The following is a 55758-nucleotide window of genomic DNA, read 5'->3' on the forward strand; positions in this document are numbered from 1 at the left end:
CCCGAGTAGGCGGCCAGGATGACGTCGGGCTGGGCGTCGGCGATGGCTTCGTAGTCGTAGCCGTTCGACTCGTCCATGAGAACGGGCGTCTCCGCGCCGAGCTCGGCCAGCTTGTCCTTCGTCCAGGGGAGGAGTCCGTCGCCGTCCTCGTCGCCGTAGATGATCTTGGGCATCGCGACCGGGACGACCCCGAGGGCCAGTGCGACGTCCTGGTTGCCCCAGTCGACGGTGACGACGCGCTCGGGCTTGGCGTCGATCGTGGTTTCGCCGAAGACGTTCTCGATCGTGACGGGGAATCCGGCATCCCCGGACGCGGCTTGCTCCTCGCCCGGGGCGGCGGAGGTACCGGCGCAGCCGGTGAGGACGAGGGCGGAACCGACGGCGAGGGCCGCCAGAGCGCGGAATCGGGACACGAAGAGCCTCCTGCGTGTTAGGTAAGGATAGGCTTAGTTTAGGTCAGGCGTCGGGTGAGATTGCAAACCCGGATGCCGATCGCCCGGGCCGTCGTCTCGACGCCGAGACAACGGCATCCGGGGCGTTCGACGACCCTCGGTGTCGGTGATCCGCTCGCGCAGACCGCGGAGGAGCAGCGTTGTCGGCGGGCTCGCACGAGGTGCGCCGTATACTGGGTGGCTGGCCTCTCTCGGCCACTCACCCTTCCCCGACTGAACGGACGTTCGCTGTGCTCGCCGTGCACGACCTCGAGATCCGCGTGGGCGCCCGCGTGCTCATGTCCGACGTGGCGTTCCGCGTCTCCGACGGCGACAAGATCGGCCTCGTCGGGCGCAACGGTGCCGGCAAGACCACCCTCACCAAGGTGCTCGCCGGCGATCTGCTGCCGTCGAACGGTGGCGTCGACCGCTCGGGTGAGCTGGGCTATCTCCCGCAGGACTCGCGCTCGGGCGACCCCGAGATGCTCGCGCGCACGCGCATCCTCGACGCGCGCGGTCTCGGCTCGCTCGCTCTCGGCATGCACGAGGCCTCGATGGCGATGGGCGACGACGATGCCGCGGTGGCCGCCAAGGCGATGAAGAAGTACGCGCGCCTCACCGAGCAGTTCGAGGCCGCCGGCGGGTATGCGGCGGAGGCCGAAGCGGCATCCATCGCCCACAACCTCTCGCTTCCCGACCGCATCCTCGACCAGCCGCTGAAGACCCTCTCGGGTGGTCAGCGGCGCCGCATCGAGCTCGCGCGCATCCTGTTCTCGGACGCGCAGACGATGATCCTCGACGAGCCGACCAACCACCTCGACGCCGACAGCGTCGTGTGGCTGCGCGAGTTCCTCAAGGGGTACAAGGGCGGCCTCATCGTCATCTCGCACGACGTCGAACTCGTCGGCGAGACCGTGAACCGCGTGTTCTACCTCGACGCCAACCGCCAGGTCATCGACGTCTACAACATGAACTGGAAGAACTACCTGCGCCAGCGGGTGGCCGACGAGGAGCGCCGCAAGAAGGAGCGCGCCAACGTCGAGAAGAAGGCCACGGCGCTGCAGCTGCAGGCTGCCCGGTTCGGCGCGAAGGCCTCGAAGGCCGCGGCCGCGCACCAGATGGTCGCGCGCGCCGAGAAGATGCTGTCGGGCCTCGACGACGTGCGCCAGGACGAACGGGTCGCCAAGCTCCGCTTCCCCAAGCCCGCGCCGTGCGGCAAGACGCCGCTCATGGCCTCAGGCCTGTCGAAGTCGTACGGGTCGCTGGAGATCTTCACCGACGTCGACCTCGCGATCGACCGCGGCTCGCGCGTCGTCATCCTGGGACTCAACGGTGCGGGAAAGACGACCCTGCTGCGCATCCTCGCGGGCGTCGACCAGCCCGACACCGGGCAGCTCGAGCCCGGCCACGGCCTGAAGATCGGCTACTACGCGCAGGAGCACGAGAACCTCGACGTCAACCGCTCGGTGCTCGAGAACATGATGTCGTCGGCGCCGCACATCACGGCGACCGAGGCGCGCAAGGTGCTGGGGTCGTTCCTGTTCGTCGGCGACGACGTGCTGAAGCCCGCGGGCGTCCTCTCGGGCGGCGAGAAAACGCGTCTCTCGCTCGCGACGCTCGTCGTCTCGTCGGCGAACATGCTGCTGCTCGACGAGCCCACCAACAACCTCGACCCCGCCTCGCGCGAGGAGATCCTCGGCGCTCTCGCGCACTACGAGGGCGCCGTCGTTCTCGTCTCGCACGACGAGGGTGCCGTCGAAGCGCTCAACCCCGAGCGCGTGCTCATTCTGCCCGACGGCGTGGAAGACATCTGGGGCCGCGACTACGCGGACCTCATCACGCTCGCCTGAGAGGAGTTGATCCCGGATGCCGTGACCTGCGGCATCCGCTCGCGCTCAACGGGCGTCGAGCAGGGCGTCCTCGTCGTCGGCGTCGCGGTCCTTCGGGCGCTTGCGCGAGCGGTGGAGGGCCACGGGGTCGACGCGGCGTCGATCGGGCGTCGCCGCCGAGGTCGCCGCTGAGGGGACGCTCTCGGGAAGCTCGTCGTCGTCGGCTTCCTCCCGGCGGAGCTTGCGCTCGTTGATGATGACGTACGTGATGAAGCCGAAGCCCATGACGGCGAAGAGGATCCACTGGATCGCGTACGACAGGTAGGGTCCCGGATCGTTGCTCGGCGGATCGATGGGCAGGGGGGCCGTGGCCGGGGCGGGGGACTCCGACATGAGAAGGCCGTACGCGCCCTGCTCGAGTGGTCCCGTCTGCGCGGCGACGAGCCCGAGGTTGATCGTCGGCACCTGACCGGCCTCCGCGGTGCGGCCCGACGTCGGTGCCGCCTCGCCGGGGCGAAGGCGCACTTCCACGACCACGTTCCCGGACGGCGGGGCGGGGATCTCGTCGGGATCGGCCTGGCGATTGCCGGGAGGGAGCCAGCCGCGGTCGACGAGGAAGACGCGTCCGTCGGTCAGACGGAAGGGGACGAGCTGCTCGTAGGCGGCCGAGCCCCCGTGCGCGCGGTTGCGGACCAGGAGCTGCTCGTCGGCGAGGTACTGCCCCTCCAAGCGCACGGGGCGCCACTCGTCGGACGGGGTGAGGTCGGCACCGGGGGCGAGGAGGTCGCCGAGGGCGACGGCGGGCGCGTCGTAGTTGTCGGCGACGAGCTGCAGCTGCTCGCTGCGCTCCGCGTTGCGGGAGAACTGCCAGTTCGAGAGGAAGGCGCACGCGATGGCGAAGACGATCGCGACGCCGACGTACATCGCCCAGCGGGCGAAGGCGGGCATCTCGCGGGCGCTCACGCGGACGCTCCGTCCTCGCGCGCGTCCCGCGCGCTCACTCCGGGTCGTGCAGCCACGTCATCCAGCGTACGTCGCACGGGCGCTCAGACCGATTCGGCCGCGAGCGCAGCGACCTCGACGGGGAAGTCGCGCGCGGTGAGGAACTCCCGCAGGTAGGCGACGTGCTCGTCGCACGCGACCCAGATCTTGCGGCGGTCGGCGCTGTGGATCCGCGGATTGCGCCACCGGATCGCCCACCTGGCGGTGTCGCGGCATCCGGCCCGGGAGCACTCGGCGGCCGCGTCGCCGAGGGGCGCGTCGCCGAGGGGCGCGTCGGCGAGGGGAGAGTCGCCGGCGGGCGCGTCGCTCTCGGGCGCGTCGCTCACGGGCGTTCGTCGCGGGGCGCGCCGAGGCGCGGGGTCTCGGCGATGCGGATGACGACGGGGCCGTCGGGCGCGGCTGCGGCAGGAGCGGGTGCGGGGCGGGGCGCCTCGATCGCGCGCTCGGGGCTGGTCGCCGTGGTGTCGGCCGCGTCCTGACCGACGTTGGCGACGATGACCGCGAGGTAGGGGAGGAAGATGGCGCCCGCCGCGAAGACGAAGGTGTACCAGCCGTAGGGCGTGACGACGGCCATCGCGATGAAGCACGCGATGCGGATCCCCATCATCACCATGTATTTGGCGAAACGGCTGTCGGCGTCCTCCCGGGGAGCCTTGGGGAGCGACGTCGCTGACTGGGCGGCGCGGTTGGTCTTCACAGTGGTCTCAGGGTACGCCCGCGCGGACGGGGGTCGGCGCGTTCGAGCGATGGTCTTCTCGATGTCATGGCAAGCGAAGGCGGAACGTCGGAGGATCCATCGCGCCGAACACGGACGCGAGCGGTCAGACGCCGTAGCGCGAGCCGGACGACCCGGCGGTGACCGCGACCAGGATGACGAAGCCGATGACGATCAGCGCTCCGAGCCCGAGGCTGATGTAGCCGATCAGCAGACCCGCGAGGCCCATGCCGCGTCCGCGCTCGCCCGACGCCTTGATCTGCTTGAGCGAGATGTGCCCGGTGACGATGCCCACGATCTGCCCGATGACGGGGATGACGAAGATCCCGACGAGGGATGCCACGAGGGACACGATCGCGAGGGGGTTCGTGCGGGTGGGCGCGGTGCCGTACCCGTACGAGGCCGTTCCGTACGCCGACCCGCCGTAGGCCGGGGCGCCGTACGCGGGAGCGCCGTACGCGGGGGCGCCGTACGTGGAGCTCGCGGTGCCGGTGGTGTCGTAGGGCGGGGTGGCGGGCTCGCCGGACGCGGCAGCGGAGTACCCGGGAGTGCCGGAGGGCGCCGCACCGTACGCGGGGGCGGCGGCGTCGGGGGTGTCGTACGAGGCGGCCGGGGCGGACTCGACGTACGCCGAAGCCGTGTCGTGTGCCGGGGTGTCCACGTCGGTACGGCTCTCATCCGCATCCGTGCGCGGGGTCGCGTCGCGGTCCGACGCGTCGTCGCGCGGCGCGTACGGCGATCCCGACGGGTCGGGAACGGGCGTGCCGGCCCCCGTCGCCTGCTCGGGCTGGTTCGGGGCGGGGGTGCGGTCGTCGCTCACGGTGATCCCTTTCGTCGCGCTCCATCCAGCGTTTCAGCGGCGCTCGGCCCGTGTCAAACCCCGCGACGCTGCCGGCACGACGGCGCGGCGCCGCCGGCAACACGGCGCGGTCGGGGCCGCGGCTGTCGGGGAGAGGGCGCGCGGTCGACGCGCGACGCTGTCGACAGGGCGCTGTCGATAGGCTGAGGCGGTTCCGTCTCTCGCAAGCCCAGGAGTTCCGCCATGTCTCAGGACCGCGTCGTCGTCGTCACCGGAGGGAACCGGGGGATCGGTCGCGCCATCGCCGAACGCTTCGTCGCCGAGGGGTGGAAGGTCGCCGTCACCGCCCGCTCGGGCGAGGGCCCCGAGGGGACGTTGACCGTGCGCGCCGACGTGACGGACGCGGCAGCCGTCGACGCCGCCTTCTCGCAGGTCGAGGCCGAGCTCGGTCCGATCGCGGTGGTCGTGGCGAACGCCGGCGTCACCAAGGACACGCTGCTGCTGCGCATGAGCGAGGACGATTTCGACAGCGTCGTCTCCACCAACCTCGGTGGGGCGTTCCGCGTCGTCAAGCGCGCGTCGAAGGGCATGCTGAAGGCGCGCTGGGGCCGCGTCATCCTGATCTCCAGCGTCGTGGGGCTCTACGGCTCGGCCGGGCAGATCAACTACGCCGCGTCGAAGAGCGCGCTCGTCGGCTTCGCCCGCTCGCTCACCCGCGAGCTCGGCGGCCGCGGGATCACGGCGAACGTCGTCGCTCCCGGCTTCATCGAGACCGACATGACGGCGGAGCTGCCCGCCGACACGCAGGCGGAGTACAAGAAGAACATCCCCGCGGGTCGGTTCGCCTCGCCCGACGAGGTCGCGGGCGTCGTCACCTGGCTGGCCGGGGACGATGCGGCCTACATCTCGGGCGCCGTCATCCCGGTCGACGGCGGCCTGGGCATGGGGCACTGACCGTCCGCACCCAGCCGGATGCCCCTCGCGCGGCGCCCCTGAGAGACGCAGCGCGACCGTGCTCACCGCACGGCGGTGAGGTGCTGCGTGACCGTGCTCACCGCACGGCGGCGGCGAGGTGCTGTGCGAATCGTTCGGGCTGCGAGAACTGCGGCCAGTGGCCGGAGTCGAGGTGCACCACTTCTGTATCGCGTAGGCGGGCGAACTCCCGCGCGAAGGCGTCCCAGTCGGCGAGCATGCGCGGAAGCGTCTCGGCGTCGAGGCGGCCGGAGAGCACCGTGACGGGGATGTCGTAGCGACGCTCGTCGGTGAGGGTCAGGGACGAACTCGGCACGCGCCCGGGCACGTCGACCACCTGCGCGGCCGTGCGGCGGCGGGTGTCGTCGTCGAGGTCGGAGACGTCGTCGTCGTCGAAGAACTCCCACCCCGGGAAGGGGACGACGCCGTCTTCGACCGGGAACTCCGAGATCATCGCGCCCGGTGGCGGGACGACGGTGTCGACGAGCACGATCCGTCGGACGCGCTCGGGGCGACGATCGGCGGCCCCCCACACGACGTTGCCGCCGCCGGAGTGGCCGACGAGGACCACCGGGGCGTCGAGCCGGTCGATCTCGGAGACCACCGCGTCGAGCCAGTCGTCGACGACGAGGTCGCCGACGGCCGGACCGGGCAGGGTGAGGGGAAGCGGGCGGTGGCCCGCGCGGCGGAGCGCGGGCAGCACCGCATCCCACGACGACGCATCGAGCCAGAGACCGGGTACGAGGATGACGTCCATGACGGCAGCGTAGGACGCCCCTCCGACGTCGGCCAGGGGCGGCGTCGGCGCGGGGTCACGGCACGACGTCTCGCGGCCCGCGGTGCGGGGGATGCCCCTCGGATGCCGTTGCGCTCAGCGGGGGAGGACGGCGATGACCTGCGCCAGGTCGACGTCGCCCACGACGAGGTCGGCGCGCTCGCGCACGGCGGGCTTGGCGTTGAAGGCGAGACCGAGGCCCGCGACCTTCATCATCTCCAGGTCGTTCGCGCCGTCGCCGATCGCGAACGTCAGTCGCAGGGGGACGCCGTGCTCGTCGGCCCAGCGGCGGAGCGTCTCGGCCTTGGCGGTGGCATCCACGATCTCGCCGTCGACCTCGCCGGTGAGCGCACCGTCGGCTGCGACGAGACGGTTCGCGCGCCAGACGTCGACGCCCAGGCCGGGGGCGACGGTGTCGAGCACCTCGTGGAAGCCGCCCGAGACGACACCGACCACGCCACCCCGCTCGTGCACGGCGGCGATGAGGTCGTGCACACCCGGGGTCGGTTCGATGCGGGCGACCGCCCGGGGGAACGCGTCGGTCGACACGCCCGCGAGCGCCTTGACACGGGAGCGGAGGCTCGTGGCGAAGTCCACCTCGCCGCGCATGGCCGCTTCGGTGGCGGCGGCGACCTCGTCGCCGCGACCCGCCTCGTCGGCGAGGAGTTCGATGACCTCGTTGCGGATGAGGGTCGAATCGGCATCCAGCACGACGAGGAAGCGAGCGGTCGAAGTCACGCGCTCGACCCTAGCGCGTGGCGTAGCGGCCCGCGGGCGCCGGCTGTCGCACGGCGTCACGGTCGGGTCCGGCCACGGACGGCGGCCGTAGGCTGGAAGCTTCCGCCGCCTCCTGAGAAGGGACCTCCCATGGCCGACGTCGAAAGCTTCACCCTGGACCACACCGCCGTGCTGGCGCCCTACGTCCGCCTGATCGGCACGGAGTCGGGCCCCCGCGGCGACGTCATCAGCAACTTCGATCTGCGTCTCGTGCAGCCCAACGAGCAGGAGATCCCGACCGGCGGCCTGCACACCATCGAGCACCTGCTCGCGAGCCTCGTCCGCGACCGCATCGACGGTCTCATCGACATCTCGCCCTTCGGCTGCCGCACCGGCTTCCACGTGATCATGTGGGGCGAGCCCGACGTGGAGGCGCTGGCGAGCGCCATCACCGACTCGCTGCGGGCCATCGCCGACGACGTCACGTGGGACGACGTCCCCGGGACCGACGCCTTCAGCTGCGGCAACTACCGCGACCACAGCCTCCACAGTGCGCGCGAGTGGTCGAAGGCCGTGCTCGAGAAGGGCATCTCGCGCGACGCGTTCGCGCGCGTCGGCGTCTGAGAGACCCGCAACGAGAGAGGGCGGCGACCGTGGTGGTCACCGCCCTCTCTCGTTGCGAGGGTCAGGCGTGGACGTGCACGTCCTTGCCGACGACGGTGATCCCCGTCTCGGTCACCGTGAACCCTCGGGCGAGGTCGCGTTCGCGGTCGACGCCGATGGTCGCCCCCGGCTCGAGAACGACGTTCTTGTCAAGGATCGCGCGATGGATGCGAGCGCCCGCGCCGACCTGCACGCTATCGAAGAGCACCGAGTCGGTGATCGTCGAGCCTCCGCCGGCGAGCGCCCACGGGCCGACCACGCTGCGTTCGAGGTGGGTCCCCGACAGCACCGAGCCGAGCGACACGATCGAGTCGATCGCGTTGCCGATGCGTCCGACCGAGTCGCGCACGAACTTCGCCGGCGGGGCGTTGAAGGTCTGCGAGTAGATCGGCCAGTCGGTGTTGTAGAGGTTGAAGATGGGCAGGGTCGAGATCAGGTCCATGTGCGCGTCGTAGAACGACTCGATCGTGCCCACGTCGCGCCAGTACGACTGATCGCGCGGGGTGGACCCGGGCACGTCGTTGCGCTGGAAGTCGTACACGGCCGCCTCGCCGCGGTTGACGAAGTACGGAACGATGTCGCCGCCCATGTCGTGGGCCGAGGTCGGCAGCTCGCCGTCGTGGGTGACGGCTTCGACAAGCGCGTCGGCGTCGAAGATGTAGTTGCCCATCGAGGCGAGCACCTCGTGCGGCGAGTCGGCCAGCCCCTCGGGGTTCTGCGGCTTCTCGAGGAACGCGCGGATCTTCGTGGGGTCGCTCGGATCGGTGTCGATCACGCCGAACTGGTTCGCGAGCGAGATCGGCTGACGGATGCCGGCGACTGTCGCGCGCGCATCCGAAGCGATGTGGGCGTCGAGCATCTGCTTGAAGTCCATTCGGTACACGTGGTCGGCGCCGATGACGACGACGATGTCGGGCTTCTCGTCGCGGATGAGGTTCATCGACTGCAGGATCGCGTCGGCGGAGCCCGAGAACCACCGCTTGCCGAGGCGCTGCTGGGCGGGGACGGATGCCACGTACGCGCCGAGCATGGGCGACATGCGCCACGTCTGAGAGATGTGGCGGTCGAGGCTGTGCGACTTGTACTGCGTGAGCACGACGAGCTGGCGCAGGCCCGAATTGATGAGGTTCGAGATGGCGAAGTCGATGAGGCGGTACTGGCCGCCGAAGGGGACGGCGGGTTTGGCGCGATCCGCCGTCAGGGGCATGAGTCGCTTTCCCTCGCCGCCGGCGAGGATGATTCCGAAGACCTTCGGCGCTGCAGGCATGGCACCACACTAGGGGGCGGAACAGGATGCCGGAACACGTCGTCGGCGTGCCTTCCGCTGTACTACGGTTCGTCTCATGCGCGTCGACATCGTGACCAAGGAGTACCCGCCGGAGATCTACGGGGGAGCCGGGGTCCACGCCACGGAGCTGGTCAAGGCGCTGCGCGCCGAGGGCACCGAGGTGCAGGTCCGCGCGTTCGGCGCGGAGCGCGACGCGGCCGACACGACGTCCTACGGCGTCCCCTCCGAGCTCGCCTCCGCGAACGGCGCGATCCAGACCCTCGGCACCGACCTCGAGATCGTCACCGACGTCGCCGGCGCCGACGTCGTGCACTCGCACACCTGGTACGCGAACTTCGCCGGGCACCTGGCATCCCTCCTCCACGGGATCCCGCACGTCGTGACCGCCCACAGCCTCGAGCCGTTGCGGCCCTGGAAGGCCGAGCAGCTCGGCGGCGGCTACGCCGTGTCGAGCTACATCGAGAAGACGGCGTACGAGGGGGCCGCGGCGGTCGTCGCGGTGAGTTCGGGGATGCGCGACGACATCCTGCGCAGCTACCCGTCGCTCGATCCCGCCAAGGTGCGGGTCATCTACAACGGCATCGACACCGAGGCGTGGCATCCGGTGACGAACGACGCGTTCCTGGAATCGGTCGGGATCGATCCGTCGCGTCCCTCCGTCGTCTTCGTCGGGCGCATCACACGGCAGAAGGGTCTGCCGTACCTGCTGCGCGCGGTCGAGCAACTGCCGCCGGACGTGCAGGTGATCCTGTGCGCGGGCGCCCCAGACACCCCGCAGATCATGGCCGAGGTGCAGGAACTCGTGCGCGGCCTGCAGGCGACCCGCGACGGCGTGGTGTGGATCGAGCGTCTGCTTCCACGCGACGAGCTGTGCGCCATCCTCACCGCGGCGACGACGTTCGTGTGCCCCTCGGTGTACGAGCCGCTCGGCATCGTGAACCTCGAGGCGATGGCGTGCGGAGCGGCCGTGGTGGGCACCGCGACCGGCGGCATCCCCGAGGTCGTCGTCGACGGCGTGACCGGTCGTCTCGTGCCGATCGACCAGGTGCAGGACGGCACCGGCACGCCCGTGGACCCCGACCGCTTCGTCGACGACCTCGCCCGCGTGCTCACGGAGGTCGTGGCGGATGCCGAGACCGCCCGCGCGTTCGGCGAGGCGGGGCGCCAGCGCGCCGTCGACGCCTTCAGCTGGGACGCGATCGCGCAGGAGACCGCGGCGTTGTACGCCGAGGTCGCGGGGGCGTCGCGGTAGCTCTGCACGTCGGCCGTGTGGCATCCGGGTGGTGTCGTCGCGCCCGTTAGGCTAGCTGCATGCCTCAGGTGCTCGAGTTCTCCGACGTCGTCGTCCGCCGGAACGCGCGGGACATCGTGTCCCACCTCGACTGGACGGTGTCGGATGACGAGCGCTGGGTCGTGCTCGGGCCGAACGGCGCCGGCAAGACCACCGTTCTGCAGCTCGCCGACACGCTGCTGCACCCCACGTCGGGTGCCGTGACCATCCTCGGCGAGCGACTCGGGCGGACCGACGTCTTCGAGTTGCGTCCGCGTATCGGCTTCGCCTCGTCGGCGATGGCGCGACGCGTGCCGCCGGAGGAGACCGTGCTCGACGTCGTGCTGACCGCGGCCTTCTCGGTCGTCGGGCGCTGGCGCGAGGACTACGACGACATCGACGAGCGACGCGCGCTGCGCGTGCTGGCCGAGTGGAAGCTCGACCACCTCGCCGACCGCACCTTCGGAACGCTCAGCGACGGCGAGCAGAAGCGCGTGCAGATCGCCCGCGCCGTCATGACCGATCCGGAGCTGCTGCTGCTCGACGAGCCGACCGCGAGCCTCGACCTGGGGGCGCGCGAAGAGCTGCTGAGCCTGCTGTCGGGCTACGCGCAGGCGCCGACGACACCCGCGATGGTCATGGTCACGCACCACGTCGAGGAGATCCCCATCGGGTTCACGCACGTGCTGCTGCTGCGCGACGGCGAGGTCGTGGCATCCGGACCCCTCGAAGAGGCCCTCACTGCCGAGAACCTCTCGGCGACGTTCGGACTCGACATCACCCTTACGCACGACGCCGGTCGGTACGCCGCTCGCGCGGTGTGATCCCGGGCGGCGGGGCCTCTCGGCGTCGGCTTCGGCTCGGGCCTGGTAGACTCTTCCGTTGGTGCCTCCGGCGCCGCAGACTTTGACGTCCTGGCAGAATCCAGGGCACCACTTCTCAAAGGACCTCCCATGCAGACTGACATCCACCCCACGTACAAGGCCGTCGTGTTCCGCGACCTCGGTTCGGGCGACACCTTCCTCACCCGTTCGACCGTCTCGAGCGACAAGACGATCGAGCTCGACGGCGTGGAGTACCCCGTCATCGACGTGGAGATCTCGTCGGCCTCGCACCCGTTCTACACGGGCAAGCAGCGCATCATGGACTCGGCCGGTCGCGTCGAGAAGTTCAACCAGCGCTTCAAGAACTTCGGCGGTCGTTGATCCGCAGCGGTTCCGCGTCGAAGCCCCTCGTCCTTCAGGACGGGGGGCTTTCGTCTTTCCCGGAGCCGGAGGTGACCGGGGCGCGGTCGCCCTCACCCGCGCTTCTCGGGCAGGAGGGGCTTCGGCGGGTCGGTGCTGAGGATGGGGGACATCGTCACCGGGGCGCGGTCGCCCTCACTCGCCCTTCGCGGGCAGGAGGGGTTTCGGCGGGTGAGTGCTGAGGACGGGGGACGTCGTCACTGGGCCGAGCCGCGCGAGCGCTCGACCACCTCCTCCAGCCGCGCCGCGTCGGGGCTGTACACGTCGAAGAGCAGGCGGTCTTCTCTGGTGACGCGGACGATCGATGTGACCTCGGCGAGGTCGACGAGCTCCCGCGCCTGAGCGGGCGAGGCATGCGTCATGTGGAGGCAGTGACGGCATCATCTCGAGCGCGGATGGGGTCGCCCGTGCCCGGCGCGACGGGGCGCCTCACCGATCAGTGCGCCGCGTCGGTCGGGCGGAACGACCCCAGAGGTCGGTGGGGACCCAGCTCGTCGCGATGATCCGCCCACATCCGTTGGCGCTCGCGGGTTTCGCGGACGACCTCCGCGTCGAGGTCGGCGAACGCGACGTGCTCGCCCTCGCCGACCGCGGCGATGCGCCGGCCGAGCGGATCGAAGACGGCGGAGCCGCCGATGAAGGCGTGCGGACCACCCACGAGGCCGCTGAACACCACGTACATGCCGTTGTCGAGGGCGCGTGAGGCGTAGTGGAGATCGCGGCGGTGCTCGCCCCCGGGGAAGTACGCGCCGCTGTTGAGGTAGACGTGCGCCCCGGCTCGGCCCGCGGCGGCCGCGTGCTCGGGGAAGTTCGCGTCGTAGCAGACCGAGAGCGCGAAGCGGAGGCCGTGCAGGACGAACGAGGCACCGTGATCGCCGGGAGCGAAGAGGGGGCGTTCGCTGTCGTGCAGGTGCTGCTTGGCGTAGGCAGCGAGGGGGTCGCGACCGGGGGAGAGGATCACGTCGCTGAGGGTGCGGCACCCCTCCCGCTCGAAGGCGGTGTTGACGACGGCGATGACGCCGGTGCGGTCGACGGCCTTTTGCACGGGGGCCCACCACCCGCCCGGGCCGAGCGCGGGAAGGGGGCCGGCGAAAGCGAGGTCGTCGTACCCGGTGACGGCGGCTTCGGGGAAGAGGGCCAGGTCTGCATCCCCCGCCGCGGCGTCGCCCACGAGGCGGGCGATGAGAGCGACGTTCGCGTCGACGTCACCCGGGACGGCTTCCATCTGGACGGTCGCAATGCGGCAGGTCACGGGAACAGTGTGGCATTGCGGCGACGTCAGCCGGGTTCGAGGTGCGGGGCCGAGGCGGGTGGGGCGGAGGTGGTGCGCGTCGGCGATGGGGCGGGGCGGTGATGGGCGGGGCGGGGCGAGCACGACGCCCGCCCGGCGCTCAGAACGGCGGCGGATCGGTGTCGTACGTGCCGCCGAGCGGCGACGTCCACTGCAGGTCGCCGGTGACGGGATCGTGGGTCGGCGTCCACCGCGTCTCGTGCCGGAGGCGGTGATGGTGTCGGCACTCCGGTGCGAGATTATCGGCATCCGTAGAGCCGCCGTCGGCCCACGCGCTGAGATGGTCCAGGTCGCAGTCGCGCGCTAAGCGGTTGCAGCCGGGGAAGACGAAGGTCGGCGACGTCACGCCCAGCCAGCGTCGGAGGGCCGTGGGGACGCGGTACGTCTGACGGTCGAGGACGAGCGGTGCGCCGGTGACGGGGTGCGTCAGAAGGCGCACCCAGGAGCTCGCTTCGCCGGCCAGACGGCGCGCGGTGTCGAGGTCGATGGGTCCGTAGCCATCGAGGATGGCGGGGCGATCGTCAGCCCCGAGGAGGGTCAGCGCGGGGACGGTGACGACGACCGTGGGGGAAGCGGCGTGTGTTCGCGTTGTTGTGGACGTGGGCGCGGCGCCCACTCGGGACGCGGAGTCGCCTCGGGGAGTGGTCTCGACGCGGGGCGGGGCCTCGCCTTTGGGTACGGGAGCGTCCGAGCGGCCGGTCGCGGCCAGGTCAGCACTCGAGACCGTCACGAGGTCGGCGAGAACGTCGGCGCGCAGCTGCGCCAGCGTGCGCTCCTCATCCGGCGCAGCGTGCAGATGCCGAGCGGCGCCGTCGAGGCGCGTCATGATGCTGCGTGCCCTCTCTGCCGGGAGGAAGGCGGTGAGCGAGGCCATCCCGTCGAGTTCCGGCGCCATCCACACCCCGCGATCGCGCGCTGCGCGGCGATGGCGGGCATCGATCGACTCGGCATGCACGCGCTCGCGAACAGCGCGCGCGGCGACGGCGAACTTCGTGGGCGTCAGCCTCATCGCGGTCTCGGCGGCGCCGTCGTCGAACGCCCTCCACGCCGTCTCGTCGTGAGGGAGGGAGGTCGCGAGCCGGGCCGCCTCGACGGCGTGGCGTTCGGACGTCCGTCCGGCGGCGAACGCGTCCCACAGCCGAGGGCAGCGTTCTCGAAGCGCCTCGACGTGCGTGGCGCGCGTGCGGACGGTCTGCTCCGAGAGGCGCAGACGCACCGCCATCTCGGCGGCCGCCGCCCGCTGCGCGAGATCGACGCGGTCGCGTCGCACCGCGCCGGCGGTGCGGCCGCGCGCATCGCTCCACGTGTAGTCGAGGGTCGGGTCGGGGCCGACCCAGGGCGTCGGGTCGGCGGCGGCGTCGCGCAGGACGGTCGCGATGAGGCGACCCTCCTCGGCCGCAAGACGGTGACGCTCGGCGGCGATCAGCTCGAGATGCCCGAGGATTGCGTCGAGATCGGATGCCGAGGCGGTCGCGGCGTCATCGTCAGTCGCGTCATCGTCAGCCGCCTCGCCGTCAGCCGCGGCCCCCTCGGGCCGGACGTGAACAGAGGAGAACACGTCGTCCGTGGAGAACACGTCGTCGCGGTGACTCGCCGCGCCGAGATCGAGCAGCTGGGCCCACGCGACCTCGTCGTCGAGCTCGTCGTCGGCAGGCCACGGAACCCCGTCCCACGACCGCGGATCCGGCGAGGGCCGGTCGGCGAGAGGAACGGAGGTGTCCATGTCGAAACGCTATCGGGGGCCTCCGACATCGCCGCGAAGGGCCGGAGCCTCGCGGCGAATGCGTGGTCGGGTCCCGCGCTGAGCGGATGCCGGACCGGTGAGCTCGCGGTGGGGAACCTTCGACAAGCAGATACCGCGTCGGACCCGGGGGAGGCGCCGCCACTCCGGTCGCCGTGTGCGATGTCGTCCGTCGCGCGCGTCGGGATCGGGGGAGGCATCGTGCGATCCCAATCGGTGTCGGGGTCCGGCGGTGTCGGATCGTGGTGCGGAAGGCGCCCGCCGCCCGTGAGGCCGGTCGCAGCCCGGCCCCCGTGGGCCCTCCTGCGTGATCGATCCGGCGTCGCCCGCTTCTCAGCGGATCGGCCACGCCCCGTCGAGCGGCGGAGCGGCGGCATCCAGGCGGCCGATCTTCACGAAGTACTCGGTCAGGCTCGCGGCCTGCGCGCGGGCCCACGCGATCTGGCGGGTGTGCAGCTCGTCGAGGGTCTGCGGCATCCACGGTCCGAACTTCTCGGCGAGAGCCAGGGCCAGGCGCCCGGCGGCGACCGCGTCGGCGCAGGCTTCGTGAGCGGATTCGAGCGGGACGGCGTAGTGCTCGGCGACGACCGACAGGGTGCGCTTGCCGCGACGGTACGTGTCGTAGGTCTTGTCGACCACGAGGGGGTCGATCACGGGTGAGGGCGCGTGGATCGGCGCGACGCCGTGGCGAACGGCTTCGTTCTTGAGCAGCGAGAAGTCGTACGGAGCGTTGTAGGCCACCACCGGGATGCCGGCGGCGAACAGCGCGGCGAGGGCTTCGACGACCTCGGCCACCACGCGCGGGGCGGGGGCTCCGTCGGCGCGAGCCCGCTCCGTGGTGATGCCGTGGATGGCCGCGGCTCCGGCGGGGATCTCGATGCCCGGGTCGGCGAGCCAGTCGCGGGCGTCGATGACGTTGCCGTCGACGTCGAGCACGCCCACGTGGGCGGTCACGATGCGATCTCTCTCGACGTCCACGCCGGTGGTCTCGAGATCGAACACGCCGATCAGGCGCGCCCACTCGGGCGTCTGGAAGAGGGGGAGCGGCTCGGCCTGCCACAGGGTCATGGGGTCACCGTAGAACGAGGTTCCGACATGGACGGCGAGGCGCGCAGAAGGGTGCGGGGAGGAGGTCCCGGATGCCAGGCGGCGGCGTGAGCGCCGGGCGCGCGTCCTGAACGCCGGGCGCGGCGGGAAGCGCCGGGGGCGGCGTTCGCGTCGACGCGCGTCCCGGATGACGAGGCGCGACAGGAAGGATCGCGGCCGACGGTGCCGGGACGTGGTGGGGGAGGATCGCGCCCGGCGGTGTCGGGACCCCCTCGTAGACTCGACCCATGCCGAATCCCTACGCCGAGCGCCTCGCCGAGATCGCCGTGGAGCGCCGCGAGACCGCCGTCCTCGGCGGCACCACGGCCTACTGGGTCTACGGAGACGAGGCCGCTTCGACGACGATCGTCGCGGTGCACGGGTTCCGCGGCGAGCATCACGGACTCGACCCCGTCGTGGCGCACCTGCGCGGCATCCGGGTCATCTCACCCGACCTGCCCGGCTTCGGTGAGACGGCGCCGCTGGCGGGTCGCGCGCACGATCTCGAGACGTATGCGCAGTGGTTGCGGGCGTTCGTCGAGGCGGTCGCGCCCGGCGCGGTGGTGCTCGGGCACTCGTTCGGGTCGATCGTGTCGGCCGCCGCCGTGGCCGGCGGGCTCGCGACGCCCCGGCTCATCCTCGTCAACCCGATCGGCGCGCCCGCGCTGGAGGGGCCGCGCGGCATCCTCACGCGACTCGCCGTCTTCTACTACCTCGCCGGAGCGAAGCTCCCGCGCGCTCTCGGCGAGGGGCTGCTGCGCAACGGTCTCATCGTGCGGGTGATGAGCAACGCCATGGCCAAGACGCGCGACCCGGAGCTGCGGCGCTTCGTGCACGAGCAGCACGACGAGTACTTCTCCCGCTTCGCCGACCGCGACGTGCTGCACGAGGCGTTCGTGACGAGCGTCTCGCACGACGTCCGCGAGTTCGCGCCGCACATCGCGCAGCCGACGCTCCTGATCGCGGCCGAGAAGGACGACATCACTCCGATCGAGGCCGAGCGGCACCTCGCCACCCTCTTCCCCGATGCGGAGTTGGTAGAGATCCCCGAGGTCGGGCACCTCATCCATTACGAGACGCCGCAGGCGGCGGCATCCGCGATCCGGACGTTCCTCGGCGACCGGTGACGCGAGCTCTGCCGCGCCAGAACCTCACTACGCCGTCTCCGCCTTCCGCTTCCGATACGCGTTGACGTTCATGCGGTTGCCGCAGTTGCCGGAGTCGCAGTAGCGCTTCGAGCCGTTCTTCGAGAAGTCGACGTACACGCCGTCGCAGTCGTCGGCGTCGCACACGCGGATGCGGGCGTACTCGTCGGCGCGGATGACGTCGACGAACGCCATGGCCGTCTCGACGAGCATGCGCTGGGCGAGGTGGTCCGACGCCTCGGAGGCGTGGATGTGCCAGTCGAACTCGTCGTGCCGCACGAGCTGGGGGAGGGCGCGTCCGTCGCGCAGCATCGCGTTCACGAGGGGCACCGCGTCATCGCGATCGACGTTCCACAGTGCTTGGATGCGGCGCCGGATGCCGCGCACGGCGGCCAGCTCGCGCTCGTCGCGGGCGCGCGAACCGGTGTAGGTGTGCCGCTCGGCGAAGTCGTCGAGCTCGGCCATCGTCGTGAGGGTGTCGACCCCGCTCACCTCGGTGTGGGGCAGGGTGTTGACCAGTTCGACGGTCGCGCGCAGCACCAGTTCGGTGTCACGGATGAAGACCATGTTGACTCCTGACATTCTCAGGTCGTACTGTCACGAGTGTACTCACTCTTGACTCCTGACAGCAGGCCCGCATGACCACGTCGTCCGTCACCCTTCCCCGTCCCGTCCGCCACGGCTCCGGCGCCGTCACGGGGCTGCTCATCGCCGTCGCCTCGGCGCTGGCCTTCTCGTCCAGCGGCCCCTTCGTCAAACCGCTCCTCGACGGAGGATGGTCGCTCGGGGCCGTGCTGCTCGTCCGCATGGGCGTCGCGGCTCTCCTGCTCTCGCCCGCGCTGATCACGGCGATCCGGCGTCAGCGAGGGTTCCTCCGGCGCCACGGCCTGCTCATCGTGTCGTTCGGCCTGACCGCGGTCGCCGGCTGCCAGCTGTTCTACTTCGCCGCGATGCAGAGGATGCCGGTGGCCGTGGCGCTGCTGATCCAGTACATCGCCCCGGTGCTCATCGTGATCGCCGTCTGGGCGCGCACCCGCCGCGCGCCGTCGAAGGCCGTGCTCATCGGCTCGGTCGTCGCGATGGCCGGACTCGTCCTGGTCGTCGACATCAGCGGGGCGCGATTCGACCTGCTCGGCACGCTCTTCGCCCTGTGCGCCGCCGTCTGCGCAGCCGCGTACTTCGTGATCGCCGGCCGCGCGGGCGACGACCTCCCACCCCTCGCCCTCGCCGCCGGCGGCCTGCTCACCGGGACGCTGCTCATGGGCATCCTCGTGGGGGTGGGCGTGCTCCCCTTCGCCGCGCCCTCGATCACGGTGTCGCTCGCGGGGCTGCAGGTTCCCGGCATCCTGCCGCTGCTGTGGGTCGGCGCGGTGGCGACCACCCTCGGCTACGCCCTCGGGGTGATCGCGGTGCCGCTCATCGGATCGCGTCTGGCGTCGTTCGTCGGCCTCAGCGAGGTGCTGTTCGCACTCGGCTTCGCGTGGCTGCTGCTGGGCGAGACGCCCGCGCCGATCCAGTTCGTGGGCGGCGCGTTGATCCTCGTCGGGGTCGTGCTCGTGCGCCTGGATGCCGGGAGCCCCGCCGAGCCGAAGACCGAGACGGCGAGCATCCCGGTGGTGCCGGCGCCGTGAGCCGGCGCAGGTTCCGGTCCCTCCGACGGGGTCCGGAACCTGGGGTGCTGCGGGGCGCGCAGGGGCGGGTCAGATCTCCTCGCGCGCCAGCTGCATCAGCGGCCCCACGCGATAGCCGATGACCTCGCCCATCACGAGCGAGGTCTCGGTGCGCTCGACGCCCTCGATCGCGAGGATGCGCGCGTCGGTGTCGAACAAATGCTGCGTATCGCGGCACGCGACGCGCACGAGCAGGTCGACCTGGCCGCTGAGGCCGTGGGCCTGCAGCACCTCGGGGACTTTCGCGAGCTCCTCGCGGATCGCGGGGAGCTCGGCCTGACGCACCGTCACCTGCAGGAACGCCTCGATCGGGAAACCGAGCGCCTCGGCCGACAGCGTGCGCTCGAACGACAGGAACACGCCGCCGCGTTCGAGGCGGCTCATGCGGGCCTGCACGGTGTTGCGCGAGAGGCCGAGCTTCTCGGCGAGCGCGACGACGGTGGCGCGCGGGTCGGCGGACAGGGCGCGGAGGAGGTCGAGGTCGACCGCGTCGAGCTTGCTCATGGTGCGAAACATTAGCAGTGTCACCGCCCTCCGCAATGGGCACCTTGCTCAATATGACGGCGAGGTCTTGAGCGGGGTGCATTCCGCGCGTACGGTCGGCCTCGTCGGCGGAGTTGCCGACGCCCGGACCGCCCCGGCTCTCACGAGGAGCCCCGGGCCGCACCTGGAGGGATGACGATGACGTACACCCAGACCACGCCGGAGCAGGGAGCCGCCGACCGCGGATCCACCGGCACGCGCGGCGACGTCGACGACGTCTCGCGCCTGCTCGAGCCCGACGGCTCGCGGATCCCGGATGCCGAGCTCGACCCGTGGATCGCCGACCTCTCGCCGCACGAGCTCCGCGCCCTCCATCGCGACATGGTCCTCACGCGTCGCCTCGACGCCGAGGGCGTCGCCCTGCAGCGTCAGGGTCAGCTCGCCCTGTGGGCCCCGTGCCGCGGCCAGGAGGCCGTGCAGGTCGGCACCGCGCACGCCCTCGCCCCCGGCGATTTCGTCTTCCCCAGCTACCGCGAGCACGGCGTGCTGCTCGGCCGCGGAGCACAGCCCGCCGACTACGTGCTCGCCTGGCGCGGTGAGGAGCACTCCGCCTACGATCACAGCACGATCAACGCGGCGCCCCCGCAGATCATCATCGGCGCCCAGTCGCTGCACGCGACCGGCTGGGCCATGGGCGCGCAGCGCGACGGCTCGACCGACGTGGCCGTGGCGTACTACGGCGACGGCGCCACCAGCCAGGGCGACGTCAACGAGGCGATGATCTTCGCCTCGTCGTTCCGCGCCCCCGTCGTCTTCGTCTGCTCCAACAACCAGTGGGCCATCAGCGAGCCCGTCACCGTGCAGGCGAAGTACCCGATCGCGGGTCGGGCGCCGGGGTTCGGCATCCCGAGCATGCGCATCGACGGCAACGACGCCCTCGCGTGCGTCGCCGCGATGCGGTGGGCCCTCGACCGCGCGCGTCGCGGCGAAGGCCCCTCCTTCATCGAGGCGGTGACCTATCGCATGGGCCCGCACACCACGAGCGACGACCCCACGCGCTACCGTGACGCCGCCGAGGTCGAGGCGTGGTCGCAGCGCGACCCGATCGCCCGGTTGGAGGCCTACCTTCGTGCCGAGGGCGTGCTCGACGACTCCGCCCTCGACGAGGTGGCCCGCGCCGCCGACGCCCTCGCCGCCGACGTGCGCGCCGCCTGCATCGGCGCGACCACCCGTTCGCCCGAGACGATGTTCGACCACGTGTACGCCGAGCCGCACCCCGGCCTGGAGCGGCAGAAGGCGGAGTACGTCGCGTACCTCGCGGGGTCCGAGAAGTGACCGCGCTGACCCTCGGTTCCGCGATCAACGCGGGCCTGGCGAAAGCCCTCGAGCGCGACGAGAAGGTCCTCCTCATGGGCGAGGACATCGGCGCCCTGGGCGGCGTGTTCCGCGTCACCGACGGCCTGCAGCAGCGCTTCGGTGCACAGCGGGTCGTCGACACCCCGCTCGCGGAGGCGGGCATCGTCGGCACAGCCGTCGGCCTCGCCCTGCGCGGCTACCGCCCGGTCGTCGAGATCCAGTTCGACGGCTTCGTCTACCCGGCCTTCGACCAGATCGTCTGCCAGGTCGCGAAACTGCACTACCGCAGCAACGGTCGGATCCGGATGCCGCTGGTGATCCGCATCCCGTGGGCCGGGGGAGTCGGCGCGGCCGAGCACCACTCCGAGTCGCCCGAGGCGTACTTCGCCCACACCGCGGGACTGCGCGTGGTCGCCCCCAGCACCCCGCAGGACGCCTACGTGATGCTGCAGCAGGCGGTGGCATCCGATGATCCCGTCGTCTTCTTCGAACCCAAGCGCCTCTACCACTCGAAGGGCGAGGTCGACCTGGACGCCGATCTCGCCGACGCGCCGCCCCTGCACCTCGCGCGCGTCGCCCGCGAAGGCACCGACGCGACGATCGTCACCTACGGTGCCCAGGTGCGCACGGCCCTCGACGCCGCCCTCGCCGCGGAGGACGAGGGTGTCTCGCTCGAGGTCATCGACCTGCGCTCGCTCTCGCCGATCGACATGAACACCGTCGCGGCATCCGTGCGCAAGACCGGGCGCGTCGTCGTGACGCACGAGGCCGCACGTCAGGCGGGGATGGGCGCGGAGCTGATCGCGAGCATCACCGAGCAGTGCTTCGAGTACCTCGAGGCGCCTCCCCAGCGCGTGACCGGTCACGACATCCCGTATCCGCCGTCGAAGCTCGAGAAGCACCACGTGCCCGACCTCGACCGCGTGCTGCACGCCGTCGACCGGGTGCTCGAGCGCGATGCGCCGGGAACCGCACCCGGCGGCTCGCACGCATCGATCGTGGGCGGGGGTGCGCGATGATCGCCGAGTTCCTGCTCCCCGACCTCGGCGAGGGCCTGCCCGAGGCCGAGATTGTCGCGTGGCTCGTCGCCGAGGGCGATGTGGTGACGTTGAACCAGACGATCGCCGAGGTCGAGACGGCCAAGGCGGTCGTGGAGATCCCCTCGCCCTACGCCGGAACCGTACAGGGCCTGCACGCGGCCGCCGGCGATGTGGTGGCCGTCGGCTCCCCGCTGGTGTCGTTCGCCGTGGGCGGGACGGATGCCGACGACCCGGCGCCGGCCGCGACACGGACGGAGCGTGCGGCGGCGACGGAACGCGAGGACGCGGACGAGTCCGCGGCGCCTCCCGCGGTGGCGGCAGCGGCCGAGGCCGAGCGGGCGACGCCCAACCTGGTCGGTTACGGGGCCGCGCCGGCCTCGGGCAGTCGGCCGAAGCGCCGCGCCCGGGCCGCCGCCGGCACGGCGACCCTCGACGCCGACACGGCGGTGCGCGAGGCGGCGCCCCATGATGCGGTGCGCACGGGTCCCATCGACCTGCCGCTCGAGCGTCCTCGCTCGACGCCTCCGGTGCGCAAGCTCGCGAAGGACCTCGGGGTCGATCTCGTCCTCGTCGCGGCCGCTCACCCCGGGGAGGCGGTGACGCGCGCGCACGTCGAGGAGTACGCGGCACGGGTGCCGGTGGCATCCGTCGCTCGCTCCGTCTCCGCGTCGACGGTCCCCCCGGCCGCACCCGCCTCCACCGCCGCTCGCCCGGATCCCGGCGAGCGGGTCACCCGGACGCCCATCCGCGGCGTGCGCAAGCACACGGCCGCGGCGATGGTCCAGAGCGCCTTCACGGCGCCGCACGCCACGACCTTCCTCACGGTCGACGTCACCGCCACGACCGAGTTGCTGGCATCCCTCAAGACCGACCGCGCCCTCGACGGGCATCGGATCGGCGTGCTGGCCGTCGTCGCCAAGGCCGTGTGCCTCGCCCTCGGGCGCACACCGGCGCTGAACGCGCGGTGGGACGAGGCCGCCGGCGAGATCCTCGAGCACCACTACGTGAACCTCGGCATCGCGGCCGCGACGGATCGTGGTCTCGTCGTGCCGATCGTGCGGGATGCCGAGCGCCTCCCGCTCGTCGACCTCGCCGACGCGATCGCCGAACTGGCCGGCACGGCGCGCGCCGGCCGCACGGCCCCGGCCGACATGACGGGCGGGACGTTCTCGATCACCAACGTCGGAGTCTTCGGGGTGGATGCCGGGACGCCGATCCTCAATCCGGGGGAGGCCGGGATCCTCGCCGTCGGCGCCGTGCGGCGCACGCCGTGGGAGCACCACGGCGAGATCGCCCTGCGCGACGTGCTCACCCTCAGCCTGTCGTTCGACCACCGCGTCGTGGACGGGGCCGAGGCCGCGCGATTCCTCACCGACGTCGCGGGCGTGCTGCGCGAGCCCGGATGGGCGATGCTGCTGCGGTGAAGGTTCCGGGCGCCGTCAGGCGGCGGCGCCCGGTTCTCCGCGCGGGCCGCGCGCGCTCGAGCGTGCGGAACACCCAAAGAGGGTGATCGGGGCCTCCGCCGTCGTGGACGCGCGATCCCGGGGGGACGAGCGCGCTCAGGCCGTCAGTGCGGCCAGCGCCATGCGCGTGAGCGTCGGGCGCACGCGCGATGCGGGCACGCCCCGCACGCTGTGCGGGGTCGAGTTGATGAGGCCGAAGCACGCGAGGGCGCGCACCCGACGTTCGGCGGGGGACTCGGCGTCCGGGGTCTGCGCGCGCCGGTCCCGCGCGTGCGAATCCGGGGACGCCAGCGCGTCGGTCCACACCTCGACGTACGCGTTCTGCAGGCGGCGCACCGCGCGGCGGTCGCCGGGCGCGAGGCGGTCGAGGTCGCGGTCCTGCACGCGGATGACGTCGGCCTCGGCGAGCGCGAACGCGACGTGGAAATCGACGAGGGCGGCGAGGGCCCCGGATGCCGGGCGGGCAGAACGGCGGGAGACGCCGGCGACACGCCGGTCGGCGGCGGGCGCGGGACGGTGCGCGGCCGCGACGGCGCGTCCGCCGGTGAGGAGGCGCTCGCTGACGTCGACGAGGATCGCGCCGAGCAGTGCCTGCTTGCTCGCGACGTGGCGGTAGACCGCGGGCCCACTGACGCCGGCGGCCTCGCCGATGTCGCCGAGGGTCACCCCGTCGAATCCCCGCTCGGCGAACAACCGTGCGGCCGCGGCGAGCAGCGCCGCCCGGCGCTCGGCCTTGGCGCGGTCGCGCGCCGTGGACGGGGCCGTGGTGCGGGCTGCCGCCGGGGGAGTCGCCGTGTCGTCGGCGGCCGCGGCGCGGGAGGGGTCGAGAGGTCTTGTCATCGGCATCCGCTCGGGTTAGCCTGGGTACTCAGTTAGTCAACATTAACTGAAATCGACGGGGCTGTCGACGACGCGGCCACCGGAACGGAAAGCCGCCATGAGCACAGCACCGGACTCCTCCGCAGCGACCGCGACCGCGGAACCCGCACCCGCGGAGGTCTCAGCCGCACCGCCTGCGGTCGACGCACGTCGGCGCGCCGACCGCGGTGCCCGAGGCGCCGCCACCACGCAGCGCGATCTCGCCGCCGAGCTCCGCGCTACCCTCGCGCGCACCGCCCGCGGGGGATCCGAGGCCGCCCGGGAACGCCACTCGGCCCGCGGCAAGCTCCTCGCACGAGACCGCATCGACCGCCTGCTCGACGAAGGCAGCCCGTTCCTCGAGGTCGCTCCTCTCGCCGCCCACGGGCTCTACGACGGCGGCGCTCCGGCCGCGGGGGTCGTCGCCGGCATCGGTCTCGTGCACGGGCGCCACGTCATGGTGGTCGCCAACGACGCGACGGTGAAGGGCGGCGCCTACTTCCCCCTCACCGTGAAGAAGCACCTGCGCGCGCAGGAGATCGCACTCGAGAACCGCCTGCCGTGCGTCTACCTCGTCGACTCGGGTGGCGCCTTCCTGCCGATGCAGAACGAGGTGTTCCCCGACCGCGAGCACTTCGGCCGCATCTTCCGCAACCAGGCGCAGTTGTCGGCGCGCGGTGTCCCGCAGATCGCCGCGGTCATGGGCTCGTGCACGGCGGGTGGGGCGTACGTGCCGGCGATGAGCGACGAGAGCGTGATCGTGCGGGGCCAGGGCACGGTCTTCCTCGGCGGACCGCCCCTGGTCAAAGCCGCGATCGGCGAGGACGTCACCGCCGAGCAGCTCGGCGGGGGCGATCTGCACGCGCGCCGCTCGGGCGTGGTCGACCACCTCGCCGACGACGACGAGCACGCGCTCGAGATCGTGCGCGACATCATCGCGACCCTGCCCCCCACCCCGCCTTCGGTGTGGGAGATCGACGCCCCGCGGAATCCGTCGCGCGCGCCGGAGGATCTCTACGACATCGTCCCGGTCGACGTCGCGCAGCCCGTCGACATGCGCGCGATCATCGACACCCTGGTCGACGCCGACTCCCTGCACGAGTTCAAGGCGCTGTACGGCGAGAGCGTCATCACGACCTTCGCCCGCCTGCACGGGCATCCGGTCGGCATCATCGCGAACGACGGCGTGCTCTTCAGCGAGTCGGCCCTCAAGGCGGCGCACTTCATCGAACTCGCCGACCAACGCGGCATCCCCCTGCTGTTCCTCCAGAACATCACCGGGTTCATGGTGGGGCGGGATGCCGAGGCCGGAGGCATCGCGAAAGACGGCGCCAAGATGGTCACCGCCGTCGCCACCACCCGCGTGCCCAAGCTCACCGTCCTCGTCGGCGGGTCGTACGGAGCCGGCAACTACGCCATGTGCGGCCGCGCGTACGACCCGCGATTCCTGTGGAGCTGGCCCGCGAGCCGGATCTCGGTCATGGGCGGAGCTCAAGCGGCATCCGTCCTCTCCACCGTCCAGCGCGACCAGCGCGCCGCACGAGGCGAGGAGTGGACGGATGCCGAGCAGCGGGCGTTCGAAGACCCGATCCGCGCCCGCTACGACGAGCAGGGCGACCCGTATTACGCCACCGCGCGCCTCTGGGACGACGGCGTGATCGATCCCGTCGACACGCGCACGATGCTGGGGCTCGCTCTCGACGTCGTCAGCCGCGTCCCCCTGGCCGACCGGGGCTTCGGCCTCTTCCGGATGTGACCATGAGCATTCCTGCTTTCACCAGCCCCGATCTCCGCACCCCTGACGTCACCACCCCCCGGCCGGAGAATCCTCCTTTCTCCTCCGTCCTCGTCGCCAACCGCGGTGAGATCGCCCGCCGCGTGTTCCGCACGCTCCGACGCCTCGGCATCCGTTCCGTGGCGGTGTACACCGACGCGGATGCCGGTTCCCCCCACGTGCGAGAAGCCGACCGCGCGGTGCGGGTGCCGTCGTATCTCGACGTCGATGCCGTGGTCGACGCCGCCGTGTCCAGCGGAGCGGATGCCGTGCACCCCGGCTACGGCTTCCTCAGCGAGAACGCCGGCTTCGCCCGCGCGTGCGCCGCGGCCGGTGTCGTGTTCGTGGGCCCCGGTATCGAGGCGCTCGAAGTCATGGGCGACAAGATCCGCGCCAAGGAGCACGTCGCCGCGCACGGAGTGCCGATCGTGCCGGGATTCCCGGCGGCGGGGTTGAGCGACGACGAGATCGCCGCCGCGTCCGACCGCGCCGGGTTTCCGCTCCTCGTGAAGCCTTCCGCCGGCGGCGGCGGGAAGGGGATGACGGTCGCCACCGGCCCCGCCGACCTGGCCGATGCGCTCGCCACGGCCCGTCGGGTCGCCGCCGCCGCGTTCGGCGACGACACCCTGCTGCTCGAGCGGCTGCTGGAGCGCCCGCGGCACATCGAGGTGCAGGTGCTCGCCGACGCGCACGGCACGACGATCTCCCTCGGTGAACGCGAGTGCACCCTGCAGCGACGTCATCAGAAGGTCGTCGAGGAGGCGCCCTCACCCGTGGTGGATGCCGCGACGCGCACGCGCCTCGGAGAAGCCGCGGTGTCCGCCGCCCGCAGCGTCGGCTACCTGGGCGCCGGGACGGTCGAGTTCCTTGTCGCCGGCGACCGGATCGACGAGCCCTTCTTCATCGAGATGAACACGCGCCTCCAGGTGGAGCACCCCGTGACCGAGATGGTCACCGGGATCGACCTCGTCGAACAGCAGCTGCGCGTCGCCGCAGGCCACGCCCTCGACCTGCCCGAGATCCGACTCGACGGGCACGCGATCGAGGCGCGCGTGTACGCCGAGACCCCCGCGCGCGGATACCTCCCCGCCACCGGGACGGTGACCGCGTGGCATCCGGGACCCGCCCGCGTCGACAGCGCCGTCGAGACGGGGAGCGTGATCAGCTCTCTGTACGACCCCATGATCGCCAAGGTCATCGCCCACGGCCCCGACCGTGAGACCGCCCTGGCGCGCCTCGACGCCGCCCTCGCCGAGACCGTCGTGCTCGGCGTCGACACCAACATCGCCGACCTCCGCGCACTCCTGGCCGAACCGGCGGTGCGCGCCGGCGACCTCGACACGGGCGTGCTCGACCGCAGAGGCACGCCCGAGTCTCCGGAACCGTCACCGGCTGCGCTCGCCGTGGTGGCGCAGCGGGTCGTGGATGCCGCCGCTCCGGCCGAGGGCTCGGTCTGGGGCCGCGCCGGGGCGTGGCGCGCCGGGGGAGCGCAGGCGCATCGGACGGTATGGCTGCAGGATGACGCGGGGCGCGTGCACACGGCATCGCCCGCCGCCGGTGATGCGCGGGTCGTGGGCGGGCCGATCGAGTACTGGGCGCACGCCGAGGGCGCGGCCCATCGCCTGCGGGTCGTCTCGCGTCGGGACGCCGCCGCGCGCCGCCGCGCGAGTGCGGGACGCGCACCCGGCGCCGTCGATCCCGAGCTCGTCGCCCCGCTGCCCGGCACCGTCGTCGCGGTGCACGGCGCGGACGGAGACGCCGTCGAAGCGGGCGACCGACTCGTCACCATCGAGGCCATGAAGATGGAGCACACCGTGACCGCACCCCACCCCGGGGTGCTGCGCCTGCACGTCACCCGCGGCACCCAGGTCGCCCGCGACGCGGTGGTCGCGACGGTGAGCCCGTCTCCGCAGGTCGTCGAGTCCGAGATCCCCGCCTCCGAGGACCCTGATCCCGAGGTCCCTGAGCCTGTCGAAGGGACCGGTACCCCCTCGGCCTCGGGGCTGTCGACGGGCTCCGCCTCCTCCTCCGCCGCATCCCCGGCGTCCACCCCCATCCCATCCCACAAGGAGATCCACCCGTGAGCATCGACAGCCAGCAGGCCTTCACCGACGACGAGCGCGAGCTGAGCGCGATGGTGCGCGAGTTCGCCGACGAGGTGATCGCGCCGCGCTCGTACGAGGCCGATCGCGCGCACGAGCTTCCCCTCGACATCGTCGAGCAGATGGGCGAGCTCGGCCTGTTCGGCCTCCCGTTCCCCGAGGAGGTCGGCGGACAGGGCGGCGACTACGCGAGCCTCTGCGTCGCGATCGAGGGCGTCGCGCGCGTCGACCAGTCGATGGCGATCACGCTCGAGGCGGGCGTGGGCCTGGGTGCCATGCCGATCTACCGCTACGGCACCGCCGAGCAGAAGGCGCAGTACCTCCCCGACCTCGTCGCGGGGCGCGCGCTCGCCGGGTTCGGCCTGACCGAGGCCGAGGCGGGCAGTGACGCCGGCGCCACGCGCACCACCGCGCGTCTCGAGGGCGAGGAATGGGTGATCGACGGCTCGAAGCAGTTCATCACCAACTCCGGCACCGACATCACCCGCTTCGTCACGGTCACCGCGGTGACCGGTCGCACGGGCGATCGCCCCGAGATCTCGACGATCATCGTCCCGAACGGCACACCCGGCTTCACGGTGGGCCCCGCGTACGACAAGGTCGGCTGGAACGCCAGTGACACCCACCCCCTCACCTTCGACGGGGTGCGGGTCCCCGCCGCGAATCTGCTCGGTGAGCGCGGCCAGGGCTTCAAGAACTTCCTGCGCACGCTCGACGAGGGCCGGGTCGCGATCGCCGCCCTCGCCACGGGCGCGGCGGAGGGGTGCCTCGAAGCCGCCGTCGACTACGCCCGCAGCCGCACGGTCTTCGGCGAGCGCCTCTCGACGCGGCAAAGCATGCAGTTCCTGCTGGCGCGCATGCACGCGCGCGTGCACACGGCCCGCCTGGCGTGGGTGCATGCCGCCCGCCTGTGCGACGCCGGAAAGCCCTTCTCGGTGGACGCCGCCGTCGCCAAGATGACGGCGAGCGACGCCGCGATGGCCAACGCACGGGACGCGACGCAGGTGTTCGGCGGCAACGGTTTCATCAACGAGTACCCCGTCGCGCGGCACTACCGCGACTCGAAGATCCTCGAGATCGGCGAGGGCACCACCGAGGTGCAGCTCATGGTGATCTCGCGCGCGCTGGGACTCACCGGTACCGTGGCCGCATGATCGAGCAGCGGGGCCTGTATCTGGAGGAATTCGTCGTGGGGGAAAGGTACGCGCACCGACCCGGCCGGACGGTGACCGACGCCGACAACGTCCTCTTCACCACCCTCACGATGAACCCGCAGGCGCTGCACCTCGACGCCGCCTACGCCTCGTCGCAGCCCTTCGGACGGCCGCTCGTGAACTCGATGTGGACCCTGTCGACGCTCGTCGGGCTGTCGGTCGGGCAGCTCACGCAGGGAACGCTCGTCGCGCAGCTCGGTCTCACCGATGTGAGCTTCCCCGCTCCGCTGTTCGTCGGCGACACCCTCACGGCCGAGACCGAGATCGTCTCGGTGCGGCCGTCGGCATCCCGCCCGGGTCAGGGGGTCGTCGTCATGGCGCACACCGGTCGCTCGCAGAACGACGAGGTCGTGGCGACCGCGACGCGCACGGTGCTGGTGTGGGCGCAGGAGGCGGTGGCGTGAGCGGCGTGCACCCCGACTCACGCGCGGCGACGCGACCTTTCGCCCTGGGGCCCGCTCTGCTGTTCGTACCCGGCGACCGCCCCGAGCGGCTGACCAAGGCCGTCGACCGAGCGGACGCCGCGATCCTCGACCTCGAGGACGCCGTCGCCCCGGACGCCAAGCCCGCCGCTCGCGAGGCGATGATCGCCGCCGATCCCGACCCCGACCGCGTCATCGTGCGGGTCAACGGCCCCGAGACGCCGGAGTTCGCGCGCGATCTCGCCGCTCTCGCGCAGACGCGCGTGCGCACCGTGATGGTCGCCAAGGCCGAGGACCCGGCATCCCTCGCCCCCCTCGAGGGCTACGACGTCGTCGCCCTGTGCGAGACCGCGCGCGGGGTCGTGCACGCGGAGCAGCTCGCCGCCGTCCCGCAGGTCGTCGCGCTCATGTGGGGCGCCGAAGACCTCGTCGCGAGCCTCGGCGGCACCTCGAGCCGATTCGCCGATGCCACCTACCGCGACGTCGCGCGCCTCGCCCGGGCCCGGGTCCTGCTCGCCGCGGGAGCTGCCGGCAAACGTGCGATCGACGCGGTGCACGTCGACATCGGCGACCTCGAGGGTCTCTCCGCCGAAGCTCAGGATGCCGCGGCCTCGGGGTTCGCGGCCACCGCGTGCATCCACCCGGGCCAGGTCGAGACCATCCGTGCGGCGTACGCGCCCACGCCGGAGCAGTTGCGCTGGGCGCACGGCGTGCTCGCGGAGGCCGAGGGCGGCGCGTTCCGCTTCGAGGGGCGCATGATCGACGAACCGATCCTCCGCCACGCGCGCGCGATGGTCGCGCGGGTGGGCTGAGCGACGTTCGACGGGGAGGTGGCTGGGCCTGTCGAAGCCCGCGGTCCCCTGGGCGGGCTCTGAGACCTGCGGTCGCGCGTCAGACGGCTGAGCGTGTCGAAGCCACCGGGGTGTGCGGATCCCGGTCCCTTCGACGGGCTCAGCGACCTCCGGTCGCCGCCCCCGTGATGCGGTCCGGCCTAGCCCGCGACGCCCGCGTACGCGAGCATCTCCCACGCGTCGCCGTCGAGGCGGAACGTCGTCGCCGAGCAGTTCGGCAGCCGCTCGCCCTCGCGGGGGAACTGCCCGTCGGTGGCGTGCATGATGACCTCGCGGATCAGCGCGCCGTGCGCGACGGCGATCACGTCGACGTCGGCGGGGGTGGATGCCACCACCTCGGCGATCGCGGCGAGGGCGCGCTCGCGCACGACCGGCCAGGCTTCTGCGCCGGGCACGTCGGCGGCGTGCCACGGTCCGTAGGTGTCGTAGAAGGTGGGGGCGTCCATCCCCTCGGCCTCGCCGTAGGAGCGCTCCTGGAGTCCCGGCATCCGTCGGCTCACCGTGGTGCCCAGGGCGGCGGCGATGACGTCGGCCGTCTCGGCGGCGCGCGACAGGTCGCTCGAGACGACGACGACGTCGCGTCCGGCGTACTCGGCGGCGAGCGTCTCGGCGATGCCCTGCGCCTGGATGCGACCTGTGTCGTTCAGGGGGATGTCGGTCGAGCCCTGGATGCGGCCCCCGTAGTTCCAGGCCGTCTCACCGTGTCGCACAAGAGTCAGGATCGTCACCGTCCGAGCCTAACCGTCGGCACGCGGTGAGGGTTCCGGGAGTCCGGAGGCGACGGGCGGGTCCGCGGCGCGTCGGCGTCAGAGCAGGCCCGGCAGCCGTGCGGCGAACGCCTGGAGCACCTCGGTCGTACTGCCGTCGATCTTCACGCTCGCGCGCTGATCGGCCCGCGTCTCGCCGCGGTTGACGATGACCACCGGCAGGCGCTTGCGGCGCGCCCGCTCCACGAGCCGGATGCCGGAGTTCACCACGAGCGATGACCCGGCCACCACGAGGGCGTCGCTGGTGTGCACGAGCTGCTCGGCCTCGCGGAACCTCTCGACCGGGATGTACTCGCCGAAGAAGACGACGTCGGGTTTGAGCGTGCCGCCGCACACGGAGCAGACGGGGACGACGAACCCGTCGGCGGACGCCGGCGTCACGTCGCCGTCGGGTCCGAGCTCGACGTTCTCGGGGAGGGTGATCCACGGGTTGTCGGCTTCGACGCGCTCGGCGAGATCGCGGCGGTCGAACACCTGCCCGCAGTGCAGGCACCCCACCCGGCGCATGGTCCCGTGCAGCTCGACGACCCGGCCGCTGCCCGCCCGCACGTGCAGACCGTCGACGTTCTGCGTCACGACGCCGTTGGCCACCCCTGCGGCCTCGAGCGCCGCGAGGGCCCGGTGACCGCCGTTGGGCTCGGCCGCCGCGAACACCTTCCACCCGAGATGGCTGCCGACCCAGTAGCGCCGGCGCGCCTCGGCGCTCGCGAGGAACTGCTGCGCCGTCATCGGCGTGCGCGTGGGGGCGCCCTTGCCTCGGTAGTCGGGGATGCCCGAGTCGGTGGAGACCCCGGCGCCGGTCAACACGGCCACCCGGCGGCCGGCGAGCACCTCGACAGCCCGATCGATGGATGCCGAGAACCCGGCATCCTCCGTCGTGTCGGTCATGCGCACCTCCGTCGAGTCGAGTCTATGGCGGGGCGCCGACACCGGCTCACGCGCTCGTGATCCCCGCCGGGCTCGGCCGGCGCCGCGGCCTCGAGCTCCCGAGCCACCGACGGAGCGACCGCGGGTGCCGCGTTTCTCGCGCGCTCGGGGATCGGACCCCGACAGGAGGAGAAGGGGGCGGTGCTGGCACGATGGGACGATGCCCGTCATCCCGCTCGACTCCGCCGACGACCCGCGTCTCGCCGACTACCGCGACCTCACCGACGTGTCGCTGCGCCGCGTGAGCGAGCCCGAGGGTGGCCTGTACATCGCGGAATCGTCCAAGGTCCTCGACAGGGCGCTCCGCGCCGGTCACCGTCCGCGCTCGGTCCTCGTGCAGGAGAAGTTCCTCTCCGACGCCCTCGCCCTGGTGGGGGAAGATGCCGAGGTCTACGTCGTCCCCTCCGAGATCGCCGAGCAGGTCACCGGGTACACCGTGCACCGCGGGCTGCTGGCCTCCATGCATCGGCCTCCGCTGGCATCCGTGGCCGACGTGGTGAAGGACGCGCGGCTCGTCGTCGTGCTCGAGGACATCGTCGACCACACCAACATCGGGGCGGCGTTCCGGTCGGCCGCCGCACTCGGGGCGGATGCCGTGCTCGTCACGCCGCGATGCGCGGACCCGCTGTACCGGCGCAGCGTCCGCGTGAGCATGGGCACGGTCTTCCAGGTGCCGTGGACGCGGCTCCCCGAGTGGACGGAGGCCACCCCCCTCCTGCACGACGCCGGCTTCCACCTGGCCGCCCTCGCGCTGTCGGACGACGCGGTGACGCTCGACGCGTTCTCGGCCGCGGGGCACGAGCGCGTCGCCCTGCTGCTCGGCGCCGAGGGCGATGGACTGAGCCGCAGCGCGCTCGCCGCCGCCGACACGGTCGTGACGATCCCGATGGCCGGGGGAGTGGACTCGTTGAACGTCGCCGCCGCCAGCGCCGTCGCGCTGTGGGAGCTGGGGCGCGGGCACCGCGGCTGAGACCGAAGACCGCCCGTCGGCTCAGCCGGTCGGGTCGTCGAACCGTCCCGCGCGCATGCGGCGCTCCGAGACGGCGGCGGCGCTGACGCGTTGATCCGGGTCGCCCTCGAGCGCGGCGAGCATCTCGTCGGGCAGGTCGTGCTCACCCACCAGGAACCACCGTTCGACGACGCTTCCCTCGGATGCCACGCGGCGGTCTCGCGCCTCGTCGCGCGGCAGGCCCTCGGACGGAGAGTCATCGCGCTCGATCGCGAGGTGCAGGTGGGGCGGGAGCGTGCCAGGCCCGGCGGTCATGGCGGGCGCGGTGAACAGCTGCACGACGACGCCCTGCCCACGCCAGAGGAGCCAATCGACCGGCTCGTCGTCCCACCGCGGGTCGTCGGCGCTCCAGCCCGACCAGTCCGGACCCTCGGTGTCGAAGACCCAGCGGTGCGGTTCGGCGTGCAGCGTCGCGACGATCGAGAGCGCGTCGCGGCGCACGTCGAGCAGTTCGCCGTCGCGGAACACCGACACGTTCGGCGGCCAGGCCGACGACACGACGTCCCACCCGTCGGCGCTGAAGCGACCGCTTTCGACGTCGGGAGCCCACCCGGCGTCTGCGAGCGTGTCGGCGAGGGCGTCGGCGTCGCGCAGGAGCGTGTCGGCGTCTGCTGCTCTCAGCAGCGCGGTGACCGCGTCGGGAAGAGTGCGCACGGCGTCAGACCTGCGTCTCGCGCGGGCCCGCGGCATCCGGCCCCGGGGCGAGGGTGACCACGGGGAGCGGCTCCGGACGTTTGGGCAGGATGTGATCGCCCGATGACTGGTGACGCAGCCGTCGCAGGACCCAGGGCACGAGGTACTCGCGCGCCCACACGAAGTCCTTCTCGCGAGCGGCGCGCCAGGTCATGATCGCCTGGGTCTCGGCCTGCAGCGGCTCGAGGTCGTTGGGGACGTTCAGCGCGCGCAGCACCATGCGAGCGACCTCGTGGTGACCGAGGGCGTTGTAGTGCAGACGGTCGTCGTCGAAGAAGCGCATGTCCTGCACCTCTTTGAGCCCCCACTGGTCGGCGACGACGCAGTCGTACCGATCGGCGATCGAGCGGATGTTCTCGTTGTAGATCGCGACCTTGCCCCGGATGCCGCGGAACACCGGGGTGAACTCGGTGTCGATCGCCGTGAACACCACGACCGTCGCCCCACCGCTGCGCAGGCGCGCCACGGCGTCCTCGAGCTGGCGCGAGACCGCGTCGGGGTCGCTGCCCGGGCGGATCACGTCGTTGCCGCCCGCCGAGATCGTGATGAGGTCGGGCTTGAGCGCCAGGGCGGGCTCGATCTGGTCGGCCACGATCTGCGCGATGAGCTTGCCGCGCACGGCGAGGTTGGCGTAGGCGAAGTCGTCGACCTGCGCGCCGAGCACCTCGGCGACGCGATCGGCCCATCCGCGGTGGCCGCCGTCGGGCAACGGGTCGCCGATGCCCTCGGTGAACGAGTCACCCAGGGCGACGAAGCGGCGCCACGGATGCGGGCCGGCGTTGTCGGGCGTAGGCGAGGTGCGGGGCGAGTGCGGATCGAGTGTCATCGAAACCTCCGTCCTCCACGGTACCCCCGGCCTCCGACACAGCAAGGAGGGATGCCGGCGACGCGCGCTCCACCGGCCGGAACATCCCACCGGGCTGACGGCAGCCGCGCGCCGGTGGGGCGGGAAGGCGCGCGCGCCCGGAGCGCGAGGGCGCGCGCCGGGGGGACGCCGTGGTCGCCGCCACGGCCGCTCGCGACGGGCCCCACCGCGACTCCGATGAACGCGATTCGTGCGCATAAACGCTGCGTCGACGCGTTTCTGCGCACGGATCGCGTTTATGGCCGGTGGTGGGACGGATCCGTTCTCGGCCCGGGCATGTCGTGCGCCGAGGTCGCCTATCGTTGATGTTCGCGCTCGCGAGGGATGGAGGTTCGATGCTGGAAGAAGAAGCCCGCACCCCGAACCTCTCCCACGCGGATGCCACGACCCCGGCACCGCGCATCGCGAGTCCCGGGCCCGTGGCGGGTCGCGGCCCGGTCGCGAGTCCCGGTCCCGTGGCGAGTCCCGGCCCGGTCGCGAGTCCCGGTCCCGTGGCGAGTCCCGGCCCGGTCGCGAGTCCCGGTCCCGTGGCGAGTCCCGGCCGGGCCGCGAGCCCCGCGCCCGCCGCGCACGCGCCCGCTGTCACGACCCCCGACGCCGCCTCCACGGCATCCGCCCCGATCGAACCCTCGCACGCCACCGCGCCCGTCGCCGACGACCCCGCTCCGGGGGCGACGCCCGACCCGGCGTTCGACGGAGCCGTCGACGGCACGGAGCCCCACTTCGGCTCTTTCGCCGCCGAGCACCTCTCGCCGTCGTTCCCGCAGCGTGCGCCGTGGGGGACCGCCCAGCGTCTGCGCGCCTGGCAGGCCGAGGCGCTCGACCTCTACTTCGGCCTCGACGGACCCGACGGCGAGGGCAAGGGCCCCCGCGACTTCCTCGCCGCGGCCACCCCCGGCGCCGGCAAGACGACCTTCGCCCTGCGTCTCGCGTCCGAGCTCATGCGGCGGCGCGTCGTCGACCGCATCGTCGTCGTCGCCCCCACCGAGCACCTCAAGACCCAGTGGGCCGAGGCGGCCGCGCGGGTCGGCATCCGTCTCGATCCGTACTTCTCGAACCGGCACGCCACGCCCTCGCGGCAGTACCACGGCGTCGCGGTCACGTACGCCCAGGTGGCGGTCAAGGCCGAGGTGCACCAGCGCCTGACGATGGATGCCAGAACCCTCGTCATCCTCGACGAGGTGCACCACGGTGGTGACGCGCTGAGCTGGGGCGACGCCCTGCGCGAGGCGTACAACCGCGCCACCCGGCGCCTGCTGCTGTCGGGAACGCCGTTCCGCAGCGACACCGCGCCCATCCCGTTCGTGGAGTACCACCCCAACGCCAAGGGCATCCGTCTCTCGCGCACCGACTACGCCTACGGCTACAAGCGCGCCCTCGAGGACGGCGTCGTCCGGCCGGTCTTCTTCCTCGTCTATGCCGGGCAGATGCGCTGGCGCACCAAGGCGGGTGAGGAGATGGAGGCCCAGCTCGGCCAGGACAACACCAAGGACATCACCTCGCAGGCCTGGCGCACCGCGCTCGACCCCAACGGCGACTGGATCCCCGCGGTCCTCCGCTCCGCCGATCGTCGCCTCACCGAGGTGCGCGAGACGGTCCCGGATGCCGGGGGCCTGGTCATCGCGACCGACCAGACCGCCGCGCGCGCCTACGCCGCCATCCTCGAAGACATCAGCGGCGAGAAGGTCACCGTCGTCCTCTCCGACGAGGCGGAGGCCTCGGGCCGCATCGAGACGTTCTCGAAGGGCACGAGCCGGTGGATGGTCGCCGTCCGTATGGTGTCGGAGGGCGTCGACGTTCCGCGCCTCGCCGTCGGCGTCTACGCCACGAGCGCCTCGACGCCGCTCTTCTTCGCGCAGGCCATCGGCCGTTTCGTCCGCGCCCGCCGCCGGGGTGAGACGGCGAGCGTGTTCCTCCCGAACGTCCCGCAGCTGCTCGCGCTCGCCGGTGAGATGGAGGCGCAGCGCGAGCACGCCCTCGACCGCGACAGCGACGCGGACGACCAGTGGAACGCCGAAGAAGACATGATGGATGCCGCCGAGCGCGAGGACAAAGCCTCCGACGCGCTCGAGCAGGAGTTCGAGTACCAGGCCCTGGCCTCCCTCGCGCACTTCGATCGCGTGATGTTCGACGGGCAGGAGTTCGGTCAGCTGGCCGTGCCCGGGACGATCGAGGAGGAGGAGTTCCTCGGCATCCCCGGGCTCCTCGAACCCGAGCAGGTGCACGAGGTGCTGATGTCGCGTGCCACGCGTCAGTCGCGCCACCGCTCCACGCGCGAGGCGCACGAGAAGGAGAACGGCGTCGAGCCGCCGTCGGTCGACGAGGGGGGTCTTCCCGGTCCCCTGCACCGCACGCTCAAGGAGCAGCGTCAGCTGTTGAACACGATGGTCGGGCTCTACGCCCGTCAGACCGGGGAGCCGCACGGACTCGTGCACGCCGAGCTCCGGCGCCTGTGCGGCGGACCCGCCGTCTCGCACGCCACGGTGGCGCAGCTGCAGGCGCGCATCGACCTGCTGCGCAAGCGCGTGCGCTCCTGACCACCGGATGCCGCGCCGCGGCGCGCGCCGGATCCGCCCCCTCTCTTGGGCACGAGACAGCACCCCGCCGACGTCTCGGCGACATCATGCAACCGAGATGTCAGCCACGTGCCGTCTCGACGCCGGAGGAGCCGTGGGTCTCGCGAGACCGCTTTCGCGCCCCCGAAATGCTGGCATCCGCCCCTCGGCATCCGCGTCGTTCCGGGCTTCGGAAGCCCGAAATGCTGGCAGTATCGATCGACGCGCCCGGGGGTCGGATTCCCGCTCACTACGGTGGGGACGACCCGAAGGAGCCCCCGTGACGACCTCCGCCACACCCACCGCCCGCGACCGTCGCCGTTGGGCGCGTTATCTCGTCGACGAACGCGCTGAAGCCCGCGTGTACCGCGAGCTGGCGTCTCGTCGCACCGGCGAGGAGCGCGACATCCTGCTCGAGCTCGCCGAGGCCGAGGGGCGACACGAGCAGCACTGGATCGACCTGCTGGGGGAGACCCCGAAGCGCCTGCCGTCGCCCGGGATCGGCACGCGCCTGCTGGCGTGGATGGCCCGCCGCTTCGGGTCGATCTTCGTGCTCGCCCTTGCGCAGAACGCCGAGGCGCGATCGCCCTACGCCGACGAGCCCTACGCCACCGCCGCGATGGCCGCCGACGAGCGCGTGCACCACGAAGTCGTCCGCGGGCTCGCCGCACGCGGGCGTCGACGCCTCTCCGGAACCTTCCGCGCCGCCGTCTTCGGCGCCAACGACGGCCTGGTCTCCAACCTCGCCCTCGTGATGGGCGTCGGCGCCACCGGCGTGGCACCCAGCTTCGTGCTGTTCAGCGGCGTCGCGGGCCTGCTCGCGGGCGCCTTGTCGATGGGCGCGGGCGAGTTCGTCTCGGTGCGCTCGCAGCGCGAGCTGCTCGAAGCCACGGAGGAGAGCGACTTCGCCGACTCCGCCCTTCCCCACCTCGACCTGGATGCCAACGAGCTCGCCCTCGTGTACCGCACGCGCGGCATGGATCCCGACGCCGCCCTCGACAAGGCGCGCGAGGTCGTCACCGCCGCCCAGGCCGGCAGCGCGCCCGTCGCCGCGGCCCCGGGGGAGTCCTCGCACGACGTCGTCGGCAGCGCGTGGGGTGCGGCGCTGTCGAGCTTCCTGTTCTTCGCCTCGGGCGCGATCATCCCGGTGCTGCCGTGGATCTTCGGCATGAGCGGCTTCGGCGCCGTCGCCCTCGCCCTCGGCCTCGTCGGCATCGCGCTGATGGCCACCGGTGCGATGGTCGGTCTGCTCTCGGGCGCCTCGCCCCTGAAGCGCGGCCTGCGTCAGCTCGCGATCGGCTTCGGCGCCGCCGCGGTGACCTACGTGCTGGGTCTGCTGTTCGGGGTGTCGGCGGCCTGACCCGCGTCACCTGGGCGCGGGGCGTCACCCTCACGCATAAACGCCATCTGTGTGGGGAAACGCGGTGACAGCGCGTTTCCACACACGAATGGCGTTTATGCGTGGTGCGCCGCCCGCGCGGTCGCCGCAGCCCGCCGCCCGCGCCGCCCCCGCCCCCGCCGTGCCCGCCGCGCGCCGCCCCCGCCGTGGCCCGCTCCGCGCAGGCCCGCTCCGCGCAGGCCCGCTCCGCGCAGGCCCGCTCCGCGCGGGCCCCGGGATCAGCCGCGTCCTGCCGCCGCCACCCGCGCGGCCTCGCGCACCGCGCTCACGTTCTTGCGTCCGGCGCGCGAACCGGCGAGCTTCGCGGCGATGTGCTCGCGCACGGTGACCGGCTCGTACAGCGCGGGCGCCTCCTCCGAGACGAAGCCCGGGAGCGGGGCGATCACGGCGTCCGCGTTGCCGTCGTGGAAGAACGCCGCCGACCGCCGCCGCTCGATGGTGCCGTCGATCACCGGGGGCTTCACCCGGTGCAGCGTCGAGAGCCACTTGTCGTTGGTCAGCCGGGCGGCCACATCCCCCAGGTTCACGAGGAGGGCGCCTTCGGCGGGTGAGACGTCGTTCCACGACCCGTCGAGTCCCAGCACCTGCAGGCCCGCGACGCGATCCGCCCACAGCACCGTCACCAGTCCGAAGTCGGTGTGCTCGCCCATGCCGGTCAGCTCGGCGCCCAGCTCGATCGAGCCGGGCGGCAGGGCGTAGTTGTTCATGCGCAGCACGTCGATCGAGTGGTCGGTGACGTCGCCGAAGAAGTCCTCCGGCACCCGCAGGGCGGCGGCGAAGATGCGGGTGAGGGTCTGCGCCACCCGACGTGCCTCGCCGTAGTAGGCGGTGACGGCGGCTTCGAAGCCGTCGGCGTCGTCGGGCCAGGTGTTCTCGGCGTAGTCCTCGACGGTCGCCGTCGTATCCGGGTACTCGCGCCACGACGTGCCCACATTGAACGCCTCGAAGAAGTCGTTCATGCGGGTGACCGGGTCGACCCCCAGGCTGTAGCTGAGCGATTCGCTCTTCGGCGGGCTGTACCCGCGGTTCTCGCCGCCGGGGCGCACGTACTTCTTCTTCGCCTCCAGTGGCAGCGCGAAGAACTCGTCGAGACCGCGCTGCAGGTCGTCGAGGACGACATCCGGGATGCCATGCCCCACGATCTGCATGAACCCCACCGTGCGGCACGCGTGGTCGATCGCCGCCACGACCGCCGATCGGGCGTCGAGCGAGCCGGGGCCCACCCATGCCGAGATGTCGATGGTGGGGACGTGGAAGCGAGCCATGCGTGATCCGATCTGCCGGGGACGCCTCGACGCTAGGCGCGCCATGTCACGCCGGTGTTTCCTCGCGGTCACGGCATGGGGTGCCAGCCCTGCTCCTCGCGTCGACAACGAAGAAGACCCCCGGGGATGAACCCCGGGGGTCTTTCTCATTCTGTGCGCGAGGGGGGACTTGAACCCCCACGCCCTATACGGGCACTAGCACCTCAAGCTAGCGCGTCTACCTATTCCGCCACCCGCGCATCTGGGTGTTTTGTCGCTTTCGCAACGAGGAACGACATTACCACGCCCCGGGCCCCGCCTCGAACCGACGGTGACGCCCGGGCGCGTCCGGGTCCGGAGATCACCCCGCATCACGTTCGTCTCCTGACGACGCGCGTCGGGGGAGCGCCCCGGCCGCCGGTACCGTAGTGCGCATGCCCGAGCTCGAAACCGACGTCCCCGAGGTCGCCCGCATCGCATCCGACCTCATCCGCTTCGACACCTCGAACTACGGCGGGGGTCGCGCGAACGGCGAACGCGAGGCGGCCGAGTACGTCGGGGCCTACCTCGAGGGTCTCGGTCTCGACACGGCCTACTACGAGCCGGTCGAGCGGCGCACCAACGTCTGCGCCCGCGTCCCGGGACGCGACCGCGACAAGCCGGCGCTGATCCTGCACGGACACCTCGACGTCGTCCCCGCCGTCGCCGAGGACTGGAGTGTCGATCCGTTCGCGGGAGAGATCCGCGACGGCATCCTGTGGGGCCGCGGCGCGGTCGACATGAAGGACATGGATGCCATGATCCTCACCTCCGTCGCCGAGCTGCTGCGTGCGGGGGAGCAGCCCGAGCGCGACGTGATCGTGACGTTCTTCGCCGACGAGGAGAACGGCGGCGTCGAAGGATCGGCGCGCGTCGTCAAGGACCGCCCCGAGTGGTTCGCCGGCGCCACCGAGGCCATCAGCGAGGTCGGCGGGTATTCCATCTCCGTCGGCGACAGGCGCGCCTACCTGCTGCAGGTCGGCGAGAAGGCCCTCATGTGGATCAAGCTCGTCGCCCGCGGCCGGGCCGGCCACGGTAGCGGGCTTCACGTCGACAACGCGGTGACGAGCCTCGCGGAGGCCGTCGCTGCCCTCGGCCGCACCGAGTGGCCGATCCGGCTGACCGACACCACGAGTGCGCTTCTGGCGGGTCTCGCCGAGATCACGGGTGACGACGCGGGCGATCCCGACACCCTCGCGAAGCGCACGGGCGCGGCATCCAGCTTCATCCGCTCGACGTTGCGCACCACGACCAACCCCACGGGCCTGACCGCCGGGTACAAGCACAACGTCATCCCCGACCGCGCGGAGGCTCTCATCGACGTGCGTGTGCTGCCCGGTACGGAAGAGGCCGCCCTCGCCGACATCCGCCGCATCGTCGGCGACGGCGTCGAGATCGAGATCGTTCATCAGGACATCGGCCTCGAGGTGCCCTTCTCGGGCGACCTCGTCGACGCCATGGTCGCGCAGCTCGGCCGTCACGACCCCGGCGTGCCGGTCGTGCCGTACCTGATGGGAGGCGGCACCGACAACAAGGCGCTGTCGACCCTCGGAATCTCCGGTTACGGATTCGCACCGCTGCGACTTCCCGCCGGTCTCGACTTCACCGGGATGTTCCACGGTGTCGACGAGCGCGTCCCCGTCGACGCGCTCGAGTTCGGTCGACGTGTTCTCGCCGACCTCCTCCGGACGTACTGAAGGACCGCATGCATATCTTCGAGGTCATCATCCTCGGGCTCGTCCAGGGCCTGACCGAGTTCCTCCCCATCTCCTCCAGCGCGCACCTGCGCATCGTGGGGGAGTTCCTGCCGTCGCAGACCGACCCGGGCGCGACGTTCACCGCCATCACGCAGATCGGCACCGAGCTCGCCGTCCTGATCTACTTCCGCAAGAAGATCGGTCGCGTCATCTCGCGCTGGTTCCTCTCGCTCAGCGGCAAGGTGCCGCGCAACGACCCCGACGCCCGCATGGGCTGGCTCGTCATCCTCGGCACGATCCCGATCGCCCTGCTCGGCGTGCTGCTGCAGAGCCTCATCCGCGACAACTTCCGGAGCCTGTGGATCACCGCGATCGTGCTGATCGTCTTCGGGATCCTGCTGGGTCTCGCCGACCACTACGGCAAGCGCCGTCGCGACCTCGACGACCTCACCTACCCGCACGGCATCGCCTACGGTTTCGCGCAGGCGCTCGCCCTCGTGCCCGGCGTCTCGCGCTCGGGGGCGACGACCACGCTCGGCCGCGCCCTCGGGTACAAGCGCACCGCCGCCGCGGAGTACTCGTTCCTGCTCGCGGTGCCCGCCGTCTTCGCGAGTGGTCTGTTCGAGCTCTACAAGAGCTTCGACGAGGGCACCGGCCCGTACAACCTCGGTGAGACCGCGATCGCCACGGTCATCGCGTTCGTGGTGGGCTACCTCGTGATCGCCTTCCTCATGCAGTACCTCAAGCGCGGCAGCTTCCTGCCGTTCGTGGTCTACCGCATCGCGCTGGGTCTGCTCATCATCGTCCTGCTGCTGACCGGCGTCATCCCCGCGGTGTCGGCGGTCATGACCAGCTGATCCCGGGATGCCATGACGACGGCGCCGCCCCTTTCGGGGCGGCGCCGTCGTCATGTGCGGGCGAGGCGGGTGCCGATGGCTTCGACGGGCTCAGCCACCTCGGTTCGGTCCGTGTGTCGGTGCGAGGTCCCCGAGCGTGTCGAAGGGACCGGGTGTTTCGCGACGGAGGCTAGCGACGCGGCGGGTCGTCGCGACCGGGCTTGGAGGGACCTTCGCCCCCGCGGCGCAGATAGCGCTCGAATTCCTGGGCGATGGCATCGCCCGACGCCTCGGGAGAGTCCCAGGTGTCGCGGGTCTGCTCGAGCTGGCGGATGTAGTCGCTCATCTCCTCGTCATCGGCCGCGGCGGCGTCGATCGACGCCTCCCACTGGCGCGACTCGGATTCGAGGTCGCCGCGCGGAACGGTGATGCCGGTGATCGCCTCCAGCTTCTCGAGCAGCGCGAGCGTGGCCTTGGGAGAGGGGGTGTGTCCCGCGACGTAATGCGGGACGCTGGCCCAGAGGCTGGCGGTCGGGATGCCGACCTGCTCCGAGGCGTGACCGATCGCGCTCAGGATGCCGACGGGCCCCTCGTAGAGGCTCCGTTCGAGTCCGAGCGACTGCCGCACGCCGTCGTTGTCGCTGCCGGCGAAGACCGAGATCGGGCGCGTGTGCGGTACGTCGGACATCATCGATCCGAGCGCGACGAAGCCGGTCACGTCCTCCCGCAGAGCGACGTCGATGAACTCCGCCGCGAACGCCTGCCAGGCGCGCGCGGGCTCCACGCCGACCAGCAGCCAGATCTCCGCATCGCCCGACCGCTCGGTCGGACGCAGCAGTTTGGCCTCGGGCCAGGTGAGCGTGCGTCGACCCTCGGCATCCAATCCGATCTGGGGGCGCGTGTACTGGTAGTCGAAGTACAGCTCGGGGTCGACCGTGTGCACGACCTCGTACTCCGCGTCGGCGCGCAGAAGCGCCGCCGCGGCGGACGCGGCTTCTCCGGCGTCGTTCCAGCCGTCGAAAGCGGCGACGATGATCCGGCGACCCAGTGCGTCCACGCAACCTCCTCTGCCCCGTCGGGGCTTCGTTCCAGGATAGGCGCACCCGCGCGGAGGCGGTCGGACCGGGCGACCCCGCGGGCGCGGGGGAGGAGCCGCACCTTCCATAAGATGGAACGATGACTTCTTCCGCCCTCGCTGCGGTCCTGTGGGACATGGACGGCACCCTCGTCGACACCGAGCCCTACTGGATGGCCGCCGAGGTGCCGCTGGTCGAGCGGTTCGGGGGCACCTGGTCGCACGAACAGGCCCTGGGCATGGTGGGTCTCGCGCTCGAGGACTCCGCGCGCCTGCTGCAGAACGCCGGCGTGCCGTGGGGCGTCGACGAGATCATCGCTCACCTGACCGACGAGGTGCTGCGCCAGCTCGCGAGCACGGGCGTGCCGTTCCGCCCGGGCGCGCGCGAGCTGCTCGCCGACCTCAAGGCGCACGGGGTCAAGACCGCACTGGTGACGATGTCGATGCGGCGCATGGCGCTGTCGATCGCCGACCTCATCGACTTCCCCGCCTTCGACGTGGTCGTCGCCGGCGACGACGTCGAGCGGCCCAAGCCCCACCCCGATCCCTACCTGCAGGCGGCCGAGGCCCTCGGTGTGGACATCCGCGACTCCCTCGCGATCGAAGACAGCCCCAACGGCCTGCGATCGGCGATCGCCAGTGGCGCGGTCTCGCTCGGCGTCCCCCTGATGGTCCCGCTCGACGGCGTCGGAGCGCACGCGCTCTGGTCGAGCCTCGAGGGGCGGACCGCCGCCGATCTCCGCGCCCTCCACGATGCGCACACCCCGACCCGACTCCCCGAAACGCGAGTGAACCCATGAGCGAGACCCCCCACCTGAGCGGACCTTTCCGCATCGGCGACCGCGTGCAGCTGACCGGACCGAAGGGCCGCATGCACACGATCACCCTGCGCGAGGCGGGAGAGCTCCACACCCACAACGGCGTGTTGAAGCACTCGCTCCTGGTCGGGCAGCCCGATGGCAGCGTCGTCACCAACAGCTCCGGCCACGATTACCTGGCCGTGCGCCCCCTGCTGCGCGACTTCGTCATGTCGATGCCGCGCGGAGCGGCGATCGTCTACCCCAAGGACGCCGCGCAGATCCTGGCCCAGGCCGACGTGTTCCCCGGCGCGACGGTCGTGGAGGCCGGCGTCGGCTCCGGTGCCCTCTCGCTGTGGCTGCTGCGAGCGATCGGCCCGGCCGGTCGCCTGCTGTCGTTCGAGCGCCGCGAGGAGTTCGCCGAGGTGGCCCGCGCCAACGTCGAGACCTTCCACGGCGAGCACCCCGCCACTTGGGAGGTCGTCGTCGGCGATCTCGTCGAGAGCCTCCCGGACGCCGTGGCTCCGGCCTCCGTCGACCGCGTCGTGCTCGACATGCTCGCGCCGTGGGAGTGCATCGACGCCGTGGCCGACGCGCTGACTCCCGGCGGTGTCGTGCTCTGCTACATCGCCACCGCGACGCAGCTCAGCCGTGTCGCGGAGTACATCCGCGCGACGGGCCTGTTCACCGAACCGGATGCCAGCGAGACGATGATCCGCGGGTGGCACGTCGAGGGCCTCGCCGTGCGCCCCGACCACCGCATGGTCGCCCACACCGGCTTCCTCATCACCGCCCGTCGTCTGGCGCCGGGCGCGATCCCGCCCGAGGTCAAGCGCCGCGCGTCGAAGTCGAGCTACGGCGACGAGGACGTCGAGCTGTGGACGCCGGGCGCCGTCGGCGATCGTGAGATCACCGATAAGAACCTGCGCAAGCGGGTGCGCGAGGCGCAGAAGTCCGCGGAGGGCGTCCGCCAGTCGGTGGCGGGCGCGGCCGCGCCCACGGAGGGTGCCCCTGCGCCGGAGTGACCAGGGTGGGGCGGCGGGCGAGAGCCGCGCGAGCACCTAAACTGTTCCGGTGCGCAGACTTCCCGCTCTCGTTGCCGTGACCGCTCTGGCCGGATTCGGCCTCGTCGGGTGCTCGGCATCCGCCGCCTCGTCGTGCCCGACCCCCACCGATGCGAGCGTCGCCTCGGTCGTCGAGGCGACCGGCGATCTCGGCTCTGCACCCACCGTCACGGTGCGCTCGCCCTTCTTCCCGGAGCAGGCCGGCACCGACACCCTCATCGCGGGCGACGGGCAGCGCATCACGAGCGACAAGCAGCTCGCGCTGGTCGAGGTCACCGTGCTCGACGCGGCGACCGGCGAGCAGCTCGTCGCCACGAAGTACGACGCCGATCTCGCGACCGCGACGCCGCTCCCGCGCCTGACGCAGGCCGTGCCCTCGATCGCTCCGCTGCTGAACTGCGTGGCCGAGGGCTCACGCGTGGCCGTCGCGATCCCGGGCTCCGACCTCGGGGCCGACGGGGCGAAGGCGCTCGGCGTCACCGAGGGCGACGGCGCGATCTTCGTCTTCGACGTGCGCAAGGTGTTCCTGCCCGCGGCCGACGGGGCCGACCAGTACAACGCCGACTCCGGCATGCCTTCCGTCGTGCGCGCGCCCGACGGTCAGCCGGGTGTCGTCATCCCCGCCGGCGACGCCCCGACCGAGGTGCGATCGCAGGTCATCAAGAAGGGCGACGGCGACGTGCTGACCGCCGACTCCTCGGCCATCATCCACGTCCAGGGCGTCGCCTGGGGCGCCAAGACCACCTTCGCCTCCACCTGGAAGAACGGCGCCCCGGGGCAGGCGAAGGTCTCCGCGCTGCCCCCGGCCCTCGCCTCGGCTCTCGAGGGCCAGCCGGTCGGCTCGCAGGTCCTCGTCGTCGTGCCCGCCGACCAGACCCAGCAGGACCAGCAGGCGCTGCAGGCCCCGGCGAACACCGCGCTGGTGTACGTCGTCGACATCCTCGGCACCATCGGCTGAGTCCGCCCCTCCGCGTCGTTTCGAGACCGGCCCGCCGTCGCCCTCGCGCGCGCGGGCCGGTCTCGGCGGTTCGGCCCCGGCCCCGGCCTAGGATGGGCGGGTGCCCGCCGCTTCCCGCAACGCTCCCGAGGAGCGTCTGGTGAACCTCGTCGTCGCGCTCATGGCGACCGAGCAGGGCCTGACGAAGGACACGATCCTGTCGTCGGTAGCCGGGTACCGCGAACAGCTCGACGCGGGGGCTTCGAAAGACGCGCTCGAGAAGATGTTCGAGCGCGACAAGGAGAACCTCCGCGGGCTGGGCGTGCCCATCGAGACGATCGGCAATCGCACCGACCCCGACGACCTGCGGGAGGCCCGTTATCGCGTGCCGACCGCGGAGTACGCGCTCCCCGTCGACATCTCCTTCAGCCCCGCGGAGATCGCGCTGCTCAACATCGCCGGCGGGGTGTGGGGCAGCGAGTCGCTCTCGGTCGACGCGCGCAGCGGCCTCCGCAAGATCCGCGCCCTCGGCATCGCCGTCGACGAGCCGATCATCGGCTACGCCCCGCGCATCCGGGTGCGAGACGCCTCCTTCGGGGCGTTGCAGCGCGCGATCGAGCAGTGCCGCACCGTCACCTTCACCTACCTGCGCCCGGGCGATGCGCAGCCGCGCGAGCGCCGTCTGCGTCCTCTCGCCCTCGTCGAGTACGAGGCGCGATGGCACGTGTACGGCTTCGACGTGAACGTCGGCGCCGATCGCACGTTCCTGCTGTCGCGCATCGTCAGCGACGTCACCGTCACCCGGGAGAAGTTCCCGCCCGCGTTGCGCGAGGGGGCAGGGGAGCGCGCTCTGCGGGGACTGGACGACGTCGCCGCGCGTCAACGGGCTCTGCTCGAGGTGCACCCGGGCACCGAGGCCGCATTGCGTCTCGCACGGCGGGCGGAGGAGGCGCCGCAGGGCATCGTCGTGCCCTACGTCGATTTGCACGTCTTCGCCGACGAGTTGGCCTCCTACGGCCCCGAGGTGCGCGTGGTGGCCCCCGCCGACCTGCGCACCGAGGTCGTCCGGCGCCTGCGGGCGACCCTCGAGCGGCACGGGGGAGCGGCATGAGCGTCGATCGTCCCGGGGGTGACCGCCCGATCGCGGCCCTCGATCGCGCCGCGCTCCTGCTGCAGCTCGTGCCGTACCTTCTGGGCAAGGGCGAGGTGAGCGTGGCGGAGGCCGCGGCTGAGTTCGACGTCGCGCCCGAGCAGATGCGCGCGATGGTCGAGCGCCTGACCGTGATCGGCCTGCCCGGCGAGCAGGGCTACTGGCAGCTGCCGCACGACCTCTTCGACATCGACTGGGACCTGCTCGACCGCGACGACGTCATCGCCATCACGAACACGGTCGGGCTCGAACGCTCCCCGCGGCTGACGGCCCGAGAGGCGGCGGCGCTGCTCGCCGGTCTGCAGCTCGCACGCAGCCTCCCCGGTGTGGGCGACAGCGACGTGGTCTCCGGACTGCTCGAGAAGCTGGCTCGGGGAGCGGCCGCCGCTCCACCGCCCGTGATCGTCGCGCCCGGACCCGTCGACAGCGTCCGCGACGTGGTCGACCGCTCCCTGCGCGAGCGCGTCGCGGTGACCTTCGTGTACCGTGCCCCGGGTGCCGCCCCGGCCTCGCGCACCGTCGACCCGATCAAGGTGCACATCGCCAACGGCCAGTGGTATCTGCAGGGCTGGGATCACCTCCGCCAGGCCGTGCGCACCTTCCTCCTCGACCGCGTGAGCGAGCCGACCCTCACCGACATCGCGGCTGTCCACGGTGCCGACCCCGTGCCGGAGCTCTTCGCTCCGGGCGACGACGAGGTGGTCGCGCGTTTCCGCTTCCCGCGCGCCGTGGCGCCTTTGCTGGCGGACTACCTCGACCGCGCCGAGATCGAGGATGCCGACGACGACACGGCCGTGGCATCCCTGCGCCTCGCCGACGAGCAGAGTCTGAAACGGCTCGCGGCCCGCCGCGGGGGAGAGGTGGAGCTGCTGGAGCCGCTCGGCGCGCGGCGCGCGGCGGCCGCGTGGGCGGCGGCGGGGCTGGCGCAGTACATCGACAAAGACTGATCCGCCGGCGGTGTACCTGGACGCTACGGGGATTTCCCCGCGGGTCGGGTCGCCCGCCGTGTGCGCGGGTTAGACTGATGACTCGCCCGAACGAGACGAGGAGTCCTCATGTTCCAGGGATTGACCGGATGGCACCTGCTAGTCGTTCTGGCTGTCATCCTCCTTCTTTTCGGTGCCGCCAAGCTTCCCGCGCTCGCGAAGAGCATGGGTCAGTCGGCCCGCGTGTTCAAGAGCGAGATGAAGGAGATGAAGCGCGACGACGAGGTCGCGTCCGCGCAGTCCTCCGACGTTCCGCGGCCCGCCGACAGCGGCACCGCGCCGGCCGTGGCACCCGAACCGCGCAGGTCGACCGACCCCACCGTCTGACGCGTGGCGACGGCACGATCGCCGCGGATCGACCTCCCCGAGGAACCGCGGCGCGATAAGCGCATGTCGATCGGGGCGCACCTGGTCGAACTGCGCAAGCGGTTGATGATCGCCGCGCTCGCCCTCGTGGTCGGCATGGTGGTCGCGTTCATCATCACCGATCCGATCATCCACCTGATCACCGAGCCGATCCGCGAGATCGCCGCGCGGCGAGGAGACGACTTCTCGGCGCTGAACTTCACCTCGGTGACGTCGGCGTTCGACCTGCGCATGCGGATCGCCTTCTCGATCGGCATCTTCCTGTCGGCGCCGATCTGGCTCTGGCAGATCTGGGCGTTCATCATGCCCGGTCTCACGCGCAAGGAGATCCGCTACACGGTCGGTTTCGTGGCATCCGCGGTTCCCCTGTTCTTCGTGGGGTGCTGGGTCGGTCTGCTCATCGTCCCGCACGTGATCGAGCTCATGTGGGGCTTCACTCCCGAGGGCGGGGTCAACTTCTACAACGCCGTGGACTACTACGACTTCGTCTTCAAGCTGTTGATCGTCGTGGGCGTCTCGTTCGTGCTGCCGGTGTTCCTGGTCGCCCTCAACGTCGCGGGCGTCATGAGCGGCAGGGCGATCCTGAAGGGATGGCGAGTCGCGATCCTCATCGCCGTCATCTTCTCGGCCCTCGCCACCCCCGCGGCCGACGTCGTGAGCATGCTGATGCTGGCCGGCATCCTGATCGTGCTCTTCTTCGCCGCCGCCGGACTGTCGCTGCTGTTCGACCGCCGCAAGGCCCGTCGCGTCGCCGCGGAGATGGCGCCGGGGCCCATCGCGTGACCTCCCCCAGCCCCGCGGAGCGCTTCGCCCGCGCGAGCGCTCGCTCGTCGCACCCGCACACCGCCGACTTCGCCGAGATGCAGCGGTTCGAGCTCGACGACTTCCAGATCGCCGGATGCCACGCCCTCGAGGACGGGCGGAGCGTCCTGGTCGCCGCGCCCACCGGTGCCGGCAAGACCATCGTCGGCGAGTTCGCCATCCACCTCGCGATGCTCGAGCCGGGCGACAAGGCGTTCTACACCACGCCCATCAAAGCGCTCTCGAACCAGAAGTTCCACGAGCTGCAGGAGGTGTACGGCGACGACGAGGTCGGCCTGCTCACCGGCGACACCAACATCAACGCCTCGGCGCGCATCGTCGTGATGACCACCGAGGTGCTGCGCAACATGCTCTACGCCGATTCACCGGCGCTGCGGGGCCTGCGATTCGTCGTGATGGACGAGGTGCACTACCTCGCCGACCGCTTCCGTGGCGCCGTGTGGGAAGAGGTCATCATCCACCTCCCGCCGTCGGTGAAGCTCGTGTCGCTGTCGGCGACCGTGTCGAACGCCGAGGAGTTCGGCGACTGGCTCGACACCGTGCGCGGCGACACCGAGGTCATCGTGTCGGAGACGCGTCCTGTTCCTCTGGAACAGCACGTGCTCGTGCGGGGCGACCTGCTGCCGCTGTTCGACGACCGCGCCGGCGTGGCCACGGCCCAGGTCAACCAGGAGCTGCTGCGCATCCGCGGCGGCAACGCGGGCGGGTACGAGAACAACCGGCGGGCCCAGGAGTACCGCTCCGCCCGCCACGCCGGAGGCCCGCGCCACGCGCATCAGCGCCGCGGCGGACACAAGCCGCTGCGCGCGCAGCAGGGCCCGCGCATCGAGCGCATCGACCGTCCCGAGGTGGTCGAGCTGCTGCAGCGCAACCACCTGCTGCCGGCGATCTTCTTCATCTTCAGTCGCGCCGGGTGCGACGCGGCCGTGCAGCAGCTGCGCCGCGCGAACGTGCGTCTCACCTCGGCGGAGGAACGCGTCGAGATCCGCCAGATCGTCGACGAGCTGACCTTCACCCTCAAGGACGAAGACCTCGCCGTGCTGCATTTCTGGGAGTGGCGCGACAACCTCGAGCGCGGAATGGCGGCCCACCACGCGGGCCTGCTGCCGGCGTTCAAGGAGGTCGTCGAAGAGCTCTTCCGCCGCAAGCTCGTGAAGGTCGTCTTCGCGACCGAGACGCTCGCCCTCGGCATCAACATGCCCGCGCGCACCGTGGTGCTGGAGAAGCTCGAGAAGTTCAACGGCGAGGCCCGCGTCGCCATCACCTCGGGCGAGTACACCCAGCTCACCGGCCGCGCCGGCCGTCGCGGCATCGACGTCGAGGGCCACGCGGTCGTGCAGTTCACCGAGGGGCTCGACCCGCAGTCGGTCGCGGCCCTCGCCTCACGTCGCACCTACCCGCTCAACTCGAGCTTCCGCCCCACCTACAACATGGCCGTGAACCTCATCGACCAGTTCGGGCGGGCCCGCGCGCGCGAGATCCTCGAGTCCTCGTTCGCCCAGTTCCAGGCCGATCGCTCGGTCGTGGGTCTGGCGCGTCAGGTGAAGGATGCCGAGGAGTCGCTCGACGGCTACGAGAAGGCGATGACGTGCGACCGCGGCGATTTCCGCGAGTACTCCACGATCCGCCGCGAGCTCAGCGACCTCGAGAAGATCAACCGTCGCGACGCCACCGCGCCCCGGCGCCTGAGGGACGAGCGCCAGCAGCAGATCCAGTCGCTGCGCAAGCGGATGCAGCGGCATCCGTGCCACTCGTGCCCCGACCGCGAGGCGCATGCGCGCTGGGCGGAGCGGTACTGGAAGCTCAAACGCTCGACCGACAAGACCCGGCAGCAGATCGATCAGCGCACGGGCACCGTGGCGCGCGTGTTCGACCGGGTCGTCGAGGTGCTCGCCGCGCTGGAGTACGTGGCGATCGAGGCCGACGGCGCGACCGTGCTCACGCGCGCCGGCCGCACGATGCGCCGCATCTACGGCGAGCGCGATCTGCTGGTGGCCGAGTCGCTGCGCCAGGGCCTGTGGGACGGGCTGGACGCCCCCTCGCTCGCCGCTCTCGCGTGCTGCCTCGTGTACGAACCGCGGCGCGACGAGGCCGGACCGGGGGAGCGAGGACTTCCCCGCGGTGCCTTCCGGGGAGCCCTGGATGCCACGCAGACGCTGTGGCAGGAGCTCGACGACCTCGAACGCGACCACCGCCTCCCCGGCTCGGAGAGCCCCGCCTCGGGCCTGGCGCCGGCCATGCACGCCTGGGCGCGCGGCCTGCCGCTGGACAGCGTGCTGACCCTGGCCGACATGGCCGCGGGGGACTTCGTGCGATGGGCCAAGCAGACGATCGACCTGCTCGACCAGATCTCGCTCGTCGCGGAGCCGCCGCTCGCGAAGACCGCGCGCACCGCACTGGACGCGGTGCGCCGGGGCATCGTGGCGTACACGTCGGCATGAGCGGCACGACCCCGCCGCCGCGACCTGTGCTGCGCCTGGCCTTCGCCGCGCCGTTGTCGGTCGTGGCGGGACTCCTTCTGGTCACCGCCTATCCCGCGCTCGCGTGGTGGCCCCTGGCGTTCCCGGCCGTCGCCCTGGCCCTGCTGACGCTCATCGGCCGCCGGTTCTGGTCGGCCGTCTTGGTGGGCTTCCTCTTCGGTGTAGCCTTCTTCTCGGTCAACCTGCTCTTCACGGCGCGTTACCTGGGACCCATCCCGTGGGCCGCGCTCTTCGTGCTCGAGGCGCTGCTGACGGCGGTGCTCGCGGTGCCGATCGCCCTGGCGTACCGGTGGGTGCCCCGCGTGGTTCCCGGGGTGCTCGGCCGCACGCTCGCGCTCCCGGCGCTCGTCGCGGGGCTATGGGTGCTGCGCGAACAGATCGTCGGGTCGTGGCCCTACGGCGGCTTCCCCTGGGGGCGCATCGGCGTGTCGCAGGTGAACGGGCCGTTCGCCGAGGTCGCGTCGTGGGTGGGGATGTCGGGCCTGTCGTTCCTCATCGTGCTGCTGTGTGCGATGGCGGTCGAGCTCGTTCGCCTTCGCCGTTTTCGCAGGCCCCTCGCCGCCGTCCCCGCCGCCGGGTTGCTCGTGGTGCTGCTGGTGCTGCCGCAGTTCCCGACCGCGGCTGCCGGGTCGCTCCGCGTCGGCGCGGTCCAGGGGAACGGCCCGGCCGGGTACTTCGACCAGCGGGCGCGCGATGCCGTGTTGAACGCGCAGCTGGCGGCATCCGCCCCGCTCTTCGGCCAGCAGATGGACGTGCTCCTCTGGCCCGAGGGAGGCGTCGACTCCGACCCGACCGCGAACAGCTCGACCTCCGCGGTGCTCGAAGAGCTGTCGCGCCGCGTCGACGCGCCGCTGCTCGTGTCCGCGGTGACGGAGCGCGGACCCGACCTGTTCAATTCGGCGCTGCTGTGGACGGCCGACGGGCAGTCCGGTGCGACGTACGACAAGCGGCATCCGGTGCCGTTCGGCGAGTACGTGCCCGACCGGGCGTTCTGGGAGCCCTTCGCTCCCGACCTCATCGGGCTCATCGGTCGCGAGTACACGCCGGGCACGGCGAGTCCGCTCATCGACATCGACGGCGTGGGCGTGGGGCTGGCGATCTGCTTCGACGTCATCTACGACGACGTCGTGTGGGACGGGGCCGACGCGGGCGCCCAGGTCTACATGTTCCAGACCAACAACGCCGACTTCCGCGGCACCGACGAGAACCTGCAGCAGCTCGCGTTCGCGCAGATGCGCGCGATCGAGACGGGGCGTGCGGTCGTGAACCTGTCGACGGTCGGGACCAGCCAGGTCATCGCGCCCGACGGGTCGACGCTCGATGCTCTGCCGATCGACGAGGCCGGCCACATGCTGACCGACGTCCCCCTCCGCACCGGCCTGACGCCCGCGGTGGTGATCGGTCCCGCCGTGAAGATGGTGCTCGGGTGGGGGAGCCTCGCCGGTCTTCTCGCGGCAGGGCTGTCGCTGGCGGTGCGCGCGCCGCGCACGAAGAAGACGCCGACCCCCACGGGGGCCGGCGTCTGAATTCTCAGGGCGTTTCGGTCAGGACGTCCCGATCGGGACGCCCTGATCGGCACGTCAGGCGCTGAGCTTCTCGTTGCCCGCGCCGCGACGGGCGCGCACGAAGGCGAGGCGCTCTTCGAGCAACTCCTCGAGCTCGGGGAGCGTGCGGCGCTCGAGCAGCATGTCCCAGTGCGTGCGGGCGGCCTTGTCGCCCGAGTGGTCGACGGTCGCGGTGCCGTCGCCGATGCGCAGCAGCGCTTCGGCGCCGCACGTGCGGCACTCCCAGGACTCCGGAACCTCGGCGTCGGCAGCGAAGGTCAGGACGGTGTCGCGTCCGCAGGTGCTGCAGATGTAGGTGTGTTGTGCACGGTCGTGGAACACGACGCCGTCTTCGCTCTGGAGGCTTTGGGCGCCGAGTCGGATGCCGCGGAGACTGCGGTCTGCCATTTTGTGGTCCTCTCGTCGGTCACCATGTATAACGTCCGCACCTGTGCGCTTTATTCGAACGACGGGCATCGTGGCGCCTTTCACAGAGGATGCTCAGACAGCTGGAGTTCCCCGCGTGTTCACCTTCCGGAGGGCCGCGTCGGCCCGGTCGGTGACGAGGCCGTCGACGCCCAGATCCAGCAGGCGTTCCATGTCGTCGTCGGCGTTCACCGTCCACACGTGCACCTCGACGCCGTGCGCGTGCGCATCGCGCACGAGGCCGCGCGTGACGATGCGCAGCGGCCCCTGCCTCTCCGGTACCTGCAGGGCGTCGAGCCCGTCGAGGAGGGCGCCCACGCGCCCCGACCGTCGCAGGGCGCGCGCGGCGAGCAGCCGCACCACCGTCGCCTGTCCCGGCGATGTCGCGGGGCGTTGCGCGGCTCCGGCTGCGTGCGCGGCGGCGAGCGCCTCGAGGCGGCGATCGTCGGAGAAACTCGTCACGAGCACCCGCTCGGCGTGCGGTGCGACCAGCCGCCCGACACCGTCAGCGGCGGCAGCCGTCTTGACGTCGAGGTTGAACCGCAGCTCGGGGAACGCCTCGAGGGCCTGCGCGAGGGTGATGAGACCGCCGCGGTCGGCCATGAGCTCCTCGAGCTCGTGGAGGCGCACATCGGCGATCTGCCGCGGGTCGCCGGCCACGCGCCGGAGATCGTCGTCGTGGAACAGCACGACCGTTCCGTCAGCGCTCACGTGGCAGTCGGACTCGACGTACGCGGCCCCGGCGGCGTGCGCCTCGGCGACGGCGGCGAAGGAGTTCTCGACGACGCCGTGGGAGGCGGCATCCGCCGTCACGAGTCCGCGGTGGGCCAGCACGCGCGGAGCGGCGGGGGACAGGTAGGGATGCCGCATCATCGGGGCGTGGAGGGGTCCGCGTCGGGCGAAAGCGACGCGGGGCCGTCCGCGCCGGGAGTGCGGGAGGTGAAGGCTCCGGAGAAGCCCTTGAGGGCTTCGGTGAACTCGCTCGGGATGATCCACAGCTTGCTCGCGGCGCCGTCGCTGATCTTGGGCAGCGTCTGCAGGTACTGGTAGGCGAGGAGCTTGTCGTCGGGACGGCCCTCGTGGATCGCCGTGAAGACGGAGTGGATGGCCTCGGCCTCGCCCTGCGCGCGCAGCACCGCCGCCTGCTTGTCGCCCTCGGCCTCGAGGATCGCCGCTTGACGGCGGCCCTCGGCCTCGAGGATCTGCGACTGCTTCGAGCCCTCGGCGGTCAGGATCGCGGCGCGCCGGTCGCGTTCGGCCCTCATCTGCTTCTCCATCGAATCCTGGATAGAAAGGGGCGGATCGATCGCCTTGAGTTCGACGCGCCCGACCCGGATCCCCCATTTCCCCGTGGCCTCGTCGAGCACGACGCGCAGCTGCCCGTTGATGTTGTCGCGACTGGTGAGCGCTTGCTCGAGGTTCAAGCCGCCCACGACGTTGCGCAGCGTCGTGGTCGTGAGCTGCTCGACGGCGCCGAGGTAGTTGGCGATCTCGTAGGTGGCGGCGCGCGCGTCGGTGACCTGGAAGTAGACGACGGTGTCGATCGAGACGACGAGGTTGTCTTCGGTGATCACCGGTTGCGGTGGGAACGACACGACCTGCTCGCGCATGTCGATGAGCGGTCGCACCCGGTCGATGAGCGGGACGACGAGGTTGAGGCCGGGCGTGAGGGTCTTGTGGTAGCGCCCGAGACGCTCGACGACCCCCGCGCGGGCCTGCGGGATGATGCGGATGGCGCGCACGAGCACGATGACGACGAACGCCGCCACCACGATCGCGAGGACCCACCCGATGGTGGCCGGGATCGACGTTGCGAAGTTCATGACGGTCCGATTCTCATAGAGGTGCCTCCTGGCTTCGCGCGGACGACGGCGGTGGC

General features: G+C 71.7%; 55 protein-coding genes and 1 tRNA gene (2 of these 56 running past the window's edge). 30 read left to right on the forward strand and 26 right to left on the reverse strand.

From position 1 onward, the window contains the following. On the reverse strand, positions 1 to 413 hold the 5' end (the start) of the coding sequence (locus AB0N80_RS13355) for an iron-siderophore ABC transporter substrate-binding protein (RefSeq protein ID WP_315995844.1). 619 nt of this gene lie to the left of the window's left edge; only the first 413 of its 1032 coding nucleotides appear in the window; it begins with the start codon at positions 411 to 413; its stop codon lies off the left edge, out of view. A 269-nt stretch (positions 414 to 682) separates the two neighbouring features. On the opposite strand from AB0N80_RS13355, the gene AB0N80_RS13360 reads away from it, so the two are divergent. After that, entirely contained in the window at positions 683 to 2281 is a 1599-nt protein-coding gene (locus AB0N80_RS13360) for an ABC-F family ATP-binding cassette domain-containing protein (RefSeq protein ID WP_363578965.1), read from the forward strand. Between the two features lie 45 nt (positions 2282 to 2326). Here AB0N80_RS13360 and AB0N80_RS13365 read toward each other — a convergent pair whose 3' ends face one another. The 4 genes from AB0N80_RS13365 to AB0N80_RS13380 all read right to left on the reverse strand — a co-directional run bounded on the left by AB0N80_RS13365 (position 2327) and on the right by AB0N80_RS13380 (position 4797). Next, positions 2327 to 3208: an SURF1 family protein gene (locus tag AB0N80_RS13365; RefSeq protein WP_363579392.1), complete on the reverse strand. Its 882-nt coding sequence runs from the start codon at positions 3206 to 3208 to the stop codon at positions 2327 to 2329. 98 nt (positions 3209 to 3306) lie between these two features. Continuing rightward, positions 3307 to 3588, reverse strand: a complete 282-nt coding sequence (locus tag AB0N80_RS13370) for a hypothetical protein (RefSeq protein WP_363579405.1) — start codon at positions 3586 to 3588, stop codon at positions 3307 to 3309. Beyond that, the gene (locus tag AB0N80_RS13375) at positions 3585 to 3959 is read right to left on the reverse strand and encodes a DUF3099 domain-containing protein (protein ID WP_363578966.1); all 375 of its coding nucleotides are present in this window, start codon (positions 3957 to 3959) and stop codon (positions 3585 to 3587) included. Before AB0N80_RS13375 ends, AB0N80_RS13370 begins: the two co-directional genes overlap by 4 nt. Before the next feature lie 124 nt (positions 3960 to 4083). Then, on the reverse strand, positions 4084 to 4797 hold the full coding sequence (locus tag AB0N80_RS13380; protein ID WP_363391333.1) for a DUF4190 domain-containing protein: 714 nt from the start codon (positions 4795 to 4797) through the stop codon (positions 4084 to 4086). Between the two features lie 222 nt (positions 4798 to 5019). Here AB0N80_RS13380 and fabG point away from each other — a divergent pair, with 222 nt between their 5' ends. Beyond that, complete coding sequence (gene fabG / locus AB0N80_RS13385; protein ID WP_264630680.1) at positions 5020 to 5730, forward strand: 3-oxoacyl-ACP reductase FabG; 711 nt, start codon at positions 5020 to 5022, stop codon at positions 5728 to 5730. A gap of 97 nt (positions 5731 to 5827) precedes the next feature. Here the strand turns inward: fabG and AB0N80_RS13390 are convergent, their stop codons facing one another. Further along, positions 5828 to 6505: an alpha/beta hydrolase gene (locus AB0N80_RS13390; protein WP_363578967.1), complete on the reverse strand. Its 678-nt coding sequence runs from the start codon at positions 6503 to 6505 to the stop codon at positions 5828 to 5830. Positions 6506 to 6619: 114 nt separating this feature from the next. Next, entirely contained in the window at positions 6620 to 7261 is a 642-nt protein-coding gene (gene serB, locus AB0N80_RS13395) for a phosphoserine phosphatase SerB (RefSeq protein ID WP_363578968.1), read from the reverse strand. Positions 7262 to 7390: 129 nt separating this feature from the next. Here serB and AB0N80_RS13400 point away from each other — a divergent pair, with 129 nt between their 5' ends. Then, on the forward strand, positions 7391 to 7864 hold the full coding sequence (locus AB0N80_RS13400; protein WP_315995839.1) for an S-ribosylhomocysteine lyase: 474 nt from the start codon (positions 7391 to 7393) through the stop codon (positions 7862 to 7864). A 61-nt stretch (positions 7865 to 7925) separates the two neighbouring features. On the opposite strand, the gene glgC is transcribed toward AB0N80_RS13400, so the two are convergent. Next, a complete protein-coding gene (gene glgC / locus AB0N80_RS13405) occupies positions 7926 to 9170 on the reverse strand; it encodes a glucose-1-phosphate adenylyltransferase (protein WP_315995838.1) in 1245 nt (414 codons plus the stop codon). Positions 9171 to 9246: 76 nt separating this feature from the next. On the opposite strand from glgC, the gene glgA reads away from it, so the two are divergent. The 3 genes from glgA to AB0N80_RS13420 all read left to right on the forward strand — a co-directional run bounded on the left by glgA (position 9247) and on the right by AB0N80_RS13420 (position 11666). After that, a complete protein-coding gene (glgA, locus tag AB0N80_RS13410) occupies positions 9247 to 10443 on the forward strand; it encodes a glycogen synthase (RefSeq protein WP_363578969.1) in 1197 nt (398 codons plus the stop codon). 59 nt (positions 10444 to 10502) lie between these two features. Beyond that, positions 10503 to 11285: an ABC transporter ATP-binding protein gene (locus AB0N80_RS13415; RefSeq protein WP_315995836.1), complete on the forward strand. Its 783-nt coding sequence runs from the start codon at positions 10503 to 10505 to the stop codon at positions 11283 to 11285. Positions 11286 to 11414: 129 nt separating this feature from the next. After that, positions 11415 to 11666 (forward strand): type B 50S ribosomal protein L31, encoded by a 252-nt coding sequence (locus AB0N80_RS13420; protein ID WP_055837630.1) that lies wholly within the window; start codon positions 11415 to 11417, stop codon positions 11664 to 11666. A gap of 236 nt (positions 11667 to 11902) precedes the next feature. On the opposite strand, the gene AB0N80_RS13425 is transcribed toward AB0N80_RS13420, so the two are convergent. The 4 genes from AB0N80_RS13425 to AB0N80_RS13440 all read right to left on the reverse strand — a co-directional run bounded on the left by AB0N80_RS13425 (position 11903) and on the right by AB0N80_RS13440 (position 15805). Beyond that, entirely contained in the window at positions 11903 to 12067 is a 165-nt protein-coding gene (locus tag AB0N80_RS13425) for a hypothetical protein (RefSeq protein WP_363578970.1), read from the reverse strand. A gap of 74 nt (positions 12068 to 12141) precedes the next feature. Further along, positions 12142 to 12957 carry a carbon-nitrogen hydrolase family protein gene (locus AB0N80_RS13430; RefSeq protein ID WP_363578971.1) on the reverse strand — a complete coding sequence of 272 codons (816 nt, stop codon included), beginning with the start codon at positions 12955 to 12957 and terminating at the stop codon, positions 12142 to 12144. A 139-nt stretch (positions 12958 to 13096) separates the two neighbouring features. Continuing rightward, the gene (locus tag AB0N80_RS13435; protein ID WP_363578972.1) at positions 13097 to 14719 is read right to left on the reverse strand and encodes a DUF222 domain-containing protein; all 1623 of its coding nucleotides are present in this window, start codon (positions 14717 to 14719) and stop codon (positions 13097 to 13099) included. A gap of 351 nt (positions 14720 to 15070) precedes the next feature. Next, positions 15071 to 15805 carry an exonuclease domain-containing protein gene (locus tag AB0N80_RS13440; protein ID WP_363578973.1) on the reverse strand — a complete coding sequence of 245 codons (735 nt, stop codon included), beginning with the start codon at positions 15803 to 15805 and terminating at the stop codon, positions 15071 to 15073. 266 nt (positions 15806 to 16071) lie between these two features. Between AB0N80_RS13440 and AB0N80_RS13445 the strand changes: the two genes are divergently transcribed. Then, positions 16072 to 16950 carry an alpha/beta hydrolase gene (locus tag AB0N80_RS13445; RefSeq protein WP_363578974.1) on the forward strand — a complete coding sequence of 293 codons (879 nt, stop codon included), beginning with the start codon at positions 16072 to 16074 and terminating at the stop codon, positions 16948 to 16950. Positions 16951 to 16977: 27 nt separating this feature from the next. Here AB0N80_RS13445 and AB0N80_RS13450 read toward each other — a convergent pair whose 3' ends face one another. Beyond that, the gene (locus AB0N80_RS13450; protein WP_315995830.1) at positions 16978 to 17535 is read right to left on the reverse strand and encodes a CGNR zinc finger domain-containing protein; all 558 of its coding nucleotides are present in this window, start codon (positions 17533 to 17535) and stop codon (positions 16978 to 16980) included. A gap of 71 nt (positions 17536 to 17606) precedes the next feature. Between AB0N80_RS13450 and AB0N80_RS13455 the strand changes: the two genes are divergently transcribed. Further along, the gene (locus AB0N80_RS13455; protein ID WP_363578975.1) at positions 17607 to 18599 is read left to right on the forward strand and encodes a DMT family transporter; all 993 of its coding nucleotides are present in this window, start codon (positions 17607 to 17609) and stop codon (positions 18597 to 18599) included. A gap of 69 nt (positions 18600 to 18668) precedes the next feature. Here the strand turns inward: AB0N80_RS13455 and AB0N80_RS13460 are convergent, their stop codons facing one another. After that, positions 18669 to 19142, reverse strand: a complete 474-nt coding sequence (locus tag AB0N80_RS13460) for an Lrp/AsnC family transcriptional regulator (RefSeq protein WP_136585763.1) — start codon at positions 19140 to 19142, stop codon at positions 18669 to 18671. Positions 19143 to 19313: 171 nt separating this feature from the next. Between AB0N80_RS13460 and pdhA the strand changes: the two genes are divergently transcribed. Genes pdhA through AB0N80_RS13475 form a run of 3 tightly spaced genes read left to right on the forward strand, consistent with a single transcriptional unit; the run spans position 19314 to position 22941 of the window. Continuing rightward, the gene (pdhA, locus tag AB0N80_RS13465) at positions 19314 to 20456 is read left to right on the forward strand and encodes a pyruvate dehydrogenase (acetyl-transferring) E1 component subunit alpha (RefSeq protein WP_363578976.1); all 1143 of its coding nucleotides are present in this window, start codon (positions 19314 to 19316) and stop codon (positions 20454 to 20456) included. Further along, complete coding sequence (locus AB0N80_RS13470; protein ID WP_363578977.1) at positions 20453 to 21496, forward strand: alpha-ketoacid dehydrogenase subunit beta; 1044 nt, start codon at positions 20453 to 20455, stop codon at positions 21494 to 21496. The genes pdhA and AB0N80_RS13470 overlap by 4 nt, the downstream gene beginning before the upstream one ends. Next, positions 21493 to 22941, forward strand: a complete 1449-nt coding sequence (locus AB0N80_RS13475; protein WP_363578978.1) for a dihydrolipoamide acetyltransferase family protein — start codon at positions 21493 to 21495, stop codon at positions 22939 to 22941. The genes AB0N80_RS13470 and AB0N80_RS13475 overlap by 4 nt, the downstream gene beginning before the upstream one ends. Before the next feature lie 135 nt (positions 22942 to 23076). Here the strand turns inward: AB0N80_RS13475 and AB0N80_RS13480 are convergent, their stop codons facing one another. After that, a complete protein-coding gene (locus tag AB0N80_RS13480) occupies positions 23077 to 23820 on the reverse strand; it encodes a TetR/AcrR family transcriptional regulator (protein WP_363578979.1) in 744 nt (247 codons plus the stop codon). Positions 23821 to 23917: 97 nt separating this feature from the next. Here AB0N80_RS13480 and AB0N80_RS13485 point away from each other — a divergent pair, with 97 nt between their 5' ends. Genes AB0N80_RS13485 through AB0N80_RS13505 form a run of 5 tightly spaced genes read left to right on the forward strand, consistent with a single transcriptional unit; the run spans position 23918 to position 30162 of the window. After that, entirely contained in the window at positions 23918 to 25594 is a 1677-nt protein-coding gene (locus tag AB0N80_RS13485) for a carboxyl transferase domain-containing protein (protein WP_363578980.1), read from the forward strand. A 2-nt stretch (positions 25595 to 25596) separates the two neighbouring features. Continuing rightward, positions 25597 to 27696: a biotin carboxylase N-terminal domain-containing protein gene (locus tag AB0N80_RS13490; RefSeq protein WP_363578981.1), complete on the forward strand. Its 2100-nt coding sequence runs from the start codon at positions 25597 to 25599 to the stop codon at positions 27694 to 27696. Further along, positions 27693 to 28868, forward strand: a complete 1176-nt coding sequence (locus tag AB0N80_RS13495) for an acyl-CoA dehydrogenase family protein (RefSeq protein WP_363391374.1) — start codon at positions 27693 to 27695, stop codon at positions 28866 to 28868. Before AB0N80_RS13490 ends, AB0N80_RS13495 begins: the two co-directional genes overlap by 4 nt. Next, positions 28865 to 29332 (forward strand): MaoC family dehydratase, encoded by a 468-nt coding sequence (locus AB0N80_RS13500; protein ID WP_315995821.1) that lies wholly within the window; start codon positions 28865 to 28867, stop codon positions 29330 to 29332. The genes AB0N80_RS13495 and AB0N80_RS13500 overlap by 4 nt, the downstream gene beginning before the upstream one ends. Then, positions 29329 to 30162, forward strand: a complete 834-nt coding sequence (locus tag AB0N80_RS13505) for a CoA ester lyase (protein ID WP_363578982.1) — start codon at positions 29329 to 29331, stop codon at positions 30160 to 30162. Before AB0N80_RS13500 ends, AB0N80_RS13505 begins: the two co-directional genes overlap by 4 nt. A 179-nt stretch (positions 30163 to 30341) precedes the next feature. Here AB0N80_RS13505 and AB0N80_RS13510 read toward each other — a convergent pair whose 3' ends face one another. Beyond that, the gene (locus AB0N80_RS13510) at positions 30342 to 30929 is read right to left on the reverse strand and encodes a histidine phosphatase family protein (protein WP_315995819.1); all 588 of its coding nucleotides are present in this window, start codon (positions 30927 to 30929) and stop codon (positions 30342 to 30344) included. A 78-nt stretch (positions 30930 to 31007) separates the two neighbouring features. Next, a complete protein-coding gene (locus tag AB0N80_RS13515) occupies positions 31008 to 31856 on the reverse strand; it encodes a Sir2 family NAD-dependent protein deacetylase (RefSeq protein WP_315995818.1) in 849 nt (282 codons plus the stop codon). Between the two features lie 199 nt (positions 31857 to 32055). Between AB0N80_RS13515 and AB0N80_RS13520 the strand changes: the two genes are divergently transcribed. Continuing rightward, positions 32056 to 32865: an RNA methyltransferase gene (locus tag AB0N80_RS13520; protein ID WP_315995817.1), complete on the forward strand. Its 810-nt coding sequence runs from the start codon at positions 32056 to 32058 to the stop codon at positions 32863 to 32865. 21 nt (positions 32866 to 32886) lie between these two features. Here the strand turns inward: AB0N80_RS13520 and AB0N80_RS13525 are convergent, their stop codons facing one another. Beyond that, positions 32887 to 33558 carry a hypothetical protein gene (locus AB0N80_RS13525; RefSeq protein WP_363578983.1) on the reverse strand — a complete coding sequence of 224 codons (672 nt, stop codon included), beginning with the start codon at positions 33556 to 33558 and terminating at the stop codon, positions 32887 to 32889. A 4-nt stretch (positions 33559 to 33562) separates the two neighbouring features. Beyond that, positions 33563 to 34423, reverse strand: a complete 861-nt coding sequence (locus AB0N80_RS13530) for an SGNH/GDSL hydrolase family protein (RefSeq protein WP_363578984.1) — start codon at positions 34421 to 34423, stop codon at positions 33563 to 33565. A 374-nt stretch (positions 34424 to 34797) separates the two neighbouring features. On the opposite strand from AB0N80_RS13530, the gene AB0N80_RS13535 reads away from it, so the two are divergent. After that, on the forward strand, positions 34798 to 36999 hold the full coding sequence (locus AB0N80_RS13535; RefSeq protein WP_363578985.1) for a DEAD/DEAH box helicase family protein: 2202 nt from the start codon (positions 34798 to 34800) through the stop codon (positions 36997 to 36999). A 298-nt stretch (positions 37000 to 37297) separates the two neighbouring features. Further along, entirely contained in the window at positions 37298 to 38377 is a 1080-nt protein-coding gene (locus AB0N80_RS13540) for a VIT1/CCC1 family protein (RefSeq protein WP_315995813.1), read from the forward strand. Between the two features lie 257 nt (positions 38378 to 38634). On the opposite strand, the gene AB0N80_RS13545 is transcribed toward AB0N80_RS13540, so the two are convergent. Next, positions 38635 to 39681, reverse strand: coding sequence for a 2-oxoglutarate and iron-dependent oxygenase domain-containing protein (locus tag AB0N80_RS13545; RefSeq protein WP_363578986.1), 1047 nt, complete (start codon positions 39679 to 39681; stop codon positions 38635 to 38637). 154 nt (positions 39682 to 39835) lie between these two features. Then, positions 39836 to 39920: transfer RNA gene (locus AB0N80_RS13550), tRNA-Leu, on the reverse strand. 174 nt (positions 39921 to 40094) lie between these two features. Between AB0N80_RS13550 and AB0N80_RS13555 the strand changes: the two genes are divergently transcribed. Further along, positions 40095 to 41396 carry a M20/M25/M40 family metallo-hydrolase gene (locus AB0N80_RS13555; protein ID WP_363578987.1) on the forward strand — a complete coding sequence of 434 codons (1302 nt, stop codon included), beginning with the start codon at positions 40095 to 40097 and terminating at the stop codon, positions 41394 to 41396. 8 nt (positions 41397 to 41404) lie between these two features. After that, entirely contained in the window at positions 41405 to 42253 is an 849-nt protein-coding gene (locus AB0N80_RS13560; protein WP_363578988.1) for an undecaprenyl-diphosphate phosphatase, read from the forward strand. Positions 42254 to 42422: 169 nt separating this feature from the next. Here AB0N80_RS13560 and AB0N80_RS13565 read toward each other — a convergent pair whose 3' ends face one another. Beyond that, positions 42423 to 43289 carry a PAC2 family protein gene (locus tag AB0N80_RS13565; RefSeq protein ID WP_315995809.1) on the reverse strand — a complete coding sequence of 289 codons (867 nt, stop codon included), beginning with the start codon at positions 43287 to 43289 and terminating at the stop codon, positions 42423 to 42425. A 119-nt stretch (positions 43290 to 43408) separates the two neighbouring features. Here AB0N80_RS13565 and AB0N80_RS13570 point away from each other — a divergent pair, with 119 nt between their 5' ends. From AB0N80_RS13570 to lnt, 9 genes are all read left to right on the forward strand, one after another. Further along, a complete protein-coding gene (locus AB0N80_RS13570) occupies positions 43409 to 44107 on the forward strand; it encodes an HAD family phosphatase (RefSeq protein ID WP_363578989.1) in 699 nt (232 codons plus the stop codon). Next, positions 44104 to 45129: a tRNA (adenine-N1)-methyltransferase gene (locus AB0N80_RS13575; RefSeq protein ID WP_315995807.1), complete on the forward strand. Its 1026-nt coding sequence runs from the start codon at positions 44104 to 44106 to the stop codon at positions 45127 to 45129. The genes AB0N80_RS13570 and AB0N80_RS13575 overlap by 4 nt, the downstream gene beginning before the upstream one ends. Positions 45130 to 45178: 49 nt before the next feature. Beyond that, entirely contained in the window at positions 45179 to 46126 is a 948-nt protein-coding gene (locus tag AB0N80_RS13580) for an FKBP-type peptidyl-prolyl cis-trans isomerase (RefSeq protein WP_363578990.1), read from the forward strand. 100 nt (positions 46127 to 46226) lie between these two features. Continuing rightward, complete coding sequence (locus tag AB0N80_RS13585) at positions 46227 to 47216, forward strand: WYL domain-containing protein (protein WP_363578991.1); 990 nt, start codon at positions 46227 to 46229, stop codon at positions 47214 to 47216. After that, positions 47213 to 48202 carry a WYL domain-containing protein gene (locus AB0N80_RS13590; protein ID WP_363578992.1) on the forward strand — a complete coding sequence of 330 codons (990 nt, stop codon included), beginning with the start codon at positions 47213 to 47215 and terminating at the stop codon, positions 48200 to 48202. The genes AB0N80_RS13585 and AB0N80_RS13590 overlap by 4 nt, the downstream gene beginning before the upstream one ends. A 108-nt stretch (positions 48203 to 48310) precedes the next feature. Beyond that, positions 48311 to 48568, forward strand: a complete 258-nt coding sequence (tatA, locus tag AB0N80_RS13595; RefSeq protein WP_315995803.1) for a Sec-independent protein translocase subunit TatA — start codon at positions 48311 to 48313, stop codon at positions 48566 to 48568. A 63-nt stretch (positions 48569 to 48631) separates the two neighbouring features. Further along, positions 48632 to 49390: a twin-arginine translocase subunit TatC gene (tatC, locus tag AB0N80_RS13600; RefSeq protein ID WP_315995802.1), complete on the forward strand. Its 759-nt coding sequence runs from the start codon at positions 48632 to 48634 to the stop codon at positions 49388 to 49390. Continuing rightward, positions 49387 to 51870 (forward strand): DEAD/DEAH box helicase, encoded by a 2484-nt coding sequence (locus tag AB0N80_RS13605; protein ID WP_363391417.1) that lies wholly within the window; start codon positions 49387 to 49389, stop codon positions 51868 to 51870. The genes tatC and AB0N80_RS13605 overlap by 4 nt, the downstream gene beginning before the upstream one ends. Then, positions 51867 to 53435 (forward strand): apolipoprotein N-acyltransferase, encoded by a 1569-nt coding sequence (gene lnt / locus AB0N80_RS13610; protein WP_363578993.1) that lies wholly within the window; start codon positions 51867 to 51869, stop codon positions 53433 to 53435. Before AB0N80_RS13605 ends, lnt begins: the two co-directional genes overlap by 4 nt. A gap of 54 nt (positions 53436 to 53489) precedes the next feature. Here lnt and AB0N80_RS13615 read toward each other — a convergent pair whose 3' ends face one another. From AB0N80_RS13615 to AB0N80_RS13630, 4 genes are all read right to left on the reverse strand, one after another. After that, complete coding sequence (locus AB0N80_RS13615) at positions 53490 to 53861, reverse strand: RNA polymerase-binding protein RbpA (RefSeq protein WP_315995799.1); 372 nt, start codon at positions 53859 to 53861, stop codon at positions 53490 to 53492. A 93-nt stretch (positions 53862 to 53954) separates the two neighbouring features. Beyond that, a complete protein-coding gene (locus AB0N80_RS13620) occupies positions 53955 to 54749 on the reverse strand; it encodes a glycerophosphodiester phosphodiesterase family protein (protein WP_363391424.1) in 795 nt (264 codons plus the stop codon). Continuing rightward, positions 54749 to 55702 (reverse strand): SPFH domain-containing protein, encoded by a 954-nt coding sequence (locus AB0N80_RS13625; RefSeq protein ID WP_363578994.1) that lies wholly within the window; start codon positions 55700 to 55702, stop codon positions 54749 to 54751. Before AB0N80_RS13625 ends, AB0N80_RS13620 begins: the two co-directional genes overlap by 1 nt. Further along, positions 55699 to 55758: the final stretch of an NfeD family protein gene (locus AB0N80_RS13630; protein ID WP_363578995.1), read on the reverse strand. It continues 432 nt past the right edge of the window; 60 of the gene's 492 nt are visible here — the last part of the coding sequence; its start codon lies beyond the right edge, outside the window — the gene reads right to left on this strand; its stop codon occupies positions 55699 to 55701. Before AB0N80_RS13630 ends, AB0N80_RS13625 begins: the two co-directional genes overlap by 4 nt.

The sequence above is a fragment of the Microbacterium sp. NPDC089188 genome (genome assembly GCF_040685155.1).
Taxonomy (GTDB): Bacteria; Actinomycetota; Actinomycetes; order Actinomycetales; family Microbacteriaceae; genus Microbacterium; species Microbacterium galbum.

Bases quoted from the DNA above. Each gene is read 5' to 3' on its own strand.
- AB0N80_RS13475 (WP_363578978.1), top strand. From the start codon at position 21,493: ATGATCGCCGAGTTCCTGCTCCCCGACCTCGGCGAGGGCCTGCCCGAG.
- AB0N80_RS13560 (WP_363578988.1), top strand. From the start codon at position 41,405: ATGCATATCTTCGAGGTCATCATCCTCGGGCTCGTCCAGGGCCTGACC.
- AB0N80_RS13435 (WP_363578972.1), bottom strand. From the start codon at position 14,719: ATGGACACCTCCGTTCCTCTCGCCGACCGGCCCTCGCCGGATCCGCGG.
- AB0N80_RS13500 (WP_315995821.1), top strand. From the start codon at position 28,865: ATGATCGAGCAGCGGGGCCTGTATCTGGAGGAATTCGTCGTGGGGGAA.
- AB0N80_RS13545 (WP_363578986.1), bottom strand. From the start codon at position 39,681: ATGGCTCGCTTCCACGTCCCCACCATCGACATCTCGGCATGGGTGGGC.
- AB0N80_RS13625 (WP_363578994.1), bottom strand. From the start codon at position 55,702: ATGAACTTCGCAACGTCGATCCCGGCCACCATCGGGTGGGTCCTCGCG.
- AB0N80_RS13390 (WP_363578967.1), bottom strand. From the start codon at position 6,505: ATGGACGTCATCCTCGTACCCGGTCTCTGGCTCGATGCGTCGTCGTGG.
- pdhA (WP_363578976.1), top strand. From the start codon at position 19,314: ATGACGATGACGTACACCCAGACCACGCCGGAGCAGGGAGCCGCCGAC.
- AB0N80_RS13520 (WP_315995817.1), top strand. From the start codon at position 32,056: ATGCCCGTCATCCCGCTCGACTCCGCCGACGACCCGCGTCTCGCCGAC.
- AB0N80_RS13365 (WP_363579392.1), bottom strand. From the start codon at position 3,208: ATGCCCGCCTTCGCCCGCTGGGCGATGTACGTCGGCGTCGCGATCGTC.
- AB0N80_RS13555 (WP_363578987.1), top strand. From the start codon at position 40,095: ATGCCCGAGCTCGAAACCGACGTCCCCGAGGTCGCCCGCATCGCATCC.
- tatA (WP_315995803.1), top strand. From the start codon at position 48,311: ATGTTCCAGGGATTGACCGGATGGCACCTGCTAGTCGTTCTGGCTGTC.
- AB0N80_RS13590 (WP_363578992.1), top strand. From the start codon at position 47,213: ATGAGCGTCGATCGTCCCGGGGGTGACCGCCCGATCGCGGCCCTCGAT.
- AB0N80_RS13400 (WP_315995839.1), top strand. From the start codon at position 7,391: ATGGCCGACGTCGAAAGCTTCACCCTGGACCACACCGCCGTGCTGGCG.
- AB0N80_RS13575 (WP_315995807.1), top strand. From the start codon at position 44,104: ATGAGCGAGACCCCCCACCTGAGCGGACCTTTCCGCATCGGCGACCGC.
- AB0N80_RS13415 (WP_315995836.1), top strand. From the start codon at position 10,503: ATGCCTCAGGTGCTCGAGTTCTCCGACGTCGTCGTCCGCCGGAACGCG.
- tatC (WP_315995802.1), top strand. From the start codon at position 48,632: ATGTCGATCGGGGCGCACCTGGTCGAACTGCGCAAGCGGTTGATGATC.
- AB0N80_RS13490 (WP_363578981.1), top strand. From the start codon at position 25,597: ATGAGCATTCCTGCTTTCACCAGCCCCGATCTCCGCACCCCTGACGTC.
- AB0N80_RS13570 (WP_363578989.1), top strand. From the start codon at position 43,409: ATGACTTCTTCCGCCCTCGCTGCGGTCCTGTGGGACATGGACGGCACC.
- AB0N80_RS13440 (WP_363578973.1), bottom strand. From the start codon at position 15,805: ATGACCCTGTGGCAGGCCGAGCCGCTCCCCCTCTTCCAGACGCCCGAG.
- AB0N80_RS13620 (WP_363391424.1), bottom strand. From the start codon at position 54,749: ATGCGGCATCCCTACCTGTCCCCCGCCGCTCCGCGCGTGCTGGCCCAC.
- AB0N80_RS13455 (WP_363578975.1), top strand. From the start codon at position 17,607: ATGACCACGTCGTCCGTCACCCTTCCCCGTCCCGTCCGCCACGGCTCC.
- AB0N80_RS13480 (WP_363578979.1), bottom strand. From the start codon at position 23,820: ATGACAAGACCTCTCGACCCCTCCCGCGCCGCGGCCGCCGACGACACG.
- AB0N80_RS13530 (WP_363578984.1), bottom strand. From the start codon at position 34,423: ATGACACTCGATCCGCACTCGCCCCGCACCTCGCCTACGCCCGACAAC.
- lnt (WP_363578993.1), top strand. From the start codon at position 51,867: ATGAGCGGCACGACCCCGCCGCCGCGACCTGTGCTGCGCCTGGCCTTC.
- AB0N80_RS13615 (WP_315995799.1), bottom strand. From the start codon at position 53,861: ATGGCAGACCGCAGTCTCCGCGGCATCCGACTCGGCGCCCAAAGCCTC.
- AB0N80_RS13515 (WP_315995818.1), bottom strand. From the start codon at position 31,856: ATGACCGACACGACGGAGGATGCCGGGTTCTCGGCATCCATCGATCGG.
- glgA (WP_363578969.1), top strand. From the start codon at position 9,247: ATGCGCGTCGACATCGTGACCAAGGAGTACCCGCCGGAGATCTACGGG.
- AB0N80_RS13460 (WP_136585763.1), bottom strand. From the start codon at position 19,142: ATGAGCAAGCTCGACGCGGTCGACCTCGACCTCCTCCGCGCCCTGTCC.
- fabG (WP_264630680.1), top strand. From the start codon at position 5,020: ATGTCTCAGGACCGCGTCGTCGTCGTCACCGGAGGGAACCGGGGGATC.
- AB0N80_RS13485 (WP_363578980.1), top strand. From the start codon at position 23,918: ATGAGCACAGCACCGGACTCCTCCGCAGCGACCGCGACCGCGGAACCC.
- AB0N80_RS13450 (WP_315995830.1), bottom strand. From the start codon at position 17,535: ATGGTCTTCATCCGTGACACCGAACTGGTGCTGCGCGCGACCGTCGAA.
- glgC (WP_315995838.1), bottom strand. From the start codon at position 9,170: ATGCCTGCAGCGCCGAAGGTCTTCGGAATCATCCTCGCCGGCGGCGAG.
- AB0N80_RS13425 (WP_363578970.1), bottom strand. From the start codon at position 12,067: ATGACGCATGCCTCGCCCGCTCAGGCGCGGGAGCTCGTCGACCTCGCC.
- AB0N80_RS13535 (WP_363578985.1), top strand. From the start codon at position 34,798: ATGCTGGAAGAAGAAGCCCGCACCCCGAACCTCTCCCACGCGGATGCC.
- AB0N80_RS13420 (WP_055837630.1), top strand. From the start codon at position 11,415: ATGCAGACTGACATCCACCCCACGTACAAGGCCGTCGTGTTCCGCGAC.
- AB0N80_RS13445 (WP_363578974.1), top strand. From the start codon at position 16,072: ATGCCGAATCCCTACGCCGAGCGCCTCGCCGAGATCGCCGTGGAGCGC.